Below are 57671 nucleotides of genomic sequence, written 5' to 3' on the forward strand. Positions count from 1 at the left end.
CAACCTAAGCCCTGCTCCGTGGTAGTAGCTGGTTTATATTCACAGCCAATCCATCCCTGATAACCCATGGCATCAAGTTGGTTGAACAGATAACGATAATTGATTTCCCCTGTCCCCGGCTCATGGCGACCAGGGTTATCAGCCAGCTGAATGTGGGCTATGTGGTTAAATAACCTTTCCATTGTTGCAGTAAGCTCACCTTCCATACGTTGCATATGGTAGATGTCATATTGGAAATAAAGATTTGGATGATTAACACGCTTAATAAGCGCTTCGACTTGAGCAGAGCGACTTAAATAGAAATTGGGAATATCGTAAGTATTCACTGCTTCCACTAATAAACGAATATTAGCTTTAGCCAACATGTCTGCAGCAAAACGTAAGTTTTCAACTAATACTGCTAACGTTTCTTCATCGCTTAAAGCAGGGTCTGCACGACCCACTAGGCAGTTAATTTGTTGGCATTCCAATACTTGTGCATACTCAATAGCTTGTTTAACACCGTGCTGGAATTCTTGTTTTCTATCAGGAAGGCAAGCAATACCTCGCTCTCCACCATTCCAATCACCAGCAGGTAAATTAAATAACACTTGAGTAAGATGATTTGCCTGTAATTCCTGTTTTAGCGTTTGTGCGGAGAATTCATAAGGAAACATATATTCAACCGCCTCAAAACCATTTTTCGCCGCTAATGAGAACCTTTGCAAAAAATCGACTTCAGTAAATAGCATCGATAAGTTAGCTGCAAACTTTGCCATTATCATCTCCCCCTTATTGGTATTGATAAAATGCTGTTGCCGTTGGTGCATCAGCCTTATCTTTTGCGAGTTCTTCAAATTCGGTCACATTATCCAACTCAGTTCCCATTGAAATATTGGTAACCCGCTCAAGAATAATTTCGACAACGACTGGCACACTGAACTCTTTCATCAGTTTTTCGGCTTGTTTAAATGCCTCAGCAATATCTTCAGGTTTAAATACTCGAATAGCTTTACAACCTAAACCTTCCACTACTTTCACGTGATCGACGCCATATTCGCCAACGGCATCGCTGTTGATATTTTCAAAAGAGAGTTGGACGCAATAATCCATATCAAATCCGCGCTGTGATTGGCGGATCAGCCCTAAATAAGCGTTGTTCACTAATACATGGATATATGGCAATTTGAATTGAGCACCGACAGCCAACTCTTCAATCAAAAATTGGAAATCGTAGTCGCCAGATACCGCAACAACTTTGCGATGAGGATCTGCGGCACATACTCCTAAAGCAGCGGGTAAAGTCCAACCTAAAGGGCCTGCTTGACCACAGTTAATCCAATGACGAGGTTTGAAAACATGCAGCATCTGCGCTGCCGCTATTTGCGACAAACCAATAGTAGTGACATAGCAAACATCACGCCCAAACGCTTTATTCATTTCTTCATAAACACGTTGTGGCTTGACAGGTGTATTATCAAAATGGGTTTTTCTCAGTAAAGTCCGTTTACGCTCCTGGCATTGTGCTACCCACGACTCATAGTTTGGTAACGTACCCGCTTTTTGACGTATTTTTGCTCGCTCAACCAACAGTTCTAACGCCAGTTTTGCATCAGAAACAATGCCTAGATCAGGGCAGAAGATGCGACCAATCTGAGTTGGCTCAATATCGATGTGAACAGTTTTACGCTCACCTACATATTTTTCAATCGATCCGGTATGGCGGTTCGCCCAACGGTTACCAATACCTAACAAGAAATCTGATTCTAATAGCGTGGCATTACCATAACGATGTGACGTTTGCAGCCCAACCATACCCGCCATTAGGCCATGATCATCAGGGATCGAGCCCCACCCCATTAGTGTTGGGATCACTGGGATATTCAAGATTTCCGCTAATTCTTGCAGCTTATCTGATGCATCTGCATTAATGATCCCACCACCAGCAATAATTAATGGTTTCTTCGCAGCACATAGCATATCTAATGCTTTATCCACTTGAGCGACTGTTGCAGCAGGCTTATAAGTTGGTAATGGCTCATAAGTTTCAGGATCAAATTCAATTTCAGCAACTTGCACATCAAAAGGGAGATCAATTAAGACAGGCCCCGGACGACCTGAACGCATTAAGTGAAATGCTTGTTGCAGGACTCGCGGTACTAAAGCAGGCTCAAGTACCGTTGTTGCCATTTTAGTGACAGGTTTAGCAATCGACTCAATATCAACCGCTTGGAAATCTTCTTTATGCAATTTAGCCCTTGGTGCTTGGCCTGTTATGCATAAAATTGGAATTGAATCGGCAGATGCTGAGTAAAGTGCCGTGATCATATCCGTTCCCGCAGGCCCTGATGTTCCTAAGCACATGCCAATATTTCCAGGGTTGGCTCTGGTATAGCCTTCAGCCATATGTGAAGCCCCTTCAACATGACGAGCAAGGTAATGCTTAATACCACCATGTTTACGCATTGCACTATAGAATGGATTAATTGCCGCACCGGGTACACCAAACGCGGTCGTCACACCTTCTTTTTCTAGCACATACATTGCTGCATCTACCGCACGCATCTTCGCCATACAAACTCCTTTATGGAAAAATTTTCCAATTTAATTTTGCGTCTAAAAAAACCGTTTAATCAAACGGGTTATCTATCAATTCTACGCGGGTGCCTTCAGCACCCGCTATTGCAACTTACTGGCGCTCACCAAGTGCAGCGCTGATATCTGCTGCAACATCTCTGACCAATTCACCTAATTCAGTAAAGCGTTCTTCTGTCACGCGAGAGCTTGGTCCTGAAATCGATACCGCCGCTATTAATGAATTATTGCGATCAAATATCGGCGCCGCTAAACAGTTCAAACCTAATGCATGCTCTTCATTATCAATCACATAACCTAATTCTTGATAATGTTCTAACGCTTTCTTTAACACATTGATACTGGTGATGGTTTTAGGAGTGAACTCCTGCAAACCCGAGCGAATAATCAGCTCCAACATTTCTTCTTCCGCAAGTGGAAAAAGAAGTGCTTTGCCAGCACCAGAAGCATGTAAAGGCAAACGACTACCAAGAGGTGCACACATTCTCACTAGCGCTTGGCACTCACATTGGCGGATCAAAACAGCATCTAAATTGTTACGGATGGCCAAATTTGCAGTTTCACCTGACAATAACATCAGTCGGCGCATAAAGGGGCCTGCAACAGAAACCACATCTCGATCATTCATGTAAGTTGCCCCTACCGTGAACGATTGCAAACCAATATGCCACCAGCCAAGTTGCGGGTCTTGAAAGATAAATTCAGACTGCTCAAGGACTTTAAGTAAGCGAAACGTGGTTGATAGCGGCAAACCTAGCTGCTCCGATAATACTGAGACTGAAGAACTCCCACCTGAGTTAGCGAGAAACTGTAAGATCTCTAACCCACGCTCCAGAGCCTGAGCCCCTTTCGGCGTACTCTTATCCGTTTGTGGTCTTCCTTTTTTGCGTGGTTCAGTCATTTATTTTTTACCTTTTATGTTTACTATCGGCAGAAGGACTCGTCGGCTATCCGCGACATTCCTCGCCAATAGAGTAGTTAAGGAAAAACTATTTGACAAGGCTCAGCTAAACTCTTCACAACACAGTTATCAACACCACCGCGATCTACCGTAAAAAAATCGGTTTTTTCTTCAAAAGCAAATAATGGGTGATGCCAAACATTTCGATGATAATTAACACCTTGCTTACCATTAGTAATGAAAGCACGCAGCGTCCCTTCCGGTATCTCTTCCCCCGGTTCGGCAACAATCACAATAAATCGCTCACCATTCATAGGGATAAAAGCTTGGGTAGAGAGTGGATGTTTTTCTAACACGTTAACCGTTAATGGCATAGCACAAGGTTCTGAACGGTTAATACTCATTAAAACGCGATTACCATCAGTTACTTCAACTTTCCCGAGATCATGATAGCGCTCGGTCTTACCATCATTAATATGAAAAAATTCGGATCCTTCAACTTGGATGACGTCACCATAGGGGGCAAACGCTTCCGGTGTCAGATCAGAAAGGATTAATTCCATTATGTTCTCCTAACACGCAAAGATTATTGAGCCACTTTGACAATCACCTTGATGACTGCCACCTACACGATAACCACCTGTACTACAAATTCAGTGTATCAGGTTGTTTATTTTTTAACACACATTTTTGGAAAAATTTTCCATAAAAAATCAATGATCACATTTCTGGTAATTTTTATTGATATAATTACTTAAAATTCATAATGATAATAATTGCTAACAATTGCGGGCGATTCATCTTGTTGAGCTTTCGATTATGCTCTTGAAACTGTCATAAAAGGATCGACTCTGACTATTAACCTACAAACTCTGTTTGACGGTAGTCAGTCGCGGTATTGAAATAAACAAAAAAGACCCATTGCTCACTTTTTTATTCATTATTTCAGCCCCCTAAGTCACTTTGTCTCTGAAGGATATGATATATGCTAGATCAAGAAACAATGACGACCTTCATTACCGTCGCACAATGCCAAAGCTTCTCTCAAGCGGCGAAGCAGCTCCATAAAAGCACTGCGACGATCAGCTATCGAATTAAAATTTTGGAAGAGTATGTTGGTGTTCAACTCTTCACCCGTACCACTCGAACCGTTAACCTGACAGCGGCAGGTGAATATTTACTTGAACACTGCCGCCAATGGCACCATTGGTTAAGTACCATGCCAAATCAATTACGACTGGTTAATGAAGGCGTGGAACAAGAAATTACCATTGCTATCAATAACCTGCTTTACGATTCTGATGTTGTGTCAAATTTGCTTTTGCACCTTTCAGAACGTTATCCATTTACTCGTATCAATATCACACGCCAAGTTTACATGGGTGTCTGGGATTCCCTTCTCAGTGGCAAAAGTGATATTGCCATAGGTGTTCCCGGTTCCGAATCTCTTGATAGTGGCGTTAATACCTTGTTTCTAGGAAAAATAGACTGGGTTTTTGCAGTAGCAAAACATCACCCCTTAGCTGCACTTGATGGCACGTTAAATGACGAGCAATTACGTACTTACCCAACTATCAACATCGAAGATACTTCTCAAACCTTATCAAAACGTACCGCATGGCTATTGTCTGGACAACGGGAAATCAAAGTACCTGATATGCGAACTAAAATTCTTTGTCATTTAAAGGGAGTTGGTATTGGTTTTTTACCTGCCTCCACGTGTAAACCCTATATTCAAAGCCAACAGTTGATTGAGAAAAACATTAAACGCCCAAGGAGACCTTCTCCGCTGTCTTTAGCATGGAACAGTACTCAGCAAGGCGAAGTCCTAAAAACCATTATCAAGTTGTTTAAATTACAAGATCCAATGATCCACCAATTACTTGAACCATTAAACCAAACGAGCAACCATTGAACTTCATCATAAATAGTGCCTACAGCGAAACATCTGGTGGGGCACTATGGCACAATTTTTGTACCTGATAAGCCAGCCAAAATCGCTTCAACTTGTTTTAAAGCACCGATATAGGCTGGCTGACCAGAGCGCTGAACAAAACGGCTTACTGCCATCAGTTTTGGTCCCATAGACCCATCATCAATCGCCATTGGCGCCACTTCTGCGACTGTCGCTTGTCGAATAGCCCGCTGCTGCGGAGTTCCCCAATCACAATAAACCGCATCTGCATCAGTTAAAATAATCAAATGGTCAGCCTTAAGTTCTTCCGCCAACAAAGCAGAAGATAAATCTTTATCTATCACCGCTTCACAGCCTTGATATCCAGTCTCTTGCTGGATCACAGGCACCCCTCCGCCGCCATTACAAATAACAATGTGCTGCTGATCGAGAAGTGATTTAATAGCTTCAATATCTAAGATATGTTTTGGTTCAGGAGATGGAACGACGCGTCGATAGTATTGACCGTCAGCTTTTATCACCCACCCTTGCGTTGCTTCAAGTTGTGTTTTTTGTGCTGCATCATACACAGGGCCAATATATTTGGTGGGGTTTTGATAGGCGGGATCATTGGCATCCACACTCACTCGAGTGAGTAAAGTCGTTACTGGTTGTTTAGGGTGATAACGCCCAAGCTCTTGCATTAGCATATAACCAATCATTCCTTGGCTTTGAGCAACTAAAATATCCAATGGATAAGCAGGAACTTCCTGATAAGCCAAATTTTGCAGAGCCAATAGACCGACTTGAGGCCCATTCCCGTGAACCACCACCACACGGTACTTTTGAGCCAACTCCCCCAATACCCCTGCAATTGAAGCAATCGCTTGGTACTGATTTTCAGCAGAAAGTACTTCACCGCGTTTTAACAACGCATTGCCACCAAGGGCAATCACTAACGTTTCCATGTGGATCCTTTTTAATTAATCATTTTATATATCGCTAATTAATGGTTAGTACCCATTCCAGCCAACCATACCCCTATCAAGGTGTCAGCACCCGAAAAATGGCCAACCTGTAATAACAAACGCACTGCTTGAGATAATTTCATTGGCTGAACCAATGCCATTGCTAATGTTTGTAATGGTGTAGAAAAGATCCCTTGGGAGGCAAAACGTAAATAGTTAACACTGATTAACGTGGTCAGAGATTCAAGAGGTGGTGTCGATTGGAAAAAAGCGGTAGCTGTTGTGTATCAATGTGACTATCTAAGAAATTGACTAACAACATACCCGTGAGAATATCATCAAAGCTTGGCGTCAAACCGGGGCCTTTGCCAATCACTGACTGCCAATTAATACTTTCCCCTTGGCACCAGCGCTGATAACAAGCTTTCAATGTCACTAACTCATGAGGTAGCTTGCCACTTGTTACCTCAGATAACATGCCATGCAAGCCACTTTTTGCTTTGGTTTGCCTTAAAATATCCCATAGCGCCACCACGGCCTTACTTGACAATGAATTAGACGATAGCGCTAATGACTGGCGCACAGCGGGTGCTTGTAATTTCCAGTTGTGGCCGATGATGCTATGACCTTGATATTCTAGAAACTCTTCTTCACCATCAAAAATACGCTGAAAATCGGCTTCAGCCACCACCCACCCCATTGGGCTGAGTCCACGACCATTTCGATGTAATGTCAAAAGTTCGCCTGAAGGAGTTAAAAAATTTAGTGCATGATTAAAGCGCCCGATGTTACGCAATTTGCCACATTCTTTTGGCAGATGTTCGCTAACTGCAAGTGCCTGCATGATCATTTAATAACTCCTTATACAAAAAGGCTTATTCGCTGATACCGAGTTTGTCCGCCAATGCAACAATGGCTTTTTCAAAACACGCCAATGGTGCCCGCACAGTACCTGCACCGATTTGGCCAATACCGGCCTCTTTATGTGCAATACCTGTGTTAATCAAGGGTGTGATGCCTGTTTCTACCACTCGACGTGCATCTAAACCAATACAAGCGCCTTGGAAATCCCATGTAGGGATTTGCAGCATCATATTGTGTTCTAAATAGATCTCTGCCATTTCTTCAGAAACCTCTACCGCAGCCCCCATGCCGCCACTCGCACCAACAAAACGCGTGACCCCTGGTGCTGCAACCATCGCTGCACCACCGATACCAAACGCTTCAGTGATGGCGCTATCACCAATATCGGGGTTAGCCTCCGCTTGGCTGTAACCAGAGAAAAACAACCCTTCAGGTGTATTAACCGGCGCAGTAAACCATTGATCACCCATCCCGCTGATTTTCACACCGAAATCCTTACCATTACGTGTCAACACCGTCACAATGGTGCCTTGTTTGATTTCAGCGCCTGCATCCATGGCTGATTTGCAATAGGCCATAGCAAGGTTTAAAAAGAACTGATCTGTGATACTTAAAAAATGCATGACTTTAGTGAGTTGCTCTTTTTCTATATCTAAAGAGCTCATGATGGGAGCCAGTTGCCTTAATAGCAGTGCTGAGGTCGCAATATTGCGTTGGTGGAACTCATCCCCCATAGTGATGCCTTGAGCCATGATGGCGGTCAAATCAAGGCCATCTTCTAACGTTTGTAAGGTTTGCTTTAACACTGGGGCTAATGAGTCACGCATCCAGCGCAAACGCGCCTGAACATCCTCACCATATGCCCCAAATCGCATGACCTTGCCAATACCTTCATTCATATTGCAGTAGGCGGTATTGCCATGAGTCATGTTTTTAACCACTAACATTGGCATGTTAGCAGAAGTGATCCCGCCCATAGGGCCAACCGCTTGCACGCTATGGCAAGGGATAAATTCAATTTCCCCTTTACTCAGCATCTGTAGTGCTTGCTGCTCATTTTCGGCCCAGCCTTCAAATAAACAAGCGCCGATACAAGCGCCACGAACTGGGCCACTCATGTCTTCCCATACCACTGGGGGGCCTGCATGTAATAGCTTTTTACCTTGTTGCAAAGTTGGGATCACCACCTTAGCAGGTTCAACACTTTGCCAAAAAGGACGAGCGGCACGAATACGTTCAATTACTGCTGCATTTGCTTCTTCAATCGTTGAGTACATATCCAAACCCTTATTTCAATTTTTTCAAAATATTAGCTAACTTTTTATTACCACCAGCGACAGGAGCCCATTGGTAGTGAACAACAGGGATCTCATTTGTTTGTAAGTCTTCCGCGAAGCTGCGTACACCTGCATTAATCACCGATGCAGTTTGTAAGATAGGAGGTTCTTGTTGAGGCACGGCATACATTGCCGGTGAAATGAGAGAGCATGCTAAGGTGACGGCTTCAGGTAATGAATTCATCACAGCAATACCCGCATCTTCTAAATAACTAATTTGTTCAGAGCGAACTTGAGGATCTTGCTCAGTCCCTGTGACGGTTGCAATTACAGCAATCGGTGCGTTATCAGGCCGATTAGCACGTAGCGCTGTTATTTCCTTGGCTAATGTTTGCGCTGAATCCATTTGCGCACCAAAACCAATCACCACATCAAGCAGCAAAACACCAATATCTGTACGCTGTGCTAAAGCGGCAATTTGTTGGTTGCGAGTCGAAGGGTCGATCATCGGGTGAGGTTTGCCTTGAGTGTAAAAATCATCACCTAAATCGATAACCTTATGTCCATCTACATTCAACATCATACCTTGATGATGCTCAGCGTCAGTTGATAAGCCCAATTTTTCTGCCAATAACATGGCACATTCCGCTGCTAGTGTTCCGCCCGCATATAGCCCAGTAATTTTTGTACTACTCACCGAAGGTTGCTGTTTAATGGCGGTTTGCACACGCCCTAACATCGCCGCAATACGTGCGGTTTCATCCAGTGTTTCAGTAAAGTAGAGGTTCCCATCTTGTTTTTTTTCAGGTTTGGTGCCTAAAAATAGCGCCACGACCGGTTTGCCTTGCGCTTTTAGCTTTTCAATCACCTGACTACGAATTTCTTTTGCTGGGGGCTTAGAAACAAAAGCAATCACATCACTATTCGGATCTGCCGCCAGCAGAGAAATTGCCGTCATGGCACTTAAGCCACCGATATCTGCCGTCAGATCACGGCCACCAAGGCCGATAGCATGGCTCACACCTTGTCCTGCAAGGGTAATTTGTGAGATCAGCTCTTGGATACCTGTTCCCGATGCACCGATAATGCCAATATTGCCTTGCGGAGCGACGTTAGAAAACGCCAAAGGTGCCCCAGCTAGATAAGCCGTTCCACAGTCAGGCCCCATCACAATTAAACCTAATTGATTGGCTTTTTGCTTCAATTTGCGTTCGTCTTCAACACTGACGTTGTCGGAAAACATCATCACATTGCAGCCATCATCAAGCGCTTGTTCTGCTAGTTCTGCCGCAAATTCACCCGCAATCGACACTAAAACGATATTGGCATCAGGTAATTTATTTTTTGCCATTCGCCAGCTGCGCACACGCTGCAATTTTTTACCTGTTTGCTGTTGGCCTTGCGCGATCGCTTTTAACGCATCATCCAGTGCAGCCGCAATTTCATCAACGATTGCGCTATCGCTCGATTCGGTTTTAATCGCCACACAAATATCATTTGGCGTTGCTTCATCAAAAGATGAATGCCAAAACCCTGTAGCGTCTAATAATGATTTATTGGCGGGCGTTCCCATCATGACAGAGATTTCTGAAACATTCGGAGATCCGCTTAATTTACGAGATATCAGCATTAGGCTCACTGAATCTTGGAAGCTTCCCTTTTTTATGAAGGCATGGATCATAATGACATCCTTAAGGCTAATTTTATTGACTTAATATGCAAGCAGAAAAGTAAATGCGTATTTAAATTGAAAAACAAAATTACAAATAAAATGAAGAAATAAGTTGAGTATGGTCACAATTTATTTATTGTTAGAAATTACTTTAAAATAGCCTGTAAATTAAAAGAAAATCCTTAGGTATAAAAACTGTTTAATTCATTCTAATAATGCAGTCTTCATTTAAGCAATTTTTAATAAAATCAACTAAAAATAATCTAGATCACATTTATTCCATTTTTAATTGATACATTGTTTTTAACAACGAGTTTTATAAAACTTCGAAAACACTAAAGGGTTATTCACGTATGAAAGTTTCTAAAGAAAAACTCCATCAGCTTATCGCTAATAAAATTCATGCGGCAGGTCTGTCAAAAGAGCATGCAGATATTGTTTCGGACGTGTTAGTCCATGCGGATGCTAAAGGCATCCACTCTCATGGCGCGGTTCGAGTTGAATACTATTCAGAACGAATTTCTAAAGGTGGAACCAACAATACCCCTGTTTTTACTTTTGAAAAAACGGGTCCCTGTAGTGCTGTTTTTGATGGCGACAATGGTGCAGGCCATGTAGCAGCCAAGTTTGCCATGGATGAAGCCATCAAAATGGCACAAGAAAATGGCATCGCCGTTGTAGGTATTCGTCGCATTGGCCACAGTGGCGCACTTTCCTATTTTGTTCAGCAAGCTTCACACGAAGGTATGATCGGCCTATCCGTCTGTCAGTCGGATCCAATGGTCGTACCTTATGGCGGTGCTGAAGCCTATTACGGTACTAACCCTATTGCCTTTTCTGCTCCCGGTGAAACAGACAACATCACCTTTGATATGGCAACCACAGTACAAGCGTGGGGCAAGGTGCTCGATGCGCGATCTAAAAATGCCAAAATTCCTGATACGTGGGCAGTTGATAAAGACGGTAACCCAACCACTGACCCTTTTGCCGTAACAGGTTTGGTGCCAATTGCAGGCCCTAAAGGTTATGGCTTGATGATGATGGTCGATATTTTATCTGGCGTATTGCTGGGCCTGCCTTTCGGTAAGCATGTCAGCTCAATGTACCATGATCTTACCCAAGGCCGTGAACTGGGACAGTTACACATTGTTATCAACCCAGCCTATTTTACGGATCCCGTCATGTTCCGTAAGCATATCACCCAAGTTATGCATGAATTAAATCAAGTAAGACCGGCTCCGGGCTTTGATAAAGTTCTTTTTCCCGGCCAAAACAGCCTCGCAAGAGAAAAACAGAGTGAAGTTAATGGGATCGATATTGTTGATGAAATTTATGATTACCTTATTTCTGATGATATTTATCGCAAGTCATATGACAACAAATCCCCTTTTGCTAGCTAAAGAAATTTTAAAGCATTAATTGAACCCAACCACACCCTAATTTATTAGGGTGCTCGCTCTAAAATCATCCAATTTTCGGGGTGTAATTCGCCTTTGGGCGAGATCTCAGAGGGCTATATCATGAAAGATTTTTCTCAAGAAGTGCAAGAAATATCAACTTGGTTATCAAAGCATGGCGCTGTTGAAAATAATGGCATGACTCGTCTCCTTTATACCCAAGAATGGGTCAATGCTCAGCAATCATTGCAACACGCTTTCGAAAAATCAGGTTTACATGCCTACTATGATGATATTGGTAACCTATTTGGTCGGCTCAAAGGCAGTAAATACCCAGACCAAGTGATCCTTTCAGGTTCACACATTGATACCGTCGTTAACGGCGGTAACCTTGATGGGCAGTTTGGTATTGAAGCGGCTTATATTGCATTAGATTATCTGCAAAAAACTTACGGACGGCCGCTAAGAACGTTAGAAGTTGTTTCCCTTGCCGAAGAAGAAGGCAGCCGCTTCCCTTATGTTTATTGGGGCAGCAAAAATATTGTCGGTATCGCGAACAATAATGATGTTAAATCTATTCAAGATGCCGATGGCATTGCCTTTGTTGATGCGATGCACGATGCAGGTTTTCAATTTCGCGATCAACAACAGCCACCACGCAACGATATCAAAGCCTTTGTTGAAATCCATATTGAGCAAGGTAATGTCCTTGAACGTGAGCAAACCACGATTGGAGTTGTAAATAGTATTGTGGGCCAAAGACGCTATAGTGTGACCTTAAAGGGCGAAGCCAATCATGCAGGTACAACCCCAATGGGTTATCGCAAAGACACTATTTATGCGTTTAGCCGTATTTGCTATGAAGCCACCCAACAGGCAAAACAACACGGCGATCCCCTAGTACTCACTTTTGGTCGAGTGGTACCTCACCCCAACACCGTCAATGTTGTACCCGGTCAAACCGATTTCACTATTGATTGCCGCCATACTGATAAGCAAGCGCTAGTGCAATTTACTGAAACATTAGAAAAAAATATTCGTTGTATCTGTGATGAAATGGGGATCACTGCCAATATTGACTTATGGATGGATGAAAGCCCTATTCCGATGGATAAACAACTCGTCGAGTTCGTTAAAGATATTTGTGACAAAAACCAATATAGCTACAAAGTCATGCACAGTGGAGCAGGCCACGACTCACAAATTTTTGCCCCGAGAGTCCCGACTGTCATGATGTTTGTACCCAGTATCAAAGGAATTAGCCATAACCCTGCCGAAGCAACTGATCTAGCCGATCGCGCTGAAGGAGTTAAATTATTGACTGAAGTTTTATATAAGTTAGCTTATTTAGAATAATCAATCACGATAATAAAAATTAAATTCAATAGGAGAGATTTGTATGGGATATTTAAATAATCAAATTGGTTACCCGAATGATATTCTGACATCACGTGCGGTAATTAAAAAAGATAATTATGCCATTATTCCACCCAATGGCGTGGTATGTAATATTATTCCTGGTTTCGTAGACTGTAATGTCACTATTTTATCCACCCCTAAATTAGGCGCTAGCTTTGTTGATTATCTAGTGACGCTGCAAAACGAAGGCGGCAATATGGCTGGTTTTGGTGGTGGTAAAATCGAATGTTTTGTTTATGTCATTGAAGGCGCAATCACCGCTTATTCAGACCAAAAAGAACATGTGTTAACTCAAGGTGGCTACTTATATTGCCCTGCTGACGTCACTATGCGCTTTAAAAACAATAATCAGGGCAAACCATCCAAACTTTTCTTATATAAACGCGTCTATGAACCAACAGAAGGCCATTCTGCGCGAGTCGTTTGTGACAATGTGAATAAGCTGCCGAAAATTAATTATGAAGGCATGCATAACGTTCATTTACAGGATCTACTGCCTAAAGAGCTCGGTTTTGATATGAACATACATATCCTAACATTCCAACCTGGCGCCAGCCATGGTTATATTGAGACTCACTACCAAGAACATGGTGCATATATTCTCAGTGGTGCAGGTATGTATAACTTGGATAATGATTGGGTTCCTGTCAAAAAAGAAGATTATATTTTTATGGCCTCTTACGCTCTGCAAGCGGGTTATGCTGTTGGAGACGAAGAGTTCAGTTATATTTATTCCAAAGATTGTCATAGAGATATTGAATTATAATTTTTATCTAACTTAATAGAAAAGGCGCGATTAATTTAAATCAGCGCCTATACTCCTCATACTTCAAGTCGCAGCACTTTTCATTAAGGTATCAGTGACTACGTTCGCTCATACTAGTCACAGACTTATGTATGATCCTAGCAACTCGCTCACTTGTCGCCTAGCTGCACCTCGAATTATTTAGAATATATAATATTTAAAAGCAAGGTAACCAATATGAAACTCTCCCTACTCACTCCGATGCTATTGGCTTTTGTTTTTTCATCTCATCACGCTGTAGCCAGTCAAACTTATACTGTTGATGAACTCAACACAATGTCTGCTACTGATTTTGAACATTCGCTTTCTTCTATTTTTGAAGATACCACTTGGCCTATTGCTATCGTTGCAAAACAGCGCCCATTTACAGGCTTCGTGAATATGTACATCGATATTGTGAATGCTGTCGAGCAGTCTGGTGCCGATAAACAACTCGAGCTTATTAAGTCTCACCCTGAGCTCGCCTGTAAAAATCTACGTAACGATAAAATTGCCGCTCATTCACAAAATGAACAATCAGGTGCAGGACTTAATGAGTGTACTCAAGCCGAAGCCTCCGAGCTTGCTCATCTAAATCAACAATATCGTGAAAAATTTGGCTTTCCATTTTTACTGGCTGTGAAAAATGCCACTAAAGCTCAAATTTTTAGCTCACTAAAAACTCGCATGAATAACAGCAAAGAAACTGAATTAACGATTGCACTGCAACAGGAATATAAAATTGTTTTGTTCAGGTTATTAGAGCAAGTGAAATAACTTGATCATAATTTTCCTCTTAACATAATAGAGGCTATTTATTCATCAACGAGTGAGTATCCCCTTAATTAATAATTTGGCAGTCACCATAGCAACTGCGCTTACCCTTGCTAATAAAACTCATCGTTGAATCCCTTTCATCAACCGAAGCGAATCGCTTCGGTTTTTCGCGCACAAAGCAAACAGCTATAATTCAATAATAAACATTGTTATGATTGATGAATGAGAACAATATGTGACGGAGCTAACAATGTCAGTACAGCGCGAAGAGATTTTAAGCCACGCTCTTAACCAGTTAGAAAAACAAGGTTTATCTGCATCGACAGAACACCTTCTCCATGAAATTGAACCGAATTTTAGCGTGATCCGCCAATTTTGGCCTGATGATGAAGCCTTGGTTTACGATTGCCTACGTTATCATGGACAACAAATTGAAATTTGGCAGCGTCAAACACGTCTAGATGAAACGTTGAGCCCACAACAGAAACTCACCGCTCGCTACCAGCAGCTTTATAACCGTGTCAGCGAAGGCCGCTTCCCTGGGTGCTTATTTGTCTCTGCTTGCAATCACTACCCCGATCCGCAACACCCTATTCATCAACTCAGCCGCCTACAGAAAGATAACTCTTTCCTATATACCAAAGAGCTATTAGATGAATTAGATATTGAAGACTCAGAGCTCGTCGCAAATCAAATGGAACTGGTCTTAGAAGGCTGTTTAAACCGTTTATTGGTTCAGAGAGATATACGTGATGTTGAAATTGCCCAACATCTTTCTGAAGATATTTTAGCTATCGCTTTATGTCGCAAAAAAGGTGCATTAAGCTAAAAGCCCGCAATCGCGCGTTAAAACAACAAGTTTTGCTGAAAAAGGAAACACTCAGTTAAAAATCACGTTTTTTTTGCAAAAACTCGTTGACGCAAACCACCTAATGCGGTTTAATGCGCCCCGTTGCCCGGATAGCTCAGTCGGTAGAGCAGGGGATTGAAAATCCCCGTGTCCTTGGTTCGATTCCGAGTCCGGGCACCACCTTATTATTAACAGACGTCAACCGACGTCTGTTTTTGTTTGCAAAGCCCGCTAAAATCAACACTCTCCCAAAGTTTCAACTCAACTGAATTCTACTCGATTCTACCCACATCAACCCTATTATGCGGGTATACACTAGTCCGATAGAATTTTGTACCCATTTTAGACCCCAGAAAGATCACTATGGCTCTGACTGACGCTAAAATTCTAGTCGCTAAACCCGATTTAAAATCCTATAAATTAACCGATGGTGCAGGTCTGCATTTGTTGGTTCACACCAATAGCTCTAAATACTGGCGGCTACGCTATCGTCCCTTAGGTAAAGAAAAAACCTTAGCATTGGGTTTATACCCTGACGTTTCTTTATCAGAGGCACATTTAAAACGAGATAAAGCACGAAAACTAATTTCTGAAGGTATTGATCCGTGTGAACAAAACGTGTGGCTAAAGCGGCCTCAGATGCTAATATCTCTTTTGAAACCATCGCAAGACAATGGCATGCCAGTAATAAAAGATGGTCTGAATCACACAGTGAAAAGGTTTTAAAGAGTTTAGAGTCGCATGTATTTCCATACATTGGTCTAAGTGATATCACCACACTCAAAACACCAGACCTACTAATTCCCATCCGTGCAGCAGAAAGTCTGGACTTCGGTTGACCATTAGTTTTTTCTAATTGTAGTCGGAGGTCAGATATGATGAACATTAAAGCTAAACGAGATATTGCACATAAAACAAAAATCTTAAATCATGCCCGTGAGAGCAAAAATATTGCTAAAACTTGTCGTCATTTTGGGCTCAGTAGAGAAACTTTTAATACTTGGAAAAGAGCTTATGAGAAGTGAAAAGTATTGCCAACGGGTGACTCCGTAAAAAAGTGACTAATTTAACGATTGAATCGGCCGCTAAAAAATGGGTATGTCAATTCAAAACTGGAAACAGGCGATGAGTCGTTTTATTATTGAGTTCGGTGACCGCCTAGACGGCCACATTTAATAAAAGACAAATACACAGAATTATTTACAGGGTCTGTAAAAAACGCTCTATCTGATTTCATTTTTATAATCATATCATTACATTGATACAAAACTCGATATATTCTATTCCTATAAAAACCACATAAAAGCTAATAAAAGGCGCTTACAACAGTAACCGAAGATGAATAATCCCCCCCACTAACGTTTGTCCCTCTTAGTGTAGACTGCAATTTAACTGTCCCATTTGTTCCCGTTGATTTAATGTTTGCTCCTCCAGTACTAGGACAAGATGCCCCTGACATAAAACATAACTCAGACGTTAAGCCACTTCCCATATTAAGAGTTACACCTGAATTATTCGGAGTTCCACCCAACAAAGAAAATGAAACCGTTGCAGCTTTATTACATTGATAATCTATTGATATATCTTGCTGAGCTCCATCAACCTCTTTTGAGTTGACTACACCATAATATAAATTTAATGGGACACTAATATTACAAACAGCAGGCGTAGGTGGTATTACTGAACCAGAAGAATAACTACACCCTATTCTTTGACCGTCAACATAAATACACATATTCGCTATAGCAGGATTTCCCGTATACAATTCTGTTTTATAATTCCAATTTGTACCGTATCCATGCTTAATCCCCAAATCTATTACTGCTTCGCGACAATTACTAAATGTTGCACTAAAGCTAGCCAGACTATATTTTTTACCAGATATCGTATAACTTGATGAACTCTGAGTAAAACCGACTAAACTACCTGTTCCATAATAGGGCTTAAAGGTATTACTAAAATCAATTCTTATTTGACAAGATGAAGCTTTGTCATAAATAGAACCCGATTCAAATCCAACAACTAAAGGGTAGCCTTGCCTGACTCCACCGTTTTTTATACTACCACATGAAGGATCATTCCCAAAACCTGGACCTCCTTGAGGATAAGTTAAACACCACTCATTTAACTCACTTGTAGAAGCAGTATAACAAAAAACATTCCCACTCCCTTGTCCACAAGGCCAACCATTATACTCACTATTATGAGGCCCCGATGACCATGTTTTTCCTGTAACACCATATATTGACGCAGATGAAATTGTTGTGGCTGAATATGATAAAAATGGTGCCAAAGCTAATGATAGAATAATTAATATTCTCATTGTAAATTCCTTAATAATCTATTATTAAATAACGCTCTTTCTACTGTAAATTTAATAATAAATTTATTTTTCAATATATTGAGAAAAGAAGTTATCTCACTCATACACCAAGGTGTACGTCAGCGTCGCCGTAAAGAAACCGGGCTCAATCGTATCCACAGTCGCCCCCTCCACTGCCTGCAAATACGACCTTATTCGAATGGTCATCTCACCCTGCGTTATCGGTATCACCGGCTCAACCTGAGCATTGTTTATAGGTAGTGTCACTCCACTCGGGGTTTCTAGCCCCACAGCAATGCCACTGGCCTGACTGCCTGCATCCACGTTCAATAAACCACTCGCTGTGGTCGAGACACCGCTAAATCTCGCCGAGATACTGTTACCCAACGAAGTATCACAATCCGTTAAATGAAACAAAATGTCTTCTTGGCTGTAACGACGTTGCCCATCTACCAAATCTTTGGTATTAATGTTGCCCCCAAAATCCACTCCAAAATTCTCATAAAGCGGGTCAACCGTACACGGCAACGCAATCAATGTTCCACTGTACTGGATATCATTGCTATTCGCAGCCTGAGCCACTGACGTAAGGGAGCTGCAACACCACAGTATTGCACTCATCGACATCCATAAAGTTCTCTTGTGATTGAATATCTTCATGGGTAATTCATCTCCACACTGGCCGTTGCGGTAAAATCGCCTTCGTACAACCCCGCTGAAGCGCTGGAATCCTTCACTGGCACCGCATACAAGGGTAACGTTGCAACGCCATTGTCCGACATGGTTATCGGCGTCCCTGAATTCGGTGGTATGACAACACCTTGATGGTATAACCGCACACCCAATCCAGCCTGACTAGCTTGCAAAGCCTTATTATCAAATCTCTCCGCGACCATTCCGCGATATTCAAGATATAACGCCACGTCATTCCCAAACCCCACTCCGCAACTCAGTGTCAAAGTAAAGTCTTGCCGGTAGTTTTCACCATTAATTTTGGTGATCCCCACCTCGCCAAACTGCACGCGGATCGGCTGTTCAGGTCCATCCGGACCTGCCACATCGCAGGGCGGATTACCAATCAAGTTTGCCGTAAAATTCACATCCACGGCATAACCTGCCAGTGGTACTAGACTACTGAGCCATAATGCCATCGCCGATATTCTGATTTGTCGAGTCATCATCATTGATACTCCACACTTAATGTGGCGGAGGCGGTCATCTGACCGTCATTAATGCCCTCCCCGCTGCCTTTGGGGATAACACTCAGCACTGGTGGCTGACTGTAATTAAAATCACGCCATATCCCCAAACTCAGGTCAGTGTTGTTCGCCATCAGCCGTAACCCAAGATTGGGATCTGACGTTGCCAGCACATTGGTCGCTTGACCGTTCATTTTCGGTCCGTCAAACTTCAGCTTTAACGCCGGATTTTGGTCGCCATCCTCACACTGAAGCTGATACGGAATCTCGGTTTGCCCGTAGCTGACACCGTCAATATTTTTAATGATCAAGTCACCCATTGTCACATTGATAGGCTGCCCAATCCCATCAGACCCGTAGATATCACAGGTCTTCTCAACCACGGTCACCTTGACGGTTAAGGTATAAGTTTCCGCCAGAGCGGCCGATGAAAACAGAATCAGGTTGCTCATCAATAAACTCGTTACCAACACTTTTGGTGGTCGACATAAACTTCTCTGTCGTCGTATTGTCATCATGATAGCCCCCTCTACTCGTATAACATTTCAAAGGCTATCAGTGCCGAATACGCACCCGGTACGAGCTGACCCGTTCTCACGGGGGTCACGTAATAGGTCAACTGACTTTGTCCTGAAGGCAACAGTTGTGGTTCACTGTTTTTGCCCATCGGTAATAACGCACCACTAGGTGTCGTTACGGCCAACCCCAATCCCTGCGCCCCCATAACTCGGGCAAAATCGGTATAAAAAGGGACCGTCGGAGCGACAAACCGAATTTTTACTGCAGGCTGCGTCGAACTCCATGCTGTCATGCCACTTTGTACATTTTCAAGCCGAGTCGCCGTCTCTAAGCAATCTTCCAGCTCAATCTGAAACGGAATAGGGGAGCCCTTACCATCGTGCTGCAAGGTACCGGTATCTATGTTGCCCATCTCGACCATCTGATAGCTCGATGTCATCGCCAAGCGACACGGGCTTTCCGTCAGTGATCCTTTGACATACACCACCCCGTGCTGACCATCCACGTTCCAGTTATCAACGGGACGATAAAGGTTGCCATTATTGTCCGCCAGGCTCGGCGCACTGACGATAGCACTCAACACCACGGCGAGCAGGTCGAGACGAAACTCGAGTTTTCTTTGTTGGTCAGCCATCTGACACTCCTTTCTATCGATAACATCAGCCCCACAATACCGGCGCTGACGCTGCCTTATTCGCTTTTATTGTTGGGAACAACGTCACACGTTGTACTCTGACAGCGAAACGTCAACGTCGGACGTCCGCCAAAATCATTGATATAGGTTAAAACGGGGCTGTTCCCCAGCGTATTGACATTAACCCCAAGCTTATCTTGGCCAAACGGCGAGACCATAACCGGCGAAAACTCCTTGCCATTGGACGATTTTGCGTTGGCAGTCGCATTAATAATCGTCACGTAATACGGCGTCGGATTCTTAACCACGTACTGGTCACCCTGTTTTTCTAAAGTCAATTTTTCTTGCCACAGAGTGCCATTTTTCTCTGGGATTATTGCCTTCGGGCGATAAAACAATTTCACTCGTGTTTGTAAGGCTATTTGCAAGGTGTTTGGCTTATCACTTTTCGGTGGAATTTCTCGCAAGTTAAAATAAAATAGCGATTCACGGTCTTGCGGCAACGTACTAATCGCCGGCAGTGCTTCGATTTTCACCTGACTCGATTTACCAGGCTCTAAGCGCTGCACCGGCGGTAATACCACTAACGGTGACTGTATTTTTTGCCCTTCAGCATTTTCAATCCACCCTTGCGCCAAATACGGCAACTGTTTATTGTTATTCGAGATATTTAGCGAAATCGATTTTTGGCTTCCGTCAAAAATGACTCGGGTACGGTCCATCGACACCGCTCCATAGGCGGTACTACTCAACACCGTAAGACCGATAAGACTTGATACAACACTTGACGTGATGTTTAATTGCATGGTCGTTTACCTTTATCCAACGGGAAAGAATACCCTCTCCCCTCATGATTCAATCTGAATGTAGCCCATACAGCATTCTCGGGCCGTTTTTATATGATGATTTAGCGCTGAGCAAGGACACTCACGTCAGCTCGTGCGGTTGGCGTACACGGTAACAATAAAGCCTCTTGCAAGGTGCCCAAGGCAGCCGGGAAACGCACTTCACATGCCTTATCCTCACCCCACGTCACGGTCATCGCGTCCTCAGCATTAATACCGCTGATATAGGCGCTCCCTGCATCCCCCACGATGCCCGTGCTTTGGCCTTTGCCATTTTGCACTTGTGCCCCAAACGGCGGATGACTACCATCCGGCAAACGTAATACCGTCATCGCTTTTTCACCCGAGACCACCGCAAAGTGGCGGTAGCCCACCGCGCCTTCCGTTAAGGTGGCTTGCACCACTGATTGCTGCGCATCCACGTTATCCGGTAAGGCATTCAAATCTATCTGCGCCTTGCTGCGGTAATAACTGTTCACATCTCCCACCACCGCTTTACCAAACGCGTTCGAGGTAATTGGCGCCCCAAAGCCTTTAATCGGCACATTCGCCACGCGATCCGTGTCAACCAGCATTCGCGTTCCACCTAAGGTATTGATGCGGTGTAACCCGCCTCCCTCTGCCGTCAGCGTCACGCCACCACTGACGGAAAGCCCAAATGCACTGTACTGGTTATGCATATAACTGGCATTGGCGGTTAAACGCGCCAAATCTGACTGATGGGTAATAAATGCACTGCCGGTACCGCCTTTTTGACTACTTCCGGCGCTGAGCTGATAGGTCGTCCGGTCATCAATGCGGTCGTAATAGGTCGCACGATTGGTGGTATCATAGCGACTGCTGTTTAATGAATAGCCCACATTTGCACCACTACTGAGCGGGAAGGAAGTGGATAAGAACAGACTGTCATCTTTTACACCGTTATACATACTGCGATTTGCAGACAGGTTAATGCTGACATTTTTGAGTGATCCAATGTCCATGTACTTCGACAGCATAATGCTGTAGTAATCGTTGTCCGGCTGATCCCAATACGTTTGATGGTTGTAGTTCAAATACAACGACATCCCAAGGTCAGCAAAGTTTTTATTCAGCGACACGGTATACAGCTCTTTGCTACCCCCGTAACGGATTCCCGTTTTTAACGCCGCCAAGAAATCTGTCATCGACATAAAGTCACGCTCCGAGAAACGATAGCCCGCAAACTGAATGGTACTGTCGATTGCTTCAAAACGTTTCGAGTAGTTAATGCGGTAAGAGCCCCCACTGATACGGCTTTCGCCTGGTAAACGTGCAAAGGACTGTGTCACATCAAAGGACAGTGCGCCAAAGGCCAATAAGTCACGCCCAACGCCCAATGACACCGCGTTGTAGTTTTGGCTATTCAGGCTTCCCCCAAACAGCGACCACCCGTTATTGACCCCCCACGAAAATTCGCCAGTAACAAAACTGTCCCCTTCACTGTGACGTTGGTAATTGGTCGGTTGCCCTAACGCTAACTTGTATTGGATTTGCCCTGGACGGGTGAGGTATGGCAGGCTCGCCGTGTCCACCTGAAATTCCTGAGTTGAACCGTCTTGCTCCTTGACGGTCACGTCTAATTTCCCACTGACTGCATCACTCAAATCCTGAATCCGGAATGGCCCAGGAGCCACTTGGGTTTCATATAACACACGTCCTTGCTGGCTCACTGTCACCGTGGCGTTGGTTTTCGCAATTCCAGTCACTTCCGGCGCATAGCCGCGCAGATTGGGCGGCAACATATTCAAATCCGAGCGAACACTCGCTCCGATAAACCGGAACGAATCAAACATATTCGAGACGAGGTAATCTTCCCCGATAATCAGTTTGGCCGCCAAAGTTGGTAACGCGCGGTAAGCATAGAAACGGTTCCAATCAAAATCTTTATTGACTGCATCGCCTGAACCCGTGGCGTGGTTTAATCGCCCCTGCCAGTCGGCACGAAAACGCCATGCGCCCAAGTTAACCCCGACCACACCGTTACCATTTAGCGCATAGCTGTCCTGTCCGCCGTTGTACGAGTTATTCGTGTTACCGTTAACGTTGTAATCGAGCATCAAGGCGGTAATACCGTCGTCCCAGCGTGACGGGGGATCCCAGTTCGGGGCGGTATACTCCAGATAGGCTTGCGGGATACTGACATACAAGGAAGAGGTGGCTAAATCACCGCGCACTTGCATGCCCGGTATACTTTCAACCAATAAACATTGTTCATCATGCCAATATGTGGCGTCTTTTTGAATACTAGGCAGCAATCCCAATTGGCTTACCACCTCGGGTGAAAGACATGGAATACTTCCTTCAGGATCACTCTCTGGCACATAAAATGGCACCGAGACTTCAGGCAGTTGCTCGTCATTCACCTTTAGAGTGAAAGAGTAAGTACCTGGCATAATGTAGCCTGCGCGAGAAAATTGGTTCAGGTCAATGTTAGTTTTGTCTTCTAAATCGAGTACATCGGTATTAAACTCAAAAGCCTCTGCGGCATGTACTACAGGCACAAAGAAACCATACAGCGATAAAGCAATCGCGAGACTCAAACCTGTTGGGCGAAAAAATGGAGGTCGTACAGAAGACATAAATAACATCCCTAAAAGTCAAGTTCAGGAAAAAAGAAAAGCAAAAAATGAAGCATTTTTAGTAATATTCGATCTTAAATCGTAAGGCACTCTGATACTCTCCTGGACGTAAGGGATGAGTATCTGACACCAGTTTTAATCCGTAATGTAGGGTTGAATTTCCCGCTGTAATGGCTTGCTTCGGTGTGGGTTTTCCAGGGTAAATCGGTTTCCCTTGTGCATCTTGCAACAGTAAAGCAACACCTCGAGCATCGCCGGAGACTGAAAACCACTCACCGTCTGCGGGACCATCAAAAGTGACCGAAAAGGTTTGCCAAGCCTCACCCGCGAACGGGGTCAGAGTGCAACCAATAAGCGCAATAGAAAAAGGACGCACAGGTCCCTGCCCCTCTTGGCGAATTGTTCCGATAGGCAAGAGTCCCATGTCCACCGTTTGCTCATACGACCCGGTATCAATTGCACAAGCCGAATTGACAATGCTGCCATTCATGCTTACGCGCCCCCAAAACGAAGAAGGCTCCGCGAGTGCCGCGGGCAAAAATACAAGTTGACTAAGCAGCAATACCTTACTGATTGAGATAGCGTTCATGATCTCTTCCCTTTTTTACCGAAAATCACCCCTCAACCTAGGTCAAAGGGTGAACCACTGTCGCTTATTGGTAAGCGAGGGTGAAATTAGTCACCGCAGAGAAGTCACCTGGAACAACCGTTGCCCCTTCAAGACCTTGCAGTGCCGCTGTGAATTTCAGCTCGTTATCGCCTTTAACGTATTGTTGCTGATAAGCGCTGTTTACATTGATTTGTGCACCAGAAGTACTCATGATTTTAACTGCCGCACCTGAAGCTTCACCGGTAATTTGCAACATACCCGTATTGCTGCTGCCATTAACTGCTTCCGTACCGTTAAAAGTGACTTTAACGATATTATCCCCTTCCAAATTACAACCTTCTAATTGGATAGAGAATGGTTGAGCAGAGGATGCGCCACCTGCAGTCAGAGTCACATCAGACACTTGACCCAATGGTACTTCTTGGTTTTCTTCACCCGGAGCGATAGAGCACGGCGCTGAAATAATAGAACCAGTGAAAGTCACAGTACCGGATCCTGCGTCAACTGCTAAAGCCGATGCACTCATTGCGCCAGAGATTAATGTTGCTAAAATAATTTTCTTCATTAAATTAAGTTCCTTAATTAAAATAATACAATTAACCTTTACTGAGGTTTTCAATAAAAAATAAACACATTAAAATTTAAAAAAATACTCTTAAGAAAAAACTCCGTTATTTAACCCTTGATATTTCACATCATCATCAAGTGGGAAAAATATATTATAATAACGAAAGCCAATCTCATTATTTTCTTCAAAAACATTCACAAGAACATTTTTAAAGAAAGAATCGACTGATACTTCTAAATAATGTAAAAGAACCATTAAATAATCTAGTTTAATTGCACAGATACCACATTCATAACGGGATAATTGCTGTTGAGAAACACCGAGATAAGCTGCTAACTCTTGCCCCGTTATCCCTCTTCGCCTTCTTAATCTCCTGATTTCTTTTCCGATTTCTATGGTAAAAACCTTCTTATCATCAATAAGTGATTTTTGATTTAACACTATATTCTCTAACACACCTATTAGTCTCTAAAGCTTAATTCAGCTGTTGAATTTACGTTTATCTCATAGAGCTAATCACAATAGGATTAACAGCATAAAATAATGAAAATAAATTAGGAAAAAGCTCAATGCATCCAAAAAAACCAACACATGCCACACCTAAAATACTCTGGATGAGCGTAATTTACCTAACCCAAAAACTAACGTCAAATGAGCAAAAAACATACTAAAATGAAAAGGAAAATTTAACAAAAAATCAGAGTTAAAACAAAAATAATAAATAAAACAAAAAGTTAAAACAAAAAACTTAAATATTTTTTAAAAAGAAAAAAGTCGAATAAAGAATTACTCAATAGTATTAAAAGTCGCCATGACTGACATACTTACACCAAAACAGCATAAAAAACCAAAAATAGTAAACGATCATAATTATTACATTACAAAAATAATGTTAATTAAAATAAAATAATTATTATCAATGACATACAGCAAAGCAACACCACAACACATCACGAAAAATCCATAAAAAGAGTAAAAAGAACAAAAGGCAACCAAAAAGATTAAAATTATAATTATTTCACATAAAAAAGATTTAAACTCTGATTTTAAAATTAAACTGCAATGGTTTTAATGTCATAAATACATAATATGAAATTAAATTTAAATTCATGAAGAAAAATAATCTATTTAGACTTTAAAAAATTAATGAATATTTAAATTATAAATATAAATCACTTTTATTCTCATAGTGAAAACAATCACTTTAAGACACTCCCAATAAGATAACTTCATTTTTTAGTTCCCTCCCCCCCCCTAAAACAAGGTGCCTAAAATTAAACTCCCTGCCTTAAAATCTACTTAACCATGATAAAAACTCTCGTTTACACTTTATATAAAATATGATTACTACCTATTCTTGCCTAAAAGAACATCTTCTTAACATCATCTGAAGGTACTCCAAATATTTGTAGAAAACCCACATGTCCGCAGCACAGTACGGAGGTAGAACGAAAAATTAATAAAAATGTTAAATCAGAAATTTTTCATAACCTAATAACAAGTAAATTTAATAATAACGGATTATTGGCATGATATTCTTAGTCGTATCAGCAGTAATTAAGAGTATCTGTGCATTAAATAGAAAACTAAACGCTATCTCTAATCCAATAAGAGCAAACGAATTCTTTTCTTAAATGAAAATAATGCCGCCTATCATTAAAAATCTTGAATATGACAAAGGGGAAAAAAATGGAGTCACCCTATTATATGGCAAAGTGTTGCGGTACATTAGGAGAACTGTATCAAGGCCCATTTTTTAATAAGGATAATATAGAAATATCAGTTATTTCAGCATTATCAAATAACTCAACTTATGCACAACTTATCCCTGATAAGGAATGCAATCTTGCCAAGCTAAAAAAAGAAAAAGTTGCAAAGTCATTATCAATCTTTTTTGAAAAGGTAGCGATGAAACAACTGACGGGCCACTGGGACTTTACTAGTAACATGACTATTGGTGTAGGTATGTCTAGTTCTACTGCTGATATTATATCGGCCTTGCGGTGTGTCAGTAAAATATTTGGGATCCGTTTAACATTAGACGATATAACTACCTGCCTATATGGTGTAGAGCGTTCAGACTCCGTCTTTATTGATGTCCCCTGTTTATATTTAAGTCAACAACAAAAGATTATTGATATCTATAAACCCTATGGAAAAATCTATTGCATCTATGGATTGGAAAATAAAATGGTCGATACAACGCAAACTCGGGATACATTAATCGCTTATTATCAAGATGAAAAAATAAATTACCAAAAACTGTTAGATTGTGTGCGGCAAACATATTCTGTTGGCAATAAAATGCAAATTATTGGGTGTTCAACAAATAGCGCCGACTTATCACAAGGTGTTTTACCTAAGCAGCAATATCATTATTTTAAAAAGCAGATTAAAAACAACCTTGCTGATGGCATGATCGTTGCTCATACCGGCTCACTGCTTGGCTACCTTTATGCCTCACCGCCAGATAAATATACATTATCTTTCGTTTTTGATTTTATCAAAGCACATGGGTTACAACCGTGTTATGGAGAAATATTTTGATATACGATCATATTGCTGAAGCGCTTAAAGAGCCAAAAATTGTCAAACTAGAAGATAATTTTTATCTTGCACGATTTGAGTCTATGAAAATCTATTCAACGCTATATGCAGTGAAAAATCTTCTAGATAGGAACGTTATTAACCAACACACTGTTCTTATTGATAGCTCCAGTGGAATATATGCTTATGCGCTTGCACTGGCCTGTCATAAATACCAATTAAAATGCCACATTATTGCCTCAAAAACCGTAGAGCCTTCAATGAAAACTCAAATTGAGTTATTAGGAGCTTATGTTGAAGGGGTGCCATCTGCTGGCAGTTTGAAATTAGATCAACGTTATCGCGTAGAGAAAGTGGGTCAATTACTGAAAGAAAACCCCAATTATTACTGGATGCAGCAATATCATGATGATATCCATTATGGTGGATACGAAGAATTCGCTAACATCATTTTGAATGATATTAGCACTGAAAAACTGACTGTGGTTGGTGGTATTGGTTCTGGATGTTCAACGGGAGCGTTAGGGTTATTTTTACGTAGAAAAGGCGCTAAGGTAAACCTTTGTGGCATACAACCTTTTGGCAGTGTGACATTTGGTGCTCAAGAGGTGAATGATCCAGAGATCATCATCGCAGGTATTGGAAGTGCTATCGATTTTCGTAACGTCAAATATGAAAACTATGATTCTATCGATTGGCTTTCTTTCAACTGCTGTCTCAGTGGCGCTATCGAGTTAATCAAGAAATATGCTGTCTATGCAGGTCTATCGAGTGGTGGCAGCTATTGTGTTGGAAAGTATCTATTTCGACATAATCCCAACACCCCTTGTTTAGTCATTGCACCAGATACTGGACATCGATATGCAGGTAGTGTTTTTGCTCGTCACAGTGAAGCACAGTCACTCGAACAATTTGAACCACAAATTATCAATAGTGCCAATGAATTATCACTGCCATGGTCACGTTACTTATGGAATAGAAAAGAAAAAAGCCATCTGCTTGCGTTTTCTTCTCCAGCACGTATAGAAAGTTGAAATGTAATCAAGGCAGCTTAGCATTATGAATAATGAGTTATTAGTGTAATAATAATAAAATTTATTTGAAAATATAATCTTCTAATTAGAGTATTCTTCATAGGGTAATTTTAGATATATTTTTTAATTACTAATTCTTTAGCCTGATATTTAATGGGCTTAGGGTTGTTTTCATATTAATCAAAAACCCACAACTTATAGTTATAATTAATTTGTTACAATAAAAATCATAAAATAAAATAAAATCTTCCAACAATTGACTGGTGTTGAGGTAAACCATGCAACCTTTAAATCGTCGCTCACTTATTACGTTATTACATCGCTTACATTTTTATATTGGCATCTTTATAGCACCCTTCATTTTTATTGCGGCATTAACCGGTTTTTTATACATACTTTCTGCTCAGTTTGAAAATATTATTTACCGCGATGTCCTAACTACACAGCCTTCTGGTAACGGCAAACCACTTTCACAACAAATTTCAGCTGCTCGTCATTATGTCGGTGAGCAATACTTTATTCATAAGGTACGCCCTGCTCCTCAGTCAGATGAGACGACTTATATCCAATTTGTGTATCCCGATATGCAGTCTGATAAATTACGTACTATTTTTATTGACCCTTATTCACTCGCCATTAAAGCAGATTATTTGTTCTCACCTACTTCTGGTTTTTTACCTATACATACATGGCTAACTAAATTACATACAGAGCTCTATTTAGGAAGTATTGGGCGACATTATAGCGAACTGGCAGCTTCTTGGCTGTGGGTTTCAGCAACTACCGGTGTCATATTATGGATAAGTCATCGACGTAAGCACTCACAACGAAAGAAACTCAGCTCTTTTGCATTGACTCGACATTGGCATATAACTCTTGGCTTATTATTATTTGTAGGAATGCTGTTCATATCAGCCACAGGTCTTACATGGTCACGATGGGCTGGTGATAATGTAAACGCTATGCGCGCTTCATTAAATTGGCTAACGCCACAGTTGAATACTAAGTTGAATCTTTCAAGTACCGTCAGATTATCGAGTCATCATCATGATGCTCATCAACATAAACAAGACAATCATAGGAGCACACAATCGCAAAGTAACATTTCAGGTATTAATAAACCTGATTCAGATTGGGAGACTGTCTTATATACCGCTCGCCATAATGGGATCAACGCCGATAATGTGGAAATACGTCAACCTAGAACAGCCGATAATACATGGACGGTCACAGAAAATAAGCGTGACTGGCCAACAAAAGTAGACTCGATTGCGATTAATCCACACAATTATAGCGTTACCGATCATGTTTATTTTGACAAGTTTCCAATGGCGGCCAAATTGACACGTTGGGGTGTTGATGCTCATATGGGCAAACTATTTGGAATGGCGAATAGACTGCTATTGCTCGGGTTCTCCTTTGGTATTTGCTTATTATTAGTGCTTGGATACCGTATGTGGTGGATACGCCGTCCTAGCCGCCCACAAGATAATCCATTACAAACCCTATCTGCATGCTGGTTATCATTATCAATACCATGGCAAATATTGATTGTGATGCTCGCTATTGTGTTGGGTTATGGCTTACCGGTATTAGGTGCTAGCTTATTGGTATTTTTATTAATTGATGTTTTACTTTGGAAGAAGTACAAAAAATAACTGAGGTTTTATCTGAATAAATACAAGGTGAGATCTACAATCTCACCATAAAATAACGACACATCGCTAGAAAATTAATAGACAATGTAAATTAATAGCAATCGATAACCCATTATTTATGAAAATAATGGGTTATTTCACATAATTGTGTTTTTTATTCGCTTTGATTTTTTAAATATGCCTAAATTCGTATTGGTGACCATGCCACCACCAATGATTAATCCTTTCTATACAATAAAATGTAACGGTTTTCCTTTGTTTTTTTAAAAGGGAATGAATTCCGCCACATATCAGCGATGACAAGTATGTACTCTAAATAATTCATGGTGCAGCTAGGCGACAAGTGAATGAGTTGCTAGGCGTATACATAAGTATGTGACTAATGCGAGTGAACGCAGGCAATAACGCTGCAACGTGAAGTGTGCCGAGTATAGGTTTAATGACCAACACTGGAGCTAATATGAAATTAAATGAATTCGTTTCTTATGATGGAATTGGTTTAGCACAACTAATCGTAAAAAAAGAAGTGACTTACGATGAAGTCATGCAAGCCTCATTGACTGCAATCAACAAAATAAATCCACATATTAATGCAATTATCGAATCTTGGCATGGACATGTCGAACCTAATGCAAACATATCATCACCACTCTATGGCGCGCCATTTCTCATTAAAGATCTTGCTATCACCATGAAAGGGAAAAAATATGAGTTAGGTAGTCAACTGGCTCAAGGAATGGTTATGGATGATGATTCGACATTGATGAGCCTCTACAAACAGGCAGGTTTAGTCACCTTAGGAAGAACTACCACCTCTGAGTTCGCTATCAGTACTACCGCAGAAGCGCGTTTTACAGGGCCAACACGCAATCCATGGAATACAACTTACAATGCAGGGGGATCAACGGGTGGATCAGCTGCCGCTGTTGCAGCTGGCTTGGTGCCTTTGGCGCATGCAACGGATGGCGGAGGCTCCATACGGGTTCCCGCCGCTGTAAACGGTTTATTTGGTTTAAAACCTACACGAGGGCGAGTTTCGAGTGGTCCTTTGCAAGATGAAGTTTGGAGTGGTTTACTAGCGCATTTAGGGGTCAGTCGCACAGTCAGGGATAGTGCAGCACTATTAGATGCTATTAGTCTTCCAGCTGTTGGGGAACCTTATTACACCGCACCACCAGCACAGAGTTTTTTAAGCTCAGTGAGTCAGCCTCCCAGCTCATTAAAAATTGGATTAATCATTAATCCACCAACAGGCCGAACAACCAATACAACAATCTCTCACACTATCGATAAAATGGCACACTTGCTGTCAACGCTAGGTCATCACATCGATGCGATACAACTTGATATAGGAGTGAGTTGGGAAGCTTTCGTTTATGCAAACGCGCAGTTTTGGAATTTAAATACAGCCGCATCGATAGACAATGTTGCGTCAGTCACGGGACGACTCATTAATGAAGAAAACCTAGAGCTTGCAACTCTTGCTGCCTATAAATATGGCAAAAATATCAGCGGAATGGATATTTTAGCTGCAATCACCACCAGAAATACAGTATCACGTCGACTTGGTCACTTTTTTGAGCGGTACGATATTTTAATGAGTCCGACGGTCGCTGAGCTTCCCCTAAAAATCGGCGAGTATAATCAGGTACAAAATAGCGTTGATGGTTTAGGATGGATTGAGCATGTTTTCAATCAATCGCCATTCACGGCAGTTGCCAATATCGCAGGGCTACCTTCGATGTCCGTTCCAGCGGGTATTGACCCACAAACACAACTCCCTATCGGTGCTATGTTTACCGCAGGTTTTGGGCTTGAGACCAAGCTGTTTAGTCTTGCAGGGCAAATCGAAAATGCGGCACCTTGGGCGCATTTGCATCCGCAGATTTGGGCGGGCAATGAAGTGATCTGATTGATCGATGTTAAGCCTGCTTTAAAATCAATAAGGCAGGCTTATTCAACTAATAAGTACATTTTAATTCACACCCAGCTTGCCGATAACGTTGCTGAGTTTCATTAGGTAATCCACTATCACTAACGATTATTTTTATACAGGATAATGTTGCTACCGCGTGGGGTTCAACCATATCAAATTTAGTGTGATCCGCCAGTAAAATAACTTCTGGCGAGCGAGTGATCAGTTTACGCTTTACCCCAACTTCGAACATAGTGGCATTGGTGATCCCCATCTCAATCGATAAAGCATCACAAGACATAAACACACGATCAACAGCAAAGGCATTCAGGGCTTCCAAAGCCAAACTTTCACCTACCGTAAAATACCCAGGTCTAATTAATCCACCAATAATGTAACTTTCAACATTTGGAAATGCCCCAAGCTGATTAGCAATTTTTATATCGTTGCAGATCACTTTAACTTTAATATTGCCGAGACATTTGGCGAGTTCTAAACACGTCGATCCTGAATCAAGGAAAAAGCAGTCTCCTTCGTGGATCAACTGACGAGCAATCAATGCGATTTCTCGTTTAGATGCACAATTCAAAGAACGCCTAACATCAAACTGTGATTCTTTGTCTGTCGTGCTATCATCAAAATCAATACGTCCGTGTGTCCGTGTCATACCTGGGTAGTGTTCAGCAATATATTGAAAATCACGGCGGATTGTGGCTTCTGCACAACCAAATAACTCAACAGCCTGTTGCGTTGATAGTTCTCGGCATTTCCACAAATACTGTAGCATTTGTTGGATCCGATCAGGTTTATACAAACTCATAAACGGATTTCCTCAGCTTTAGTTTAGTAAAGGTAAAACATCACTTACTGTTTTTGCAGTGCGGATCTCATCGAGTAATAAAGGACTATCAACCAATTCACTGATACGTTGAATCAATCGAATATGCTCATCGCTATCAGTAGCGCAAACCGTAATCAATAACCACACCGGATCACAATCTTCATGACCAAAAACAACTGGCTGATTTAATGTTGTCAGTGTGATTTGGTTGTAAATGGCACCTTGTTCTGGGCGTGCATGCGGCATAGCAATACCTTGCGCAATCAAATAATAAGGACCCCAACTTTTGGTGTTTTCAATGATGCCTTGTAAGTAGCCAATCTCAGCGGCACCATGCTCAATCAACGGAGCACAAGCTATCGTCAGTGCTTCTTGCCAATCTTTTGCTGTTTGGTTTATTTGGATCCATTTAGCATCATCAATCATTGTGTATTGACTCCTTTTGGGTTCGGTATACTCTTATTGATAGAGCCCTGCCTACCTTTTGGCGAAGATTGCGGGGCTCTATATTGTCATCTAAGGGGATAAGCTGTTTGCTTATCTCCTTTTCATTGCCTAATGCTGCGTACTTTTTCCATAAACCTCTCCACACGTGTTTGATCGACAAAGTTGGCAAAAATACCTTCTTTTTTAAACGTTGTTGCAGTCACACAACCATCAGCAATACTTAGTTGCTCTTCAACGTTTTCTAGACATACCCCTGTATTGGCAAATACCACAGTATTCGGCACCGTATCCTTTACTTGTTTTAAAATCGTACTGTCTGTTTTAGAGCCTGCTGTCAGCCCTGAAACACATAAGGCATCTGGCTTATTATTAAAAACGGTTGATTTAGCGATCGAACAAATATCTCGTCCCCCCAGATATACCGCTGCTTCTGGAACAATATTGAATAATGTTTTTACCTCAGATGCCCCTATACGATGCTGATGACGAATAGTTTCGCCAACATTGGTATTCCATACCCCGAAATCACTTGCATATGCACCTGTAAAAATTTCTCGAATAAATTTAGCCCCTGTTGCCATAGCTAAATCTAATGATGCAATGGGATCCCAGAGAACGTTAACACCAAAAGGTATGCGTATTTCACTCATCAGTTGCCCAATGATCCGCGCCATGGCGGCCGTTGTTTCAGGTTTAACTTTAGTAAGATAAGGTAAGCTGAATTCATTTGAAAACATGACAGCATCAACACCACCATTTTGTAACGCCATCAAATCGTCATAAGCTCTATCAATGACCCATTGCATCCCTTGCTGTATATTAAAATCAGGATCGCCCGGTAAGGCACGTAAGTGACACATTGCAATAACGGCTTTTTCCGTTCCAATCACTTCCTTTAACCAACTCATCTCTACACTCCTTATTCAGATAATTCACGATTACGTAGAAAAATAACCACACAGGCAACCACTCCGACGGTCACCACAACCCCAATTAAGCCAAATGACATCAATTCATATATTGACCAACCAAACATATTGCCGACTGATAACGCACTAATCTGTGTGCCATCTGCGGCAAATTCAAAACCGCCATTGCGTGCCATCTCGGTAAAGAAAGGCGCAAATTGGCTGGCAATCAATAAAACAGAGCTCATCACTATCACGCCGCTGATCAATGTACGTAATAAGTCTCCACGGTGGATCACTGTTGCCATACAGATAAAGAAAGGGGCAACAGGTAAGTCAGCGAGTGGTAATACATTGTTGAGTGGTAATACGCTGGCAAGCACTAACATGATAGGAATGAGGATCAAACCAACAGCAATCGTGGTTGGATGACCTAATGTGACCGCTGAATCTAGCCCAATGAAGACTTCACGATCATGGAAATGTTTTTGAAAAAATTTACGTGCACCTTCAGAGATCGGTAATAACCCCTCAACAATTAAGCGGATCATGCGAGGGAATAGCACCATGATCGCTGCAACCGTAATCACAAGGGTTGCACAGCCTTTGAAATCTTCACCCGCCGCGAGACCGAATAACAGCCCCAGTACCACCCCGATGATCACAGGATCACCCACCATGCCATAGCGTTTTTGGATCGCTTGTGCATCAATGTTTTTCCCTTTCAGGAATGGAATTTTTTCATAGATCTTATCGAGAAGAACAAATAAGGGAACTGAGCTGGAACCATAGCCTTGTGGGATCGAAATCCCCTCTAAGCCCACAATCGTTTGCACTCGTTTTGCCGTCCAATCTGCCATTTTAAGGGATAAGATGGCGTGACACATCGCCCCTGCAATACCATAAACGAGGCTTCCTGTCGCTATTTGCACCACAGTTCCTGTGATTGCATAGTGCCAATAATTATAAATATCGACGTTCATTGTTTTTGTTAGTCGCGTAAACAACAAAGCAATATTCAATAAAAAGATAGTTGGGATGATCACTGCACCAATGGCGGTTGCATATCCCACCCCAGATGCGGGCCCTGCACCAACATCCAGTATGTGGAGTGACAAACCAAAGCGCTCTATCATGATTTTGATCGGCGGGCTGAGGCTATCGATTGCCATCACAATCACTAATCCCATTCCCACAAAACCAATACCGACTGTTACACCTGCTTTAATCGCTTGTAGCCACGGAATGCGAAATATTAAACCAATAATAATCATGACGATTGGGACAAATACAGTACCGCCTAATGAAAGTATATAGTCAAACATAATGTCACCTACCCATTTCTATTATGATAACAATGCCTTAATTTTTTGTTTTAATGCATCATCATTAATCCCTGTGAGTAAAGCTGCTCCATTTAGTGAAGGCACACCGTAATCGGTGTCCGTTTTCATTGCTGTAATAATCAAATCAACACCACGGCTATTGAGTGGAATTTCATTTAAACAACATTGTGATGTTGATACTGAAATACCTTCAGAAGCCAAATAGTCTTGAAGTTTTTGGGCGATCATGGTGGAAGTCGCCATACCGGTTCCACATGCAACGAGGACTTTTTTCATTTTGTAATCACCTCTTGATCAGTGTCTGAATCAGACTCGATAGGAAATTGATGCGCTGATAATGTCGCTAATGCAGTCAGTAGCCGAATACAGTCATTTAGATCACGTAAACTAGCCACTTCAGCGGGAGAATGTGTATAACGGCAAGGAATAGATAAACTGGCACAAGGGATCCCATCTTGCTCAACTTGAATATAACCCGTTTCGGTGATAACCCCTGGAGCCACCTCTCTTTGAACTGGGATTTGCTGATCTGCGGCGGTTTTTTCTAATAATTTGATTAAACGCACAGGGGTCACTAACCCCGCAAGAGTCCCTCGACCATGATAGTTTAGACAGGTGATCCCTACGCCATTATTGATAACAAGATCGGAGTAATCACTGAGATCAGGCGTATCACAAGAAGGGGTAATATCAATTCCAATAGCCAGATCAGGTTTAACACGCCTTAATACAGGTAAGATCCCACGAATGTTAAATTCCTCCTGTACTGAGGCAACAATATAGACTGCAATATCAAGGTGTTGATCATGAATGGCATTTGCTAGGCCAAGTAAAGCCGTGCAGCCTAGGCGGTCATCCAGCGCTTTACTGCAAACCATGTCATTACCTAGCTCTTGCGGTGGGTTATATAGCGTTATTGCTGTGCCGACCTTTACCCCCATTCGCTCAGCATCTGCTTTATCTTTTGCACCAATATCAATCCATAGCTGATCAACAGAAGGTGATTGTGTTCTCTCATCACCTTTCGCAAAATGGTAAGATTTAATACCTATGCAACCAGGTATTGAGCCAAACTCTCCAGCAAGGCGAACCACTGAGCCTGACATGGTCACTTGTGCAGGCCCTCCTACACGTTCGAAACGAATAAAACCTGATGGCTCGATCTTCCGTACCATAAAACCGACTTCATCCATATGTGCAAACACCATCAAACGCATAGCATCAGGTACTTCACTGCCATATCGAGCCACCACATTACCTAATCTATCTTGCCAAACCTCTTTTGCCGTGGCTGTAAAGTGATTTTTCATCACTACCGCAATAGAAGATTCGTGCCCTGAAATACCGTCTAACGTCAATAAAGAAAAGAGCGTATCTCGAGTAGAAAATACCATTAGGATGATCTCCATTTGATAAAACCGACATGAATGTGAGCGATTTATATGCAAAAAACGGCGGGTTTATTGTGATTAAGATCACTTCTCATGGTTTAAATTAACATTTTGAAATAATTTTGTGACAAACACGCAACAATTTCGCTCATGACGATTGTTCAGTGGGAAGGTAATTGCAGATAGGAATTAAAGGATATTTACAATGATGTCATAGAAGACAGAGGAGTACCTGTGTACCCCTCTAAATAAGATAGGTAAATCTAGACTAACGATGATAACCCTTGCACTTGCTGACGAACAAATTCATTTCCAATACGTTCTTTATAAGATAGTGCAAGTAACTTAGGCATATCTTTTGCTACTTTGCTACCTACAACGCCTGTATTGTATTGTTGAACTTCAAGGTTACCACTGTTTAATAATACATTTTGAAATAGCGATTGCTCCTTACGAGTCAGCTTATGCCCTACTTCATTCAAACGATGATTTTGATCATAGCTAATCACTTCGCGTTTTACTTCTGCATCTAATACTCCAGTTCTGTCTTTACCACTTTTACAGTTCCAACAAGGGACAGCACCTATTTCATAAGTCAACATCGCAATGCGTTGAGCCATTTTATAAGGTTCATTACCGTCTTTCTTATACAGTTTTTTATTCCATATTTCTTTTATTTGCTGACAGAGTGATCTCACTTTATTATGATTATTTGCATTAGGATTATTAGATAAATACTCATTTACCCACCCACCTATTTCATTATTTTTTAGATAATTTTCACCTAAAATTTTCGATAAACCATCATTGTTGAGTGTTTTAGTTTTCGACGAGCCATTAAAATAATTAGGAACTGAAAACGCCAGTTCATTTACCCCAAAATTTAATATGATAACATCTAGTTTTATTCTTATTTCTTGGATTTCACCCTGTTGATTTGGTACATTCAATGTCAGAATGTTATTTGCGTTTAACTGCTCCCAAGCACTAGCTTGATCTTTTAACATACTTATTTCATCTAACATATAGGTTAGTAAAGAAGTTGACGACATACGCAATGTGACAACTTCATTATTTAATGCTTTTTGATACAAATCTGGCTGAGAAAAAAGTGCCGCTAAAGCGACTTCCTTAGCTCTATTTATAGCACCTTCCTTTCGTTCATGACTATCTTTTGGCAGCATAAAAGGAGATATCACGCCATGACGAATGCCTTTAAATAGTGTTTTATTATCTTTATTTTGAAAGTCTGAAATCCACAAATTAACTGCATGCTTTGTTTCATCGCCTGATTTAGAGCTAACGCCTTTATCATTATAGTGATTAGCATAAAAAATATCCTTACCATCACTGCTATACTTCATTTGAGAGGCTGGAGTTAATATTGATAAATACTTATCATGATTATATGTTATTTCTTTTTCAATAACCTTCCACTCTTTATTATTATAATGTTCTTTAGATGCTCTATTAAATAGTTCTCTTACATCATTCAATGATATTTTTTTATCGTAACTTTTCATTTCAGAATAAATAAAATAAATCAATTCACTCTGAAGTTGTCGTGTGTTATTTATCTCATCTGGGTGAAGACATCTATTTTTCTCATTGGATAAATTATCCAATTTTGAAGATATTTCTTTCAATGAGTTATCTGGTATATTTTTATTGATTAATACTTTCCGTGTTATATCAACAAGTACTTTTTGAAATTGGACAAGTTCATTTTTAGTTTTAGTAATTCCATTATGGTTATGATGATCGCAAAAGGAGTAAGATTCATAGGGTAATAGTTTCTCCAATGCATAAGAAAATTGATGTTTTGAAGGGGAATTATTCACGGAAAAAATACTTTGAGGTAGCGATTGACTATTTATACTTAACTCATGCTTTATCGTTGCTTTATTAGACTGTCTTAAGCGGTCAATATCATCTAATCTAGAGTAACTACCTTTTATTCTCATAATGTATCCTTAGTAAGATAAAAAAATCATTCAATAGAAAAATGTTTTTCTTCGATATAAAAAATCGATTACACCTACCAATATCAACAGTATTTTATAAAAATAATCTCATTCAAATAAATTGATAAAAATAAACAGGTAAACCTAATTGTGTTTCTGTTAAACCTTCACTAAGCTAAATAAAAATCCGCTTTCATGACTGGGAGTGTTATATGCCAAATATCCAATCTGACCATACTAGCTTTTTTATTTTATCTGACGATAAGCAAACGCGCCTTGCTGAAATCACCTTTGTCTACACAGGTGAAGAGCTTGCAATTATTGATCATACGATTGTCGATGAAAGCCTAAAAGGCCAAGGCATTGCCAAACAACTAGTTGCAAAAGTTGTCGAAAAAATGCGTGCTGAGCACCGAAAAATTATTCCGCTTTGCCCTTTTGCGAAAGCCATATTTGATAGAACACCTGAATATAATGATATTCGCCAGTAGTCGCTGTTGAGAATATATAAAGTGCAGTCACCCTACAAATGAATAATGCAGTCATCATACCTTAACAAAAAGCACTGCAACTTGAAGAACGACGAATACAAGAGGTTGATATGAGCATTCCAACTAATCAGAGCGATCTTAATTTCCAGCAAATCAATGCACGTATTAAAGATGTTGGCGGATTACCTGTTGCGCGAGTCTTACCGACAAAAGAACGACGCTTAATTGGTGCTTGGTGTTTTCTCGATCATGCAGGACCAACCGTATTTAAAGGTGAGTCAGAAGGAATGCGTGTCGCGCCACACCCACATACAGCGTTGCAAACATTCACTTGGATGATCGAAGGTGAAGTGCTTCACCGTGACAGTTTAGGCTATGAGCAAGTGATCCGTCCCGGACAAGTTAATTTGATGACCGCAGGCAAAGGTATTAGTCACTCTGAAGATACTCATGGAGAAAGCCATAAATTACATGCGATTCAATTGTGGATAGCATTACCAGAAGCCGTTAAAGATATTGCCCCACGTTTTGATCATTACCCGACTTTACCAAAGTGGTCTGTAGGCTCAGCTCAGTTGCACTTATTAGTTGGCGAATATGAAAGCCACAAAGCCCCAACCTTATCTTTTTCATCGTTAATAGGACTCGATATCACAACAAAAGGTAACGAAGAGATAACGCTATCCTTACAGCCTGAATTTGAATATGGCATTTTTATTGTTGAAGGCAATGCAATTATTGAAGCTCAGCAGAGCCAAACTAATCAGCTCGTTTATTTAGGTCATAACCTAAACCAAGTCACTGTAAAGCTTTCAGCTGGAAGCCATCTTCTTTTATTAGGGGGCGAACCACTGAATGAATCGATTTTAATGTGGTGGAATTTCATTGGCCGCACAAAAGCAGACATTACCGCCGCAATTGAAGAGTGGAATCAAGGTAGCCCTCGTTTTGGCCATGTGGTCAATGATGATCGCATTCCAACGCCTTCACCGTTAATGCCATAAAATAAGGCACTCAAGTGGGGGAAGCCTACTTGAGTTCTTAATTGAGTAAAATATACCAGTAAAAGTCATTTTGAAACCCCAAAATATCGTTTCTATTTCTTGTACTCAAATAAAATAGGCAAGAATAATCTTAAAATATCATAAAAAACCAGTTGAATTATAATTAACCCTAGTGAAAATAAATGCAAATGAAAGCAGCAATTACAACTATTTTGTTTATTTAAAGCAACAAATTAATATGTCAATTTAAAATGGTCGAGTATTAGCAGATTAATTGTAACCATATATTTCAAACATGGTATTTGTAACGCAATATATATTATAATCAGAAAAAATAAACACCCTTTAATATCAAGATATATTTTATATTACCGATACGATATTGAATTGCTGAAAATTCTTTTTAACTTAAGTATTATTAATAATTATATATCCCAAATATGGTAAAATCTTTTTACATTACTCGCTGTATAAATAACTGTATGTGAAATATTTCGATGGCCTAAATAGTCTTGAATTAAACGAGTATCACGCCCTAAATCTGCCAGTGCATAGCCACATGAATGACGTAACATATGTGGATGTGCTTCAATTGCCACTCCAGCCCTTCGACCATAAGTTTTAATTAATCCATAAACTTGTTGGCGAGAAATAGCACCACTTTTTTGTGATAAGAAAATCCAAGGGGAATCAGCTTCTCGCCAATGGCGACGTATATTCAACCACTCATTTAATGCATTATACTCTTTCTCAACTAAAGGCTGCGTAGTTGATAATCCACCTTTTAAACGCCTCACATAGATAACTTTTGAATTAAGATCGATATCTTGCAGCGATAAACGGCATAATTCGCTAACACGAAAACCATGTATAAAGCACATTAATAACATACAGTAATCTCGCTCAGAATAACGCCCTTTTTTGGCTTCAGCCAATATTGCATCTATTTCATATCGAGTTAAAAATTTCCTCTGCTTCATAGTATTTATTTCCTATTAAAAAGTAATTTCATGAAATCGCGATGAATCTAACATAGCAAAACTTAAAAAAAAATAAACTAACGATTGATTTTTAATCGATAAAAATGGTCAAAATAACTCATCTCAAAACTAAAAGTTTGGGATAAATTTGATTATTTATCTTTACCTATTGTGAGTAAAACCGACAAAAGCAACAGCTAATATCCATTTTTTACATTTAAAATTAACACTTTGCACCAAACTGTCCGTATTATTGTTCCATTATCGAATTAAGTCAAATTCCGTGTTATCACATCAATCACATCCCATAACGCATTGATACAAAACAGTTAATTTTATTTTATTTTTTTAGGGTTCTTAAAATGACAGAGGGATAAAAGTTAAGCCTTCCTAGAGTACGCTTAACACCAATTAAAAACACAATAAAATAATGATATTACGTGTCAATAAAGTCATTTATTTCAATAAAGGTATTTTCATAAAGTTAAAAACTTAACTGGACAGTTTGGTGCATATTGTTCGATTTCTTGTTCATAGAAAATAACTTCACTGCTAGTGAGTTCTATTTGCTGCATCAAATTCAAACACATTAGAGAAATCAATTAAGAATAAAAACAGCTAATGAATTCGTTGTTTTTATTTAATTTTTATAACGTCTTTTTATTTAATGGAAATGTATAAAATGAATCTGAATAAAATTGCATTAGTTTTAGGTTTAGGACTTTCAATTGCTGCTGGCGCAGCAAATGCGGCAGACCAAGGACACGGTACAGTGACGTTTGTTGGTTCCATTATTGACGCACCTTGCTCAATTACCCCTGAAACATCAGATCAAATCGTGCGTATGGGGCAAATTTCTACTGCAGAATTAAAAGAAGGCAATCGTAGTAACTCCCGTAATTTTAAAATCGCATTAGAAAACTGTACCACGGAAACACTAAAAACAGTACAAACCACCTTCACTGGAGCGTCAAGCGATATCGTTGATGGCTCTTTAGCTATCGAAGGTAAAGCACAAAATGCCGCCATCGTTCTGACAAACGCAGGCGGCAAACAGATCAAATTAGGTACAGCCTCAGATGCTGTGACATTAAGAGATGGTAATAACGACCTAAACTTCTCTGCTTATATGCAAGGTCACAAAACCAATGCAGTAACACCGGGTGAATTCAAAGCTATCGCAACCTTCGCTTTAAATTATCAATAATAGTAGAAGGCCTAAACAGGGAAGTATAGGCCTTATTTTATCGCAGACATATATGGCGAACATATAGGTAATTATTTAAAACGGAGTACATCTATGAATCACTTTGGCATTTTAGCCATGGTGGTTTCAGGAATAATAGCCATCCCTGCTAGTGCGAATGTTCAAACATACCGAACAATGCAGGGTGATGGGCATGTCACAGTTGAAGGCTCAATTATTGATAGCCCTTGTGCAATTGATGCTGGAAGCCGTAATCAATCTATTGAATTGAAGACTATCCCCATCAGTCAAATGATACATGATAAACAAGGCCCTATTCGCCCATTTTCTATTCGTTTGATTAATTGCGTCCTGACACCATTAACACCGGGTAAACCTGACTGGCAGTCGTTTGAAATTACTTTTGATGGTTCACATGATGGCGATAATTTCCGTTTATTCGGTCACGCAAAAGGAGTTTCATTAAAAATTACAGATGAACAAGGAAATCATGCAGTTCCTGGAAAACCACTGCCTGCTCGTAGCATTGAGTCAGGTTCAATGACGCTAAATTATGGCATGCGTTTAGTCACAAATAATCAGCGACTTGAATCAGGAAATTATCAAACCACCGTCCGTTTCAAAATGGATTATTACTGAGTTATCGCGAAGGGACTATTATGGCTCCGTTATTAACAAAAAAAAATAAAGTCTTAGCTGACTCAACGCGTCATTATTTTAATCCAATTGCATTAATGGTAATTATTGCGATCGCACAGACTCAGTCTGTTTTAGCTCATGAGAATATTGAATTTAATACCGATATTCTCGATCTCAAAGATCGTGAAAATATCGATTTAAGCGAATTTACTCAAGCTGGCTATATTATGCCAGGTACTTACCCATTTTATATCAGCTTAAATAATAATACGCTGCCATCAACCTATGATATACCTTATATTATTTCTGAACAAAATGAGCAAACAACTGTTCCTTGTTTATCGCCAGAGATTATTTCTCAATTAGCATTACGTAGTGAATGGCAAAAAAAAGCACAATGGTGGCATGATGGACAATGCTTAAAACTAGACTCCATTGAAGGAATGTCAGCACAAGGTTCTCTTGCTACAGAAACCATTAGTATCACCATTCCACAAGCCTATCTCGAATACACTGCTGATAACTGGGATCCGCCTTCACGTTGGGATAATGGAGTTTCAGGGGCGCTATTTGATTACAATATTAATGCCCAAGTTACCGACCATAAAAATTCGAATACCAACCAACAAGTGACAGGTAATGGTGTAATGGGTTTTAACCTTGGCGCATGGCGTTTCCGTGCAAATTGGCAGGCAAACTATAACGATACCAGCGGGCAATCTACGGAGCGTAGCTGGGATTGGAGCCAATATTATGCCTATCGGGCGATCTCTGAGCTGAGTGCAAAATTAACCCTCGGTGAAGAATACCTGCGCTCAGGTATTTTTGATTCATTCCGTTTTCTTGGTGCGAGTTTAGTCTCTGAAGATAATATGTTAGCGCCGAATTTGCGTGGTTATGCACCAGAAGTCAGCGGTGTTGCCAAAACTAACGCCAAAGTTACGATCAGTCAGATGGGACGCGTTATTTATGAAACTCAAGTCGCTCCCGGCCCTTTTCGTATTCAAGATTTAAATGATGCCGTAAATGGTAAACTTGATGTACGCGTTGAAGAACAAGATGGCGCAGTCCAAGAGTTCCAAATGGACACCGCAACCATTCCATATTTAACCCGCCCCGGACGTGTGCAATTTAAATTAATCGGTGGTCGCCCAAGTAATATGGATCATCGCACTGAAGGACCTGGATTCGCATTAGGCGAATTTTCTTGGGGTGTATCAAATGGTTGGTCCCTCTATGGTGGTTTACTTGGTGCAGGTGACTATAACGCGCTATCTGTTGGTGTGGGGCGCGATCTCATGATGTTTGGTGCGATTTCCTTTGATATCACCGAGTCTAGAGCCAAACTACCTTCTGATAATAAGACTTATACAGGTGGCTCATACCGCCTTAGCTATTCAAAACGCTTTGAACAATATGATAGCCAAGTGACGTTCGCAGGGTATCGATTCTCTGAACGCGATTTCATGAATATGAACCAATATCTCGATCGACGCTATCGTGATTCCGCACAAGACAATACCAAAGAGCTTTATACCATCATGCTGAATAAGCAATTTGTTGCACTTGGTCTGAGCGCTTACTTTGATTATAGCCATGAAACTTATTGGAATAGGCCAAATACCAAGCGCTACAACCTTGCGCTTTCTAAATATTTTGATCTCGGTAAATTCAAAAATATTAACGTTAGTTTGAATGCGTTCCGTAACCAATATGAAGGCAGAAAGAACGATGATGGTTTATACCTCAACGTTTCCATGCCCATGGGCGATGCCGCAACCGTTAGCTATAACAGCATGATTAATAGAACAGGCAACTCCCACTCTGTCAGTTATTACGATCGCCTTGATGACAGAAACAGCTATCGCCTTGGTACAGGTTTAAGTTCACGCGGTAAAGCCACCGCGAATGGTTACTACATTCATTATGGTGATGCTGCCACCGTGACAGGAAACGCCAGCTATGTCTCAGGCGATTACTCTTCCGCAGCACTTTCATTACAAGGCGGTGCAACATTAACCGGTTATGGCGCAGCACTGCATCGCATTAACTTACCTGGTGCAAGCCGAGTCATGGTGGATACCGATAATGTCGCTAATGTTCCAATCAAAGGCTTTGGAGCCAACACACGCACTAACCGATTCGGTAAGGCCGTTATTGCAGATATCAATGATTATTACCGTATGAGTACCAGTGTCGATTTGAACAAACTGCCAGACAACGTTGAAGCGGTGAAATCTGTACAACAATTCACCGTCACTGAAGGAGCTATCGCCTATCGAAAATTTGACGTGCTTTCTGGCCTAAAAACCATGGTTCGTTTGACGCTTGCTGATGGTAGCTATCCACCATTTGGCTCCTCAATCCTTAATGCTAAGAAACATGAGGTTGGCATCGTTAATGATAATGGTTCTGTCTACCTTTCAGGTATCAATCCAAACGAAATATTGGATGTGAGTTGGAATGGGCAGACACAATGTCGTATCCAGATCCCTCAAAATATTGAAAGCGTCGAATTTAATTCACTGTTACTGCCTTGTGATATGAACCCAAGTGCAACGCCTGTGGATGTTGCTGCGGTACCTGCAACCAAGAGTGTTCAACCACCCGTTGCCCCCGTACCAAGCATCATTCCCCGTGAGCGTTGGTTACTGACACCACCCAATATTCAGTATTCACCTGACGATGCATCACTGTAGAGATAAAGCTTAATAAAAAGAGTTAATACCTATGAAAATGAATAATATCGCACTTTTTACCACCACAATGACATTAACTGCCGTTCTTTGTAGTGAAGCAAATGCAGCCATCGCTTTAGATAGAACTCGTGTCATTTTTAATGGTGATGAAAAAACCATCAGCCTCAATGTGACCAACCAAAACAAAGAGCTTCCTTACTTGGCTCAAGGTTGGATCGAAGATGCTAATGGCGCCAAAATCGAATCGCCACTCACTGTCTTACCGCCAGTACAACGTGTGGAGGCTGGTGATAAGAGCCAAGTCAAAATTCAATCTTTGCCAGATATCACTAAGTTACCGCAAGACAGGGAAAGCGTGTTCTACTTTAATTTACGTGAAATTCCACCTAAAAGTAGTCAACCTAATGTGCTGCAAATTGCGCTACAGACCCGTATTAAGTTGTTCTACCGCCCAAAAGCGCTCTATGCCTCACGAAGCGATCTCGATAATCCATGGCAGGAAAAAATTACCCTACAGCGCGTAGGGGATAGTTACCAAGTGTATAACCCAACCGCTTATTTTGTGACGATTGTTGATGCAGCTAAAGATCTGAAGAGTGACACGGTCAACAATTTTGAGCCTGTCATGATTTCACCAAAGGGAAATGCCACTCTGCGCGGCAGTGCGAATACCCTAGGGTCTGCACCAGTGCTCACCTATATCAATGATTACGGTGGTCGGCCGAAGCTGACATTCAAATGCAGTGGCACTAACTGTACCGTTGCCTCTTCTTCCGATAATTAATGGTGAATTAGCATGAAAAAGGCACGCTTATTTTGTAGCGCCATATTGTGTGTAGCTCCCCCAATATTGGCCGCCGATAGCGATAATTGGCAAGTCGAGGGGCTGCATGGCGAAATACATGTAAGTGGCACCTTAACTGAGGCGCCCTGCACATTAGATATGGCTTCTGCATGGCAAGAGATTTCTCTGGGTGATGTTTCGGCTTATCGTTTACGTAAACCGGGCAATCAGGCAGAGCCAGTGCCTTTCACTCTGCTATTTCGTGACTGCATTCGATCACAAGGTGTTCTCTACGATCAACGAACCGACACCCCCACATGGAGCGAAATGCAACCTATTGTTACTGTGTCATTTGTTGCCCCTGCCGATACCCATTTCCCTGAAATGTTGTCGGTCAGCGGTATTAGTGGGCTGGCACTGAAAATTACCGATCAACAGAAGAACACGATCCGTTTAGGCAGCCGTGGCCGCCCACAATTTCTTGAATTCCCTCAAGGGCAATTGACCTATTACGTCACCCCAGTTCGCACTCCTGAAAAATTGAGTGAGGGATATTTCAGAGCCGTAATGGATTTTAGGGTGAATTATGACTGATTTAAACATTAAGCCTTATATATGGCTACTGTGCGTAGGCGCACTTTTTGGGATATCCACTGCCTATGCAGATTTGCCTCAATCACGGATCAATCCAATCGCTCAACCACGTGCAGTGCCCGGTATTGTCTACGTCAACATTACTGGTACGGTGATTGCACCTCCACCTTGCATTATCAATGATGGCAATCTTATCGAAGTCAATTTTGGCGAAGTCATGAGCTCCCGTATTGATGGCTCAGCCTATAAAAAAGACGTTCAGTACAAAGTGCAATGTAACAAAATGCCTGAATCAGCAAAAAACGCCATGAAAATGTCAGTACAAGGTACTAAAGCGGGTTTTGATAACCAATCGCTCTCAACCAACATTGATGGGCTTGGCATTGCCGTTCTCTACAACAATAGCAAGCTACCCGTTGGGAAAACAGTGGATTTCATCTACCCCAATGCCCCCCAGTTTTCAGTAGTGCCAGTACGTGATCTGACTGCAAACCTTAAAGGTGGCTACTTTGAGTCAATCGCCACTCTATTAATTGAATATCAGTGAGAGGGATCCCTATGCTTCAGCTGAACAAACAATACAGCCTGGTAATTGGCCTTTTACTGACCTTAGTCGTTAGTAGCTCATTCGCTTCCAATATGAAGTTATACGGTATTTTGCTTGAGCCACCGGCCTGCACCATCCAAGACGATGATGTAATTGACGTTTTTTTTGGTAAAAACGTTGGTATTCACCGTCTTGATGGCATTAATTACACACAAGATGTCGACTATAAATTGGTATGCGCACAAAACTCAAAAGGCTGGGTGCTTAAACTTTCGGTTTCAGGGCCACAAAGCAATTTTGATAGTGCGGCATTGCAGACCAATGTGAATAACTTAGCAATCCGCATCACCCAAGGTGGTAAGCCTTTTGAGATCAACAAACCGATAACTATCACGCCGACAACGCCACCAGCGATCAAAGCGGTTCCGATTAAACGACCGGGCTCTACGCTCACTGAAGGGCCATTTTCAGTGACAGCGACACTGTTAGCGGAGTACCAATGATGAACAACAGCATAAAGACACTGGCATTGATGCTCATACTCCCTTATGCAGGTTACACCTTTGCGATACCTGATAACTTATATTTCCATGGGATCTTAGTGGAGGAGCCTTGCATCATCAAACCTGGCGATGAATCAGTCCGTTTAGATTTCGGTAATGTTCCCGATAAAAACTTATATGCCTACGGCCGGACAGTCAGCGAAGCGTTTACGATCAATTTATCCGAATGCGATACCAGTGTAGGCAAATCCGTCAATGTCACCTTTTCTGGTACAACCAATATGGCTCTACCCGGTTACCTTGCATTACAACCAAGCAGTAATGCGAGTGGATTTGCGATTGGTATTGAAGATGCGGATGGCACGTTTCTACCCGTCAATACTCAAGGTGAAAAGCTAGCGCTACAAAATGGTACGACTGCCTTGAAGTTTAAGGCTTATCTGAAAGGCGAACCTGACGCGATCAATAAAAGAGAGATCAAACGAGGCCCTTTTAATGCCATCGCCACATTCAAACTAGACTACGAATAACTCAGAGGCTGCGCACTAATATGAAATGGTTATCCTATTTTTTCACCGCCAGTATAGCAGCTAGCTCATTTTCTGCTTCTGCGGCAATTTTTTCTTATATTACAGAGTCGACAGGAAACCCTGCTAACGCCACTTATACCTATGTGATTGAGCGTTGGGATGAAGAAGATCCTTATACGCCAAGCCCATGTGCTAATTGGTCTGCCTGCTACATCAATATTAACCATAAACACAACGCGAATGGTCAGCCGGGTCGAGTAACAAAAACTCTCGCCAATGTAACGGGTTTAAAAACCATGAGAGAAGTCCGAGCAAGGGTTATGCAATATAACAGCTTCCCCTTAGGAGGTACTGCTCAACATACCGGGGACGCACTATCGAAAAACCAAGAGTGTGTAGGGCTTTTCTATCAAAGCATCAACTCGGGCCTAGTAGAAACTTCAGGTTATCTTCTACCCGGCTCACTATGTGGTATCGCACCACCTCCTGTAGGAGCATGCCGCATTGTTGAGTCCAGTATCAATATTAATTACGGCGATATTGATGAAGTTAGCCTACCAAAAGCAAGGAAATCCACATCTTTCAATGTCACCTGTAACCAAGAGATGACGGTATTAGTTATCGCCTCAGGAGCAGATAGCGGCAAGGTGCCACTTCGTAAGGATAACAGCCTAAAAGCCAATTTATACCTAAACAATAATATTGCAGGACAAACAGGCGTCAAAATTTTTGTGCCTAAGAATGGCACCACCCCAGTTCAGATTAGCTCTGAACTAGAAGTCAATGGGCGCGTTAGCGCAGGGCCATTTGCTGGTGCTGGCTCTGTCATTTTAACCATACCTTAATGAATTAGGTGGTCATTATGTATATTCAAAATAATAGTGAAAAGATGCATTATCTGATTGGTCAACGGATCTTAAGAAAACGCAAAGAGTTGGGTTACACAGGCTCCCAATTGGCGACAATACTTGGTGTCAGCCAACAGCAGATTTCACGTTATGAAAGAGGTAAGAACAAAGTCGATTTGCTGCATTTATTTCGCATCTCAGTCGCTCTAAAAACACCAATGCATTGGTTCTTAGAAGATATTACGGATCAATTGGCTCAATTTTTAGATGAAGATCCTGAGTATTACCCTATTCCAAATAAAGGCTATAGCAAAATGCAATTACAAGCAGAAACTACTTTGTTTTCTAAATAATCTTTGGCGTCACTTAGTATTTCCCTCATATTTTTGCCAGTCATATGACTGGCTTTTTTGTTAAGTTAATAGCTGGACGCTATATAACCTGAATAACAATGAATTAGTAACACATTTAAATCAACGGCTGAAAATCACTTATACAAGTGGTTGAGGTTGTTGACGAAGTGGGATAAAAGCGTGGTTTTTCCCACTTCGTGTTATCAGCCGAAAATCAATAAATTGATTTTCCTAGTTTATTTCAAAAACCTTAACGACCACAAACAAAATACGTTTGTCAGCAGTCTGAATCACTTATACAAGTGATTCTCCTATTGTAAGAATACTTATTTAACATAAGGATAATAGGAATAATCTCTTATTTTTATCATTTGAATTATTTCATCTTATTACGATAGATAAATAATTAATACCATTGTAGGCTTGCGTTATTATATTGACTCAATGTGATAGGGATCACCATGGAAAACAAACAATACTCTGAAAAATGGCAAAAACGCTTTGCTTTCTTTGAACAATATGGAGCACCAAGCACCGCAGAAGCGAAAGCGGCACTCAAAGCAGAATCTTTTCGCGGAAGAATTCTGATTGGTATGAACTTTTTTGCTTTTTTCTTCGGTATCATTTATTTCCTGATTTTAGGTTTATGGAAAAAAGGCTTAGTCATGTTTGGTATCACAATCGCATTTGCACTCGTGCTATCTATTATTGATGCAATGACAGGTTATTCCATGCCACAGGGCGTATTTACAGGTTTAGGCGTCGGTATTTCCGCAGTTTGGGCATCAATTGCCAACTATGCTTACTATTTAAAAGAAACCAAAGGGCTAGATGGCTGGAATCCATTTGAAGGATTACGCCTTGTGTAATGATTTAGAGAGCTGGCTGCCAAAAGTGCAGCCTATTTTATAGGTTTTGTAGAACGGTACTCCATCGGAGTTTTACCATAGAATAACCGAAAAGCTTGGCTGAACGCGGAATGGGATTCATAACCTACTGATAATGCAACCTGTTCAATCGACGCCATTGTCATCAATAAACGGCTCGCCGTTTCCATACGTTTTTGTAAGATAAATTGCATTGCCGTTAATTGTATTTCTGCCTTAAGTTTACGTTGCAATGTGCTTACCGACATACAAAATGCATTCGCCATATCTTGACAACTAATCGGTAAATGTAATCGTGCATCCACCCATTGGTTGACCGCGTCAATCCATTGGTTTTCAGGCTTCAACTGTGCCAGCAGCAATCGTGCTAACATAAAGTTTTGTTCGGGTGGCTGAGGAAAACGTTGCAGCCAATTGAGTAAACCAATCGCCGCAGGCGTCAACGAAAACTGAGTCAGCTTTTCATCAACGCTCCATTGTGAGGTAGTAGGCATTTCCAACACATAATTTTGATTACCCTGTTGGCCACTAAAGGCATGTGTCACCCCAGGCGCGATAACCACCCCACTCCCTGCATCTAATAGAAAGTGCTGCCGATGCATATTGATTTCCATTGACCCTGATAATGCAAACACAATCTGCCACTGCCCATCATGTTGATGGGAAATCACATCTTCAGAGTATTGTCGATAATGCAGTTCAGGTAATAACAATGGATGGCTCCTATTCACAGCGAATAAGAGAAGTATAACGGTTTTAAAAATTAAAGTTTAAGCGAGTAGCGCTCCATTAGGTAGTGGCAAGTTGAATTCTGCGAGCACAATCGCCCCTTTTTCATCTGGTGCGCCTGTGATCAGTACCTCTGATTTGATTCCTGCAATACGTTTAACTTCAAAGTTACAGACGCATAGCACGCGCTTACCAATAAGCTGTTCAGGGGTATAATTTACTGTGATCTGTGCACTTGAGCGCTTAATGCCTAGCTCCCCTAAGTCAACTTCCATCACATAAGCAGGTTTTTTGGCTTTGCTATTCACTTCTGCTTTAATGATCGTGCCGACACGCATTTCCACACGAGTGAAGTCATCCCATTCAATTAGTTGCATACTCTAGTCTCTATTCATCATTTTTCTTATTATCTAAACTAGCACAAAATTGAATATAACTTTTATTGCCAAACGTGCATTTTATATTGTCAAACCGTCATAAAAATCGCCTCATGCAAGGCGATTCAGACTATCACAATAATGAATGCTACATATTAGAAAAGGTATTCATAATAATACCACCAGAGATAATGAGTCCCATCGCAAATACAGCAGGGAAATCCGGTTTTTGCTTGTACAAAATCATCGAAACGAGTGTCACACCAACGATGCCAAAACCACACCACAACGAATATGCAACACCAACAGGGATATAACCCATTGCTCGGGTTAATGCAAAATAACATAAGCAATAGGCAATGATAACTAAAATTGACGGCGCTAATTTGCTAAAGCTATTGGTTTTTTTAATCATCGACGTTCCTGTAATTTCAGAACCAATCGATAATGCCAACCATAAAAATCCAGTAAACATAATGTTCCCCTTAATTAATGTGCGACTTTGTTTTTAATCGATGAAATTGCCGCTGAGGACGTTCCCTCTACTGGCTCTGTAGGCTCTTCTTCTGCTTCTGCGCCCATTTTTGAGAACAAATTCATAATCACAATCCCGCTGGCAATCACTGCCATACCGATCATCGCTGCGGTATCGGGATGCTGACCATAAAACAGCATCCCAAGAGTGGAAACCATTAATATTCCAGTTCCTGACCATGTTGCATAAGCAAGACCAACAGGAATACTTTTTACTGCACGAGAGAGGGAGTAATAACAAATAATATATAACACGACAATTAATGCTAACAATAATGATTTGGTCATTCCTTCACTATTATCAAACATTTTTAATGTAGATGTGGCTGAGGTTTCAGAAATAATAACCGCCAGCATCCAAAGCCATGATTTTGCTTTCGGGGACATAAGAAATGCTCCTATCAGGATATAATGTTAATTATTAAATTTATTTATTGAGAGTCTTTAAATAATCAATAGCTGAATCCGTTAATTTATGCGTATCCAGTGAAAATCCTCCGGGATCATTCATTACTTCTTGTAAAGTAATATAGCGATTTAGGTTATTATTATTTTCTTTAGGTTTAATATTATGATTAATACCGGTTAACTGAATTTTATTTTCAATCTCATTAAATGAATTAAATTGAATACCCAATGATATTACTTTATTGATATTCTGTTTAATAAGATGACTGTATTGTTTATTTTTATTTAAACCTAAAACCTGATTTAATTCACTTTCAGGGCAGCAATGATGTTTTAATGCCAAAACAGGTATATTTTGTGCCAACGTTGGTAAAATGATCTGACTTGCCTCACTCACAGACAAGCCACTAGCGATCTCATTAACAAGTTGAGCATCAATAAATGGTATAAATAAGCTGTCATACTGCCCTAACTCATGACTCGGTAATGTATGAGCGGCTATTACTTCACCCAACTGTTTCCAATCCACAAAGTGGTTTTGCTGTGCCTGCTCTTCAGTCATATAGACAGAAAAAGATACCGTAGAAAGCTGTTTTAAACGCTGATACACCACTTGTTCATATGCCAGAGCTGGCGTAATCAAAACCAATACTCGCTTTCTTAATTGCCTCAGTACCTGTGACACAATTCGCTCAATCAGTCTTTCGTCCATCGGTTTATCGCCTCAGCGAGCAATGAAAACACTATCGTTATTGCGCAAGCCCGCAGCATTGGCTTCATCAGTATCAATGTGGAATTCAAGAGAAAACCGCTCATCAACACGAATAACAACCTCATCAAAAGTCAGCCCACGCTCACCTTCAGTACGAATATGCACTTTTTGTCCATCCACCACATTGAGCAAACGTGCATCAATCATATTCATATGAATATGACGCTGAGCGCAGATCACTTGTTCATTCAGCTCAACATGCCCCGCTGGGCCAATTAAGATCGCATTACCTGAATTCGCTAAATCTCCGGATCCACGAACTGGAGCCTTAATACCTAACGTAAAGCAATCCGCCTTGGAAATTTCCAATTGGCTTTTAGGACGAGTAGGCCCTAACACTCGCACTTTGCTAATGGAGCCTTTTGGTCCTACCACAATCACACACTCTTTTGCTGCGAATTGCCCCGGCTGTTTCAGATCTTTAAATGGCGTCAGTTGATAACCTTGACCAAATAAAGTTTCAACATCTTGCTGAGAAAGATGAACATGACGGTTTGAAATGCCAACTGGGATGGCAATGTTTGACTCTTGAGCTAACACGCTGCTATCCACTGCCAATCGAGAAAGTATTTTTCCCATTAACTGCTGATTAATCATGATTTCTTACCTTTACGCACATCACTTTTCACCGTTTTCACCTCTTCGTTCGTTTGCGCACTCTCTTCTATTGCAGCAGGTGTTGAAAGTGGTGTCTGTGCATGTTTTGTTTCAGTTGACGGTGTCACCTCTGGTTTAGTCGCGCTTTTCAGCAATTCATTTTTTTTACTTTTGACGGATAATAATTTGCTGATCACACTAGGTTCTGGTCGTGCAATCACTAAAGACCCGATCAACAGTTGGCTTTGTGAAAGCACCTCAATGCCATGGTCAACTGCGGTACGAACGGCACTAATTTCACCTTGAAAACACACCGATACCAGACCTGAGCCAATTTTTCGATAACCAACAATTTCAACACTTGCCGCTTTACAGGCCGCATCTGCGGCTTTAATCGCAGACGTTAATCCTTTGGTTTCAATCACGCCTAAACTTTTCATTTTTCTCTCCTGTTAGTGACGAACAAGTCGAATGTCAAAATCGAATTGCTTAAAAAAGCTTTCCAATTGATTTAACTCTTCCGCACTGTAAGTTGGATCCTGTTTAACGGGATAAATCATGTCGAGTTTGTCGTACTTACTACGACCTAACTGATGGTAAGGAAGAATATCGATGCGCTTGAGGTTGCCATGTTTAGAGAGTTCCATCGCATAATGGATAGCACCAGTAATCGCATCAAACGAATCATTGTAGCCACGCACCAGAGGCATTCTGACAACAACATTAGCGCCTAACTCAATCAGCCTTTCGAGATTTCTACGCACGTTTTCATTACCGATACCAAATAAAATTTTGTGCTGATGAGTATCGATATGCTTGATATCGAATAAAAATAAATCAACCACTTCGGCTAATTTTTCATAATTAGCAAGACTAGTGGTTCCTTGAGTTTCAACTGCCGTGTTGATCATCATTTTTTTGCATTCACGCAGTAGAGCGACTGCGAAATCGGTTTGCAAACTCATTTCGCCACCACCGATAGTGACACCACCACCTGATGAAATATAAAAATCATAATCCTGCATAATGATTTCCATCATTTCATCGATAGAAACATCTTTCCCCATGATGTCGAGCGCATCGGCGATGCACACCTCTTCACACTTGCGGCAGCCAATACAATCAATGTTTCGTTTCACACGGTGAACCGGTTCACCCTGCTCATTGGTTGTCATGTAGTGAATACCCGCAGGGCACACATCAACACATTTACCGCAAGCGACACATTTATCATGAGAAAACATCACCTGAAATTGGCTACTTAAACCTTCAGGGTTCGCACACCATGGGCAACGGATATTACAGCCTTTTAGGAAAATCAGAGTGCGAATGCCATCACCATCATAGATTGAGTATTTTTGGATATTAAAAATCCGCCCTCTAATTTCTGCCGCCGTTTCCATCATGACGCCTCCAGTTATTCAATCAAAACAATTGGCAGACACATAACCTCAGTGCCTGCCTTTAAGAACCTAGAATTTTTCAATCACCGTACGACTGATAATTTCGTCCTGAACTTCTTTGCATAATTCAACAAAGTAAGCGCTATATCCCGCGACACGGACAATCAAATCACGGTATTTTTCAGGCTCTTGCTGGGCTTTTTTCAGCATTTCATTGTCGACATAACTGAACTGCATCTGACCATTACCTAAAATGGATGCTGTTCTCAGTAAAGTGATTAATCCATGGCGGCCTTCTGGTGTATCTAACAGCCCTTTTAAGAACTTAAAGTTGTGAACCATACCGATGTTCATAGTTTCAACATTCATCTTACTGACTGATTTAATAATCGCAGTTGGTCCTTGCTTATCAGCACCTTGTGTTGGACTGATCCCATCAGAAAGCGGCATCCACGCTAAGCGGCCATTGGCTGATGCAGCGGTTAATTCACCAATTGGCGTGTTATTGGAGATGGATAAGGTACCGTGGCTGAATGTGGAATACAGCATTTCATACTGACGACATTCACGCTCTGTCCACTCGGTAATATCGAGTGCATATTGGTCAACATAATTGTCATCGTTACCATACTTCGGCGCATTTAAGCAGTCACGACGCAGCTCTTCATAGCCTTCAAAGTTTGCGAGTAAACCATCGCGAATTTGTTCTAGCGTATATTTATGATCTTCATACACCAGTTTGCGAATGGCGGCGATTGAATCCACATAAGTGGCTAAACCTGAGAAAATCAGCCCTGGGCCGTGATTGATCATCGCACCACCAGCTGCCACGTCCTTACCTTTTTCCATACAGCCTTCAACCAGCAATGACATCAACGGCTTTGGCGCCACATCACGGTGAACTCGTTGACTGATCACCGTACCAACCGCTGATAAGCGAACAATATGGGAGATCTGTGCTTTCACTGCGCGATCAAAGTCTTCAAACGTTTTTAGGTCACGTAAATCGCCAGTATCTAAGCCTTGGTAGCTATCAAACAGCACCATACGACCGCGATTCAACACAAACTCAATCGCAATAGGCCATTGTGTATAGCCTGTTGAGGTCCACTGATAAATACGCCCTGATTTTTGTGGTTCAACACAGCCCATCAAGCAATAATCACGTGCATCTTCAAAGTCAAAGCCTTTACGCAGCATCATTTTGATATGTGAATCATCAAAGTGACAGGCAGGGAAACCCATACCCGCTTTGACAACATCAACGATTTTTTCCATGTATTTCTGTGGGGATTGGTTATGAATGCGGCAGGCTAAAGAAGGCTGATATACCTTCACAAAGCGGACTGCATCCATAATTAAGTAAGTCAGATCATTACATGCATCACCACCAGAGCGTTTTTGCCCACCAACCGTTAAGTTAATAAACGGTTGATAACCCGCAAAATATTTAGCACCAGCCTCACTCGACATCCACATTAGTTCAGCACATTTGATAATAAAGGCTTGCATCATTTCGAGCGCTTGCTCTTGAGTCAAACGACCGGTTTTAATGTCATTTTCATACATTGGGTAGCAGTATTGATCGAGGCGACCTAATGACAGACCAGTTTGGTTTTCTTCAATTTCAAATAAAGACTCAATAGTCCAAATACTTTGTAAGGCTTCTTGCAAAGTTGCTGGTGGATTTGCGGGAACGTTTTGGTTGACTTGCGCGATGGTTAATAACTCTTCACGGCGTTTTGCATCTGTTTCTTGTGATGCTAATTCACGTGCATGTTCGGCGATACGATGTGCATAAGCCACCACACCTTCGCAGGTTTCAATAGACGCTTTGTAGAAATAGATACGATCGATATCTTCAGGATTTTCCATACTCAATTCAGCTAATTTTGCTTGAGCATCGGCTTTAATACCGTTCATTCCCTTGGTAAACAATAATACATCATAGCCCGGGCAAGTATCGCCACCACCATTAATTTGATGGTAAGACAAGTCACTCACAAAGGTTTCACCGCTAAATTCCCAGACCCCAGCTTCGCGATATTGCGCTTCACAA

59 protein-coding genes, 1 tRNA gene and 3 pseudogenes (2 of these 63 cut by a window edge) are annotated in these 57671 nt (G+C 41.2%); 27 read left to right on the plus strand and 36 right to left on the minus strand.

Annotation, left to right across the window (positions count from 1 at the left end; genetic code table 11):
• The 4 genes from hyi to AC3Z9T_RS11820 all read right to left on the minus strand — a co-directional run.
• Positions 1 to 758, minus strand: partial view of a hydroxypyruvate isomerase gene (gene hyi, locus AC3Z9T_RS11805; protein WP_490126328.1) — the 5' portion only. Its footprint begins 19 nt before the window's first position; only the first 758 of its 777 coding nucleotides appear in the window; it begins with the start codon at positions 756 to 758; its stop codon lies beyond the left edge, outside the window.
• 13 nt (positions 759 to 771) lie between these two features.
• Entirely contained in the window at positions 772 to 2553 is a 1782-nt protein-coding gene (gene gcl / locus AC3Z9T_RS11810; RefSeq protein ID WP_490126329.1) for a glyoxylate carboligase, read from the minus strand.
• A gap of 115 nt (positions 2554 to 2668) precedes the next feature.
• A complete protein-coding gene (gene allR, locus AC3Z9T_RS11815; RefSeq protein WP_490126330.1) occupies positions 2669 to 3475 on the minus strand; it encodes an HTH-type transcriptional repressor AllR in 807 nt (268 codons plus the stop codon).
• Between the two features lie 77 nt (positions 3476 to 3552).
• Positions 3553 to 4038, minus strand: a complete 486-nt coding sequence (locus AC3Z9T_RS11820) for an ureidoglycolate lyase (protein WP_490126331.1) — start codon at positions 4036 to 4038, stop codon at positions 3553 to 3555.
• A gap of 422 nt (positions 4039 to 4460) precedes the next feature.
• Here AC3Z9T_RS11820 and allS point away from each other — a divergent pair, with 422 nt between their 5' ends.
• The gene (allS, locus tag AC3Z9T_RS11825; RefSeq protein ID WP_490126332.1) at positions 4461 to 5390 is read left to right on the plus strand and encodes an HTH-type transcriptional activator AllS; all 930 of its coding nucleotides are present in this window, start codon (positions 4461 to 4463) and stop codon (positions 5388 to 5390) included.
• Between the two features lie 44 nt (positions 5391 to 5434).
• On the opposite strand, the gene AC3Z9T_RS11830 is transcribed toward allS, so the two are convergent.
• The 5 genes from AC3Z9T_RS11830 to fdrA are packed head-to-tail and all read right to left on the minus strand — an operon-like array spanning position 5435 to position 10159.
• A complete protein-coding gene (locus AC3Z9T_RS11830; RefSeq protein WP_490126333.1) occupies positions 5435 to 6337 on the minus strand; it encodes a carbamate kinase in 903 nt (300 codons plus the stop codon).
• Between the two features lie 38 nt (positions 6338 to 6375).
• On the minus strand, positions 6376 to 6576 hold the full coding sequence (locus AC3Z9T_RS11835; RefSeq protein ID WP_490126609.1) for an oxamate carbamoyltransferase subunit AllH family protein: 201 nt from the start codon (positions 6574 to 6576) through the stop codon (positions 6376 to 6378).
• Positions 6573 to 7187, minus strand: a complete 615-nt coding sequence (locus tag AC3Z9T_RS11840) for an oxamate carbamoyltransferase subunit AllH family protein (RefSeq protein WP_490126334.1) — start codon at positions 7185 to 7187, stop codon at positions 6573 to 6575. The genes AC3Z9T_RS11835 and AC3Z9T_RS11840 overlap by 4 nt, the downstream gene beginning before the upstream one ends.
• Positions 7188 to 7212: 25 nt before the next feature.
• Complete coding sequence (locus AC3Z9T_RS11845) at positions 7213 to 8478, minus strand: YlbE family protein (protein ID WP_490126335.1); 1266 nt, start codon at positions 8476 to 8478, stop codon at positions 7213 to 7215.
• Positions 8479 to 8488: 10 nt separating this feature from the next.
• Positions 8489 to 10159 (minus strand): acyl-CoA synthetase FdrA, encoded by a 1671-nt coding sequence (gene fdrA / locus AC3Z9T_RS11850; protein WP_490126336.1) that lies wholly within the window; start codon positions 10157 to 10159, stop codon positions 8489 to 8491.
• 344 nt (positions 10160 to 10503) lie between these two features.
• On the opposite strand from fdrA, the gene allD reads away from it, so the two are divergent.
• The 9 genes and pseudogenes from allD to AC3Z9T_RS11895 all read left to right on the plus strand — a co-directional run.
• On the plus strand, positions 10504 to 11550 hold the full coding sequence (gene allD, locus AC3Z9T_RS11855; protein WP_490126337.1) for an ureidoglycolate dehydrogenase: 1047 nt from the start codon (positions 10504 to 10506) through the stop codon (positions 11548 to 11550).
• A gap of 120 nt (positions 11551 to 11670) precedes the next feature.
• Entirely contained in the window at positions 11671 to 12903 is a 1233-nt protein-coding gene (gene allC, locus AC3Z9T_RS11860) for an allantoate deiminase (protein WP_490126338.1), read from the plus strand.
• A gap of 43 nt (positions 12904 to 12946) precedes the next feature.
• A complete protein-coding gene (gene allE / locus AC3Z9T_RS11865) occupies positions 12947 to 13732 on the plus strand; it encodes a (S)-ureidoglycine aminohydrolase (protein WP_490126339.1) in 786 nt (261 codons plus the stop codon).
• A 216-nt stretch (positions 13733 to 13948) separates the two neighbouring features.
• Positions 13949 to 14527 carry a 2-oxo-4-hydroxy-4-carboxy-5-ureidoimidazoline decarboxylase gene (uraD, locus tag AC3Z9T_RS11870; protein ID WP_490126340.1) on the plus strand — a complete coding sequence of 193 codons (579 nt, stop codon included), beginning with the start codon at positions 13949 to 13951 and terminating at the stop codon, positions 14525 to 14527.
• Between the two features lie 250 nt (positions 14528 to 14777).
• Positions 14778 to 15356, plus strand: a complete 579-nt coding sequence (gene dicD / locus AC3Z9T_RS11875; RefSeq protein ID WP_490126341.1) for a division control transcriptional repressor DicD — start codon at positions 14778 to 14780, stop codon at positions 15354 to 15356.
• A 125-nt stretch (positions 15357 to 15481) separates the two neighbouring features.
• Positions 15482 to 15557, plus strand: a tRNA-Phe gene (locus AC3Z9T_RS11880).
• Positions 15558 to 15740: 183 nt separating this feature from the next.
• Positions 15741 to 16201: pseudogene (locus AC3Z9T_RS11885) on the plus strand (tyrosine-type recombinase/integrase); the annotation flags it as partial.
• Positions 16202 to 16252: 51 nt separating this feature from the next.
• Positions 16253 to 16399 (plus strand): annotated as a pseudogene (locus tag AC3Z9T_RS11890) (helix-turn-helix domain-containing protein); the annotation flags it as partial.
• 3 nt (positions 16400 to 16402) lie between these two features.
• Positions 16403 to 16553, plus strand: a pseudogene (locus AC3Z9T_RS11895) (IS256 family transposase); the annotation flags it as partial.
• A gap of 130 nt (positions 16554 to 16683) precedes the next feature.
• On the opposite strand, the gene AC3Z9T_RS11900 reads toward AC3Z9T_RS11895, so the two are convergent.
• The 10 genes from AC3Z9T_RS11900 to AC3Z9T_RS11945 form a co-directional block, all read right to left on the minus strand.
• On the minus strand, positions 16684 to 17700 hold the full coding sequence (locus AC3Z9T_RS11900) for an MrpH family fimbial adhesin (protein WP_490126342.1): 1017 nt from the start codon (positions 17698 to 17700) through the stop codon (positions 16684 to 16686).
• A 96-nt stretch (positions 17701 to 17796) separates the two neighbouring features.
• Positions 17797 to 18360: a fimbrial protein gene (locus tag AC3Z9T_RS11905; RefSeq protein ID WP_490126343.1), complete on the minus strand. Its 564-nt coding sequence runs from the start codon at positions 18358 to 18360 to the stop codon at positions 17797 to 17799.
• Positions 18357 to 18884 carry a fimbrial protein gene (locus AC3Z9T_RS11910; protein ID WP_490126344.1) on the minus strand — a complete coding sequence of 176 codons (528 nt, stop codon included), beginning with the start codon at positions 18882 to 18884 and terminating at the stop codon, positions 18357 to 18359. The genes AC3Z9T_RS11905 and AC3Z9T_RS11910 overlap by 4 nt, the downstream gene beginning before the upstream one ends.
• Positions 18881 to 19417, minus strand: coding sequence for a fimbrial protein (locus AC3Z9T_RS11915; protein WP_490126345.1), 537 nt, complete (start codon positions 19415 to 19417; stop codon positions 18881 to 18883). Before AC3Z9T_RS11915 ends, AC3Z9T_RS11910 begins: the two co-directional genes overlap by 4 nt.
• 11 nt (positions 19418 to 19428) lie before the next feature.
• Positions 19429 to 20052, minus strand: coding sequence for a fimbrial protein (locus tag AC3Z9T_RS11920; RefSeq protein ID WP_490126346.1), 624 nt, complete (start codon positions 20050 to 20052; stop codon positions 19429 to 19431).
• A gap of 56 nt (positions 20053 to 20108) precedes the next feature.
• Positions 20109 to 20858: a fimbria/pilus periplasmic chaperone gene (locus AC3Z9T_RS11925; protein ID WP_490126347.1), complete on the minus strand. Its 750-nt coding sequence runs from the start codon at positions 20856 to 20858 to the stop codon at positions 20109 to 20111.
• 101 nt (positions 20859 to 20959) lie between these two features.
• Positions 20960 to 23497, minus strand: coding sequence for an outer membrane usher protein (locus tag AC3Z9T_RS11930; protein ID WP_490126348.1), 2538 nt, complete (start codon positions 23495 to 23497; stop codon positions 20960 to 20962).
• A gap of 58 nt (positions 23498 to 23555) precedes the next feature.
• Positions 23556 to 24086, minus strand: a complete 531-nt coding sequence (locus AC3Z9T_RS11935) for a fimbrial protein (protein WP_490126349.1) — start codon at positions 24084 to 24086, stop codon at positions 23556 to 23558.
• Between the two features lie 64 nt (positions 24087 to 24150).
• Positions 24151 to 24672, minus strand: coding sequence for a fimbrial protein (locus AC3Z9T_RS11940; RefSeq protein ID WP_490126350.1), 522 nt, complete (start codon positions 24670 to 24672; stop codon positions 24151 to 24153).
• Between the two features lie 90 nt (positions 24673 to 24762).
• Positions 24763 to 25116, minus strand: a complete 354-nt coding sequence (locus AC3Z9T_RS11945) for a helix-turn-helix domain-containing protein (RefSeq protein WP_490126351.1) — start codon at positions 25114 to 25116, stop codon at positions 24763 to 24765.
• A gap of 1248 nt (positions 25117 to 26364) precedes the next feature.
• Between AC3Z9T_RS11945 and AC3Z9T_RS11950 the strand changes: the two genes are divergently transcribed.
• The 4 genes from AC3Z9T_RS11950 to AC3Z9T_RS11965 all read left to right on the plus strand — a co-directional run bounded on the left by AC3Z9T_RS11950 (position 26365) and on the right by AC3Z9T_RS11965 (position 31826).
• The gene (locus AC3Z9T_RS11950; protein WP_490126352.1) at positions 26365 to 27222 is read left to right on the plus strand and encodes a GHMP family kinase ATP-binding protein; all 858 of its coding nucleotides are present in this window, start codon (positions 26365 to 26367) and stop codon (positions 27220 to 27222) included.
• Positions 27219 to 28256, plus strand: coding sequence for a pyridoxal-phosphate dependent enzyme (locus AC3Z9T_RS11955; RefSeq protein ID WP_490126353.1), 1038 nt, complete (start codon positions 27219 to 27221; stop codon positions 28254 to 28256). The genes AC3Z9T_RS11950 and AC3Z9T_RS11955 overlap by 4 nt, the downstream gene beginning before the upstream one ends.
• A 278-nt stretch (positions 28257 to 28534) precedes the next feature.
• Entirely contained in the window at positions 28535 to 29914 is a 1380-nt protein-coding gene (locus AC3Z9T_RS11960) for a PepSY-associated TM helix domain-containing protein (RefSeq protein ID WP_490126354.1), read from the plus strand.
• A 460-nt stretch (positions 29915 to 30374) separates the two neighbouring features.
• Positions 30375 to 31826 (plus strand): amidase, encoded by a 1452-nt coding sequence (locus AC3Z9T_RS11965; RefSeq protein WP_490126355.1) that lies wholly within the window; start codon positions 30375 to 30377, stop codon positions 31824 to 31826.
• A 49-nt stretch (positions 31827 to 31875) separates the two neighbouring features.
• Here the strand turns inward: AC3Z9T_RS11965 and AC3Z9T_RS11970 are convergent, their stop codons facing one another.
• The 7 genes from AC3Z9T_RS11970 to AC3Z9T_RS12000 form a co-directional block, all read right to left on the minus strand.
• A complete protein-coding gene (locus tag AC3Z9T_RS11970) occupies positions 31876 to 32649 on the minus strand; it encodes a DeoR/GlpR family DNA-binding transcription regulator (RefSeq protein ID WP_490126356.1) in 774 nt (257 codons plus the stop codon).
• A gap of 18 nt (positions 32650 to 32667) precedes the next feature.
• On the minus strand, positions 32668 to 33096 hold the full coding sequence (locus tag AC3Z9T_RS11975; RefSeq protein WP_490126357.1) for a PTS sugar transporter subunit IIA: 429 nt from the start codon (positions 33094 to 33096) through the stop codon (positions 32668 to 32670).
• Positions 33097 to 33218: 122 nt separating this feature from the next.
• Positions 33219 to 34025: a BtpA family protein SgcQ gene (gene sgcQ, locus AC3Z9T_RS11980; RefSeq protein ID WP_490126358.1), complete on the minus strand. Its 807-nt coding sequence runs from the start codon at positions 34023 to 34025 to the stop codon at positions 33219 to 33221.
• Positions 34026 to 34036: 11 nt separating this feature from the next.
• Positions 34037 to 35350 (minus strand): PTS sugar transporter subunit IIC SgcC, encoded by a 1314-nt coding sequence (gene sgcC / locus AC3Z9T_RS11985; RefSeq protein WP_490126359.1) that lies wholly within the window; start codon positions 35348 to 35350, stop codon positions 34037 to 34039.
• A gap of 21 nt (positions 35351 to 35371) precedes the next feature.
• The gene (gene sgcB, locus AC3Z9T_RS11990) at positions 35372 to 35647 is read right to left on the minus strand and encodes a PTS sugar transporter subunit IIB SgcB (RefSeq protein WP_490126360.1); all 276 of its coding nucleotides are present in this window, start codon (positions 35645 to 35647) and stop codon (positions 35372 to 35374) included.
• Positions 35644 to 36765 (minus strand): M42 family metallopeptidase, encoded by a 1122-nt coding sequence (locus tag AC3Z9T_RS11995; RefSeq protein WP_490126361.1) that lies wholly within the window; start codon positions 36763 to 36765, stop codon positions 35644 to 35646. Before AC3Z9T_RS11995 ends, sgcB begins: the two co-directional genes overlap by 4 nt.
• A gap of 260 nt (positions 36766 to 37025) precedes the next feature.
• Positions 37026 to 38726 (minus strand): inositol phosphate phosphatase SopB, encoded by a 1701-nt coding sequence (locus AC3Z9T_RS12000; protein WP_490126362.1) that lies wholly within the window; start codon positions 38724 to 38726, stop codon positions 37026 to 37028.
• Positions 38727 to 38938: 212 nt separating this feature from the next.
• On the opposite strand from AC3Z9T_RS12000, the gene AC3Z9T_RS12005 reads away from it, so the two are divergent.
• Entirely contained in the window at positions 38939 to 39217 is a 279-nt protein-coding gene (locus AC3Z9T_RS12005) for a GNAT family N-acetyltransferase (RefSeq protein ID WP_490126363.1), read from the plus strand.
• Positions 39218 to 39327: 110 nt separating this feature from the next.
• Entirely contained in the window at positions 39328 to 40221 is an 894-nt protein-coding gene (locus AC3Z9T_RS12010; protein WP_490126364.1) for a pirin family protein, read from the plus strand.
• Between the two features lie 425 nt (positions 40222 to 40646).
• Here the strand turns inward: AC3Z9T_RS12010 and AC3Z9T_RS12015 are convergent, their stop codons facing one another.
• A complete protein-coding gene (locus AC3Z9T_RS12015; protein ID WP_490126365.1) occupies positions 40647 to 41201 on the minus strand; it encodes a tyrosine-type DNA invertase in 555 nt (184 codons plus the stop codon).
• Between the two features lie 682 nt (positions 41202 to 41883).
• On the opposite strand from AC3Z9T_RS12015, the gene AC3Z9T_RS12020 reads away from it, so the two are divergent.
• The 11 genes from AC3Z9T_RS12020 (at position 41884) to AC3Z9T_RS12070 (ending at position 50774) form a co-directional block, all read left to right on the plus strand.
• Positions 41884 to 42408 carry a fimbrial protein gene (locus AC3Z9T_RS12020; RefSeq protein WP_490126366.1) on the plus strand — a complete coding sequence of 175 codons (525 nt, stop codon included), beginning with the start codon at positions 41884 to 41886 and terminating at the stop codon, positions 42406 to 42408.
• 93 nt (positions 42409 to 42501) lie between these two features.
• A complete protein-coding gene (locus tag AC3Z9T_RS12025) occupies positions 42502 to 43047 on the plus strand; it encodes a fimbrial protein (protein WP_490126367.1) in 546 nt (181 codons plus the stop codon).
• A 20-nt stretch (positions 43048 to 43067) separates the two neighbouring features.
• A complete protein-coding gene (locus tag AC3Z9T_RS12030; RefSeq protein ID WP_490126368.1) occupies positions 43068 to 45746 on the plus strand; it encodes an outer membrane usher protein in 2679 nt (892 codons plus the stop codon).
• A 31-nt stretch (positions 45747 to 45777) separates the two neighbouring features.
• Positions 45778 to 46530, plus strand: a complete 753-nt coding sequence (locus AC3Z9T_RS12035) for a fimbria/pilus periplasmic chaperone (protein ID WP_490126369.1) — start codon at positions 45778 to 45780, stop codon at positions 46528 to 46530.
• A 12-nt stretch (positions 46531 to 46542) separates the two neighbouring features.
• Positions 46543 to 47124: a fimbrial protein gene (locus AC3Z9T_RS12040; protein ID WP_490126370.1), complete on the plus strand. Its 582-nt coding sequence runs from the start codon at positions 46543 to 46545 to the stop codon at positions 47122 to 47124.
• The gene (locus tag AC3Z9T_RS12045) at positions 47117 to 47671 is read left to right on the plus strand and encodes a fimbrial protein (RefSeq protein WP_490126371.1); all 555 of its coding nucleotides are present in this window, start codon (positions 47117 to 47119) and stop codon (positions 47669 to 47671) included. Before AC3Z9T_RS12040 ends, AC3Z9T_RS12045 begins: the two co-directional genes overlap by 8 nt.
• 11 nt (positions 47672 to 47682) lie before the next feature.
• Entirely contained in the window at positions 47683 to 48174 is a 492-nt protein-coding gene (locus AC3Z9T_RS12050) for a fimbrial protein (RefSeq protein WP_490126372.1), read from the plus strand.
• A complete protein-coding gene (locus AC3Z9T_RS12055; RefSeq protein WP_490126610.1) occupies positions 48174 to 48704 on the plus strand; it encodes a fimbrial protein in 531 nt (176 codons plus the stop codon). Before AC3Z9T_RS12050 ends, AC3Z9T_RS12055 begins: the two co-directional genes overlap by 1 nt.
• Positions 48705 to 48724: 20 nt before the next feature.
• Positions 48725 to 49549, plus strand: coding sequence for an MrpH family fimbial adhesin (locus AC3Z9T_RS12060; RefSeq protein WP_490126373.1), 825 nt, complete (start codon positions 48725 to 48727; stop codon positions 49547 to 49549).
• Between the two features lie 17 nt (positions 49550 to 49566).
• A complete protein-coding gene (locus AC3Z9T_RS12065; RefSeq protein ID WP_490126374.1) occupies positions 49567 to 49905 on the plus strand; it encodes a helix-turn-helix domain-containing protein in 339 nt (112 codons plus the stop codon).
• Positions 49906 to 50366: 461 nt separating this feature from the next.
• Entirely contained in the window at positions 50367 to 50774 is a 408-nt protein-coding gene (locus tag AC3Z9T_RS12070; protein ID WP_490126375.1) for a DUF2628 domain-containing protein, read from the plus strand.
• 32 nt (positions 50775 to 50806) lie between these two features.
• Here AC3Z9T_RS12070 and AC3Z9T_RS12075 read toward each other — a convergent pair whose 3' ends face one another.
• The 9 genes from AC3Z9T_RS12075 to cutC form a co-directional block, all read right to left on the minus strand.
• On the minus strand, positions 50807 to 51505 hold the full coding sequence (locus AC3Z9T_RS12075) for an AraC family transcriptional regulator (RefSeq protein WP_490126376.1): 699 nt from the start codon (positions 51503 to 51505) through the stop codon (positions 50807 to 50809).
• Between the two features lie 57 nt (positions 51506 to 51562).
• Positions 51563 to 51898 (minus strand): tRNA-binding protein, encoded by a 336-nt coding sequence (locus AC3Z9T_RS12080; RefSeq protein ID WP_490126377.1) that lies wholly within the window; start codon positions 51896 to 51898, stop codon positions 51563 to 51565.
• A gap of 148 nt (positions 51899 to 52046) precedes the next feature.
• Complete coding sequence (locus tag AC3Z9T_RS12085; protein ID WP_490126378.1) at positions 52047 to 52373, minus strand: DMT family transporter; 327 nt, start codon at positions 52371 to 52373, stop codon at positions 52047 to 52049.
• Between the two features lie 14 nt (positions 52374 to 52387).
• A complete protein-coding gene (locus AC3Z9T_RS12090) occupies positions 52388 to 52819 on the minus strand; it encodes a DMT family transporter (RefSeq protein ID WP_490126379.1) in 432 nt (143 codons plus the stop codon).
• Between the two features lie 40 nt (positions 52820 to 52859).
• Positions 52860 to 53552, minus strand: coding sequence for a hypothetical protein (locus tag AC3Z9T_RS12095; protein ID WP_490126380.1), 693 nt, complete (start codon positions 53550 to 53552; stop codon positions 52860 to 52862).
• A gap of 12 nt (positions 53553 to 53564) precedes the next feature.
• Positions 53565 to 54209, minus strand: a complete 645-nt coding sequence (locus tag AC3Z9T_RS12100; RefSeq protein WP_490126381.1) for a phosphate propanoyltransferase — start codon at positions 54207 to 54209, stop codon at positions 53565 to 53567.
• Positions 54206 to 54649, minus strand: coding sequence for a BMC domain-containing protein (locus tag AC3Z9T_RS12105; RefSeq protein ID WP_490126382.1), 444 nt, complete (start codon positions 54647 to 54649; stop codon positions 54206 to 54208). The genes AC3Z9T_RS12100 and AC3Z9T_RS12105 overlap by 4 nt, the downstream gene beginning before the upstream one ends.
• Before the next feature lie 12 nt (positions 54650 to 54661).
• Entirely contained in the window at positions 54662 to 55612 is a 951-nt protein-coding gene (gene cutD, locus AC3Z9T_RS12110; RefSeq protein ID WP_490126611.1) for a choline TMA-lyase-activating enzyme, read from the minus strand.
• A 69-nt stretch (positions 55613 to 55681) separates the two neighbouring features.
• Positions 55682 to 57671: the 3' portion of a choline trimethylamine-lyase gene (gene cutC, locus AC3Z9T_RS12115; protein ID WP_490126383.1), read on the minus strand. The gene runs 1442 nt beyond the window's last position; only the last 1990 of its 3432 coding nucleotides appear in the window; its start codon lies beyond the right edge, outside the window; it ends in the stop codon at positions 55682 to 55684.

The organism is Providencia sp. 6390 (genome assembly GCF_058148425.1).

Bases quoted from the DNA above. Each gene is read 5' to 3' on its own strand.
- AC3Z9T_RS12105 (WP_490126382.1), bottom strand. From the start codon at position 54,649: ATGAAAAGTTTAGGCGTGATTGAAACCAAAGGATTAACGTCTGCGATT.
- AC3Z9T_RS12005 (WP_490126363.1), top strand. From the start codon at position 38,939: ATGCCAAATATCCAATCTGACCATACTAGCTTTTTTATTTTATCTGAC.
- AC3Z9T_RS11910 (WP_490126344.1), bottom strand. From the start codon at position 18,884: ATGATGATGACTCGACAAATCAGAATATCGGCGATGGCATTATGGCTC.
- AC3Z9T_RS11900 (WP_490126342.1), bottom strand. From the start codon at position 17,700: ATGAGAATATTAATTATTCTATCATTAGCTTTGGCACCATTTTTATCA.
- AC3Z9T_RS12090 (WP_490126379.1), bottom strand. From the start codon at position 52,819: ATGTCCCCGAAAGCAAAATCATGGCTTTGGATGCTGGCGGTTATTATT.
- sgcC (WP_490126359.1), bottom strand. From the start codon at position 35,350: ATGTTTGACTATATACTTTCATTAGGCGGTACTGTATTTGTCCCAATC.
- AC3Z9T_RS12025 (WP_490126367.1), top strand. From the start codon at position 42,502: ATGAATCACTTTGGCATTTTAGCCATGGTGGTTTCAGGAATAATAGCC.
- AC3Z9T_RS11940 (WP_490126350.1), bottom strand. From the start codon at position 24,672: ATGAAGAAAATTATTTTAGCAACATTAATCTCTGGCGCAATGAGTGCA.
- gcl (WP_490126329.1), bottom strand. From the start codon at position 2,553: ATGGCGAAGATGCGTGCGGTAGATGCAGCAATGTATGTGCTAGAAAAA.
- fdrA (WP_490126336.1), bottom strand. From the start codon at position 10,159: ATGATCCATGCCTTCATAAAAAAGGGAAGCTTCCAAGATTCAGTGAGC.
- AC3Z9T_RS12045 (WP_490126371.1), top strand. From the start codon at position 47,117: ATGACTGATTTAAACATTAAGCCTTATATATGGCTACTGTGCGTAGGC.
- AC3Z9T_RS11820 (WP_490126331.1), bottom strand. From the start codon at position 4,038: ATGGAATTAATCCTTTCTGATCTGACACCGGAAGCGTTTGCCCCCTAT.
- AC3Z9T_RS11830 (WP_490126333.1), bottom strand. From the start codon at position 6,337: ATGGAAACGTTAGTGATTGCCCTTGGTGGCAATGCGTTGTTAAAACGC.
- allR (WP_490126330.1), bottom strand. From the start codon at position 3,475: ATGACTGAACCACGCAAAAAAGGAAGACCACAAACGGATAAGAGTACG.
- AC3Z9T_RS11925 (WP_490126347.1), bottom strand. From the start codon at position 20,858: ATGCAATTAAACATCACGTCAAGTGTTGTATCAAGTCTTATCGGTCTT.
- AC3Z9T_RS12015 (WP_490126365.1), bottom strand. From the start codon at position 41,201: ATGAAGCAGAGGAAATTTTTAACTCGATATGAAATAGATGCAATATTG.
- AC3Z9T_RS11915 (WP_490126345.1), bottom strand. From the start codon at position 19,417: ATGATGACAATACGACGACAGAGAAGTTTATGTCGACCACCAAAAGTG.
- dicD (WP_490126341.1), top strand. From the start codon at position 14,778: ATGTCAGTACAGCGCGAAGAGATTTTAAGCCACGCTCTTAACCAGTTA.
- AC3Z9T_RS12065 (WP_490126374.1), top strand. From the start codon at position 49,567: ATGTATATTCAAAATAATAGTGAAAAGATGCATTATCTGATTGGTCAA.
- AC3Z9T_RS11920 (WP_490126346.1), bottom strand. From the start codon at position 20,052: ATGGCTGACCAACAAAGAAAACTCGAGTTTCGTCTCGACCTGCTCGCC.
- allE (WP_490126339.1), top strand. From the start codon at position 12,947: ATGGGATATTTAAATAATCAAATTGGTTACCCGAATGATATTCTGACA.
- uraD (WP_490126340.1), top strand. From the start codon at position 13,949: ATGAAACTCTCCCTACTCACTCCGATGCTATTGGCTTTTGTTTTTTCA.
- AC3Z9T_RS12055 (WP_490126610.1), top strand. From the start codon at position 48,174: ATGAACAACAGCATAAAGACACTGGCATTGATGCTCATACTCCCTTAT.
- sgcQ (WP_490126358.1), bottom strand. From the start codon at position 34,025: ATGAGTTGGTTAAAGGAAGTGATTGGAACGGAAAAAGCCGTTATTGCA.
- AC3Z9T_RS11840 (WP_490126334.1), bottom strand. From the start codon at position 7,187: ATGATCATGCAGGCACTTGCAGTTAGCGAACATCTGCCAAAAGAATGT.
- AC3Z9T_RS12035 (WP_490126369.1), top strand. From the start codon at position 45,778: ATGAAAATGAATAATATCGCACTTTTTACCACCACAATGACATTAACT.
- allD (WP_490126337.1), top strand. From the start codon at position 10,504: ATGAAAGTTTCTAAAGAAAAACTCCATCAGCTTATCGCTAATAAAATT.
- AC3Z9T_RS12020 (WP_490126366.1), top strand. From the start codon at position 41,884: ATGAATCTGAATAAAATTGCATTAGTTTTAGGTTTAGGACTTTCAATT.
- sgcB (WP_490126360.1), bottom strand. From the start codon at position 35,647: ATGAAAAAAGTCCTCGTTGCATGTGGAACCGGTATGGCGACTTCCACC.
- AC3Z9T_RS11965 (WP_490126355.1), top strand. From the start codon at position 30,375: ATGAAATTAAATGAATTCGTTTCTTATGATGGAATTGGTTTAGCACAA.
- AC3Z9T_RS11930 (WP_490126348.1), bottom strand. From the start codon at position 23,497: ATGTCTTCTGTACGACCTCCATTTTTTCGCCCAACAGGTTTGAGTCTC.
- AC3Z9T_RS12070 (WP_490126375.1), top strand. From the start codon at position 50,367: ATGGAAAACAAACAATACTCTGAAAAATGGCAAAAACGCTTTGCTTTC.
- AC3Z9T_RS11905 (WP_490126343.1), bottom strand. From the start codon at position 18,360: ATGAAGATATTCAATCACAAGAGAACTTTATGGATGTCGATGAGTGCA.
- AC3Z9T_RS12080 (WP_490126377.1), bottom strand. From the start codon at position 51,898: ATGCAACTAATTGAATGGGATGACTTCACTCGTGTGGAAATGCGTGTC.
- AC3Z9T_RS11960 (WP_490126354.1), top strand. From the start codon at position 28,535: ATGCAACCTTTAAATCGTCGCTCACTTATTACGTTATTACATCGCTTA.
- AC3Z9T_RS11845 (WP_490126335.1), bottom strand. From the start codon at position 8,478: ATGTACTCAACGATTGAAGAAGCAAATGCAGCAGTAATTGAACGTATT.
- AC3Z9T_RS12000 (WP_490126362.1), bottom strand. From the start codon at position 38,726: ATGAGAATAAAAGGTAGTTACTCTAGATTAGATGATATTGACCGCTTA.
- allC (WP_490126338.1), top strand. From the start codon at position 11,671: ATGAAAGATTTTTCTCAAGAAGTGCAAGAAATATCAACTTGGTTATCA.
- AC3Z9T_RS12040 (WP_490126370.1), top strand. From the start codon at position 46,543: ATGAAAAAGGCACGCTTATTTTGTAGCGCCATATTGTGTGTAGCTCCC.
- AC3Z9T_RS11995 (WP_490126361.1), bottom strand. From the start codon at position 36,765: ATGGTATTTTCTACTCGAGATACGCTCTTTTCTTTATTGACGTTAGAC.
- AC3Z9T_RS12030 (WP_490126368.1), top strand. From the start codon at position 43,068: ATGGCTCCGTTATTAACAAAAAAAAATAAAGTCTTAGCTGACTCAACG.
- AC3Z9T_RS12010 (WP_490126364.1), top strand. From the start codon at position 39,328: ATGAGCATTCCAACTAATCAGAGCGATCTTAATTTCCAGCAAATCAAT.
- AC3Z9T_RS12060 (WP_490126373.1), top strand. From the start codon at position 48,725: ATGAAATGGTTATCCTATTTTTTCACCGCCAGTATAGCAGCTAGCTCA.
- AC3Z9T_RS11970 (WP_490126356.1), bottom strand. From the start codon at position 32,649: ATGAGTTTGTATAAACCTGATCGGATCCAACAAATGCTACAGTATTTG.
- AC3Z9T_RS11935 (WP_490126349.1), bottom strand. From the start codon at position 24,086: ATGAACGCTATCTCAATCAGTAAGGTATTGCTGCTTAGTCAACTTGTA.
- AC3Z9T_RS12050 (WP_490126372.1), top strand. From the start codon at position 47,683: ATGCTTCAGCTGAACAAACAATACAGCCTGGTAATTGGCCTTTTACTG.
- AC3Z9T_RS11950 (WP_490126352.1), top strand. From the start codon at position 26,365: ATGGAGTCACCCTATTATATGGCAAAGTGTTGCGGTACATTAGGAGAA.
- allS (WP_490126332.1), top strand. From the start codon at position 4,461: ATGCTAGATCAAGAAACAATGACGACCTTCATTACCGTCGCACAATGC.
- AC3Z9T_RS12085 (WP_490126378.1), bottom strand. From the start codon at position 52,373: ATGTTTACTGGATTTTTATGGTTGGCATTATCGATTGGTTCTGAAATT.
- cutD (WP_490126611.1), bottom strand. From the start codon at position 55,612: ATGGAAACGGCGGCAGAAATTAGAGGGCGGATTTTTAATATCCAAAAA.
- AC3Z9T_RS12095 (WP_490126380.1), bottom strand. From the start codon at position 53,552: ATGGACGAAAGACTGATTGAGCGAATTGTGTCACAGGTACTGAGGCAA.
- AC3Z9T_RS12100 (WP_490126381.1), bottom strand. From the start codon at position 54,209: ATGATTAATCAGCAGTTAATGGGAAAAATACTTTCTCGATTGGCAGTG.
- AC3Z9T_RS11975 (WP_490126357.1), bottom strand. From the start codon at position 33,096: ATGATTGATGATGCTAAATGGATCCAAATAAACCAAACAGCAAAAGAT.